Source organism: Amycolatopsis acidicola, assembly GCF_007713735.2.
In the GTDB taxonomy this organism is placed as follows: Bacteria; Actinomycetota; Actinomycetes; order Mycobacteriales; family Pseudonocardiaceae; genus Amycolatopsis_E; species Amycolatopsis_E acidicola.
On record NZ_VMNW02000032.1, the window covers coordinates 1 to 55,889 of the forward strand.

Consider the following 55,889-nt stretch of genomic DNA (forward strand, 5'->3'; position numbering starts at 1 on the left):
CCTCCCGCCCGTGTTGGCCGCTCGCGCGCGTGTGTTGCCGATGCCAGCGGTTGGTGGTGGGACGAAGCTTGTGGGCTAGGGGACTCGCCGTGCCGGTTTGTGGGAGCGCTCCGGCCTGGGCTGGAGTCTCCGGCTTGGGGCAGCAACGGACGCGCGTAGCGCGCGCTGTGTGCTCCCCTCCCCGCCCCGATCTTTGAGTGTTCGCGGTCACGGCGCCGCGTCAAGGCGGGAAAGAGTACCTTGACCCGTCCCCGTGACCGCAAATGCGGCTGGGGATCGGGGAGGCGAGGGGAGTCTGGCCGGGGAGAAGCCGTCGCGTTGCTCGGCGGCCGGTGACGCGGTGGAGGGTGGCGAGAATGGCTTAGGTGCGTGGGATCGGGCGCGTGGGTGCGCACGGCTCGGTTTCGAAGGTCCCGCCGAAAGCCCGAAAATCAGGTGGCGTCCGGGTCTACCGGGGGTTTCTCGCCCGGCTTCAGGGCTTCTTGCTCGGGCTTCGCGGCGACGGCGGGGTAGCCGTTGGGCTTGGTGCTGCCACCGCTGGTTCCGTTGAGCCCCAAGGGATCCGGGTCGCCGTCGAACAGGTGGTTGGTGATCGCGCGGCGGGGGTCGAAGTTCCGCAGCTGGCGCAGGTCCTCGAGCGGCTTGCGGAATTCCTCGAACTCCGGGCCCATCTCGTCCTTCAGCTGCTGCCGCGCGCCGCTCGCGAACTCGCGGACCTTGCGAACACTCTTGGCCAGCCACGAAGCCGCTTCGGGCAGCCGTTCCGGGCCGAGGATGAACAGACCGGCGACGATGAGGACGAGGATCTCGCCCCAGCCAACGCTATCGAACACCCGTCAACCTCCGCCTCGTGCAGGCCCCTGCCGCAACAGGGTACCCCGCTAATCCGAACCCAGGGTTACGTCGACGACAAGAGGCCTGCCCTGCCGGACCAGCTGAACCGGCACGACCTCACCGATGTTGTGCGCCCGCACGGCCACGGTCAGCTCCGCGGCATTGCGCACCATGCGATCCCCGACCTTCGTGATCACGTCGCCCTCACCGATACCGGCCTTCGCGGCGGGCCCGCCGTCGACGACGTTGACCACCTGAGCACCCTCGGAGGTTTCCGCCGCGACCGAGGCCGCGTTGATCCCGATATCGGCGTGCTTGACCGAACCGGTGCTGATCAGCGCGCGGGCGATCTTGATCGCGTCGTCCGCCGGGATGGCGAAGCCGATGCCGATGCTGCCGCCCTGCCCCGAATCGCCGCTGTCCGTGCGGATCGACGAGTTGATCCCGATCAGCGCGCCCGTCGAATCCACCAGCGCGCCACCGGAGTTGCCGCGGTTGATCGGGGCGTCGGTCTGGATCGCGTCATAGGTGACCGGGGGCTCACCGTTCTCGCCCTGCGCGGTGATCGGGCGGTGCAACGCGCTCACGATGCCTGCGGTCACGGTGTTCTGCAGGCCCAGCGGCGAACCGACGGCGATCACCGAATCACCGGGCTCGAGGTCCGCGGACTTCCCGATCTGGATGACCGTCGGGTTCGCCACCCCCACCTTGATCACGGCGAGGTCGGTCTTCGGGTCGGTGCCGACGACCTTCGCGTCGGTGCGGGTGCCGTCGGTGAACACCGCGGTGATCTTGGCCTGCGGATCGTCCGTGGCCAGCGAGATCACGTGGTTGTTGGTGATGGCATAGCCGTTGGGGTCGATCATCACGCCGGAACCGACGCTGCCGGACTCCCCCGACTTCACCTCGATCGACACCACCGCGGGCGAGACGCGCTTGGCGATGTCGGAGATCGAACCCGGCGCGCGTTCCTTACCCGCTTCGGCCTCGGAAATCGTCGCGCTGCCGGTGAGCGAATTCCCGGTACGCGCGATGCCCCAGCCGACCAGCCCGCCGACCGCGCCGATGAGCAGGCAGATCACACCGAGCAGGGCGAGCGCGACCGGCTTCACGCGACGGCCGAGCAACACCTCGGGCAGCGAGAGCAAAGGCCCCTTGGGCCGCTCCTCGCCGTCCTCGTCCTCGGATTCGGCCTCCACCGCGGGACCGCCCAGCACGGCGGCAGCACCCGGGTCACGCCACGGGTCGGCAGGCTTGGACCACAACGGCGACTCCGGCTCGGCGCCGGGCTGGCCCGTGTCGTCACCGGGGCGCTGCAGCTTCACGTCGTCCGCGCCCGGCGGACGGCCGAAGGCCTCCACCAGCGACTCGGGCGCGGGCGGTTTGCTGATGATCTGCCCGCCGTTGCGGGTGCCGGGGGCGTACAGCTTGTCGAAGGCCCCGTCCACTCCGTGCGGCCTGCCGAAGGTGGCCGCCTGCGCGGAATCGACCGGGGGACGGTCCAGTGGCCTTGGCGCGAGCCGCGGTTCGCGCGGTGCGCCGGAGTTTTCCTCAGGCGTGTTCGGCTGGCTCATCGTTCCCCGGGATAGACGGACTGCAACGCTCGGCGTGACCCTACGCCACCGATTCTTCCGTCATGCCAGTGAAGCAGGCGTCAGTGGTTCTCCACGACGGGGGTGGCCACCGGCGCGGTGGTCGTGGTCGTGGGGGCCGCCTGCTGACCGCCGAACTGCGCCCGCAGCACACCGGGCGGGGTGCCGCCGCTGGGCTCGGGGTTGGTCTGCGCCGTGCTGCCCCCACTGGAGGTGGCCACGAGCGCCAGCGCGCTCAGCACGATGCCGGATACGACGACCCCGGCGCCCTGCGCAGCGCGTTTGCGCACCGAAGCCGAACGGTGCGAGTTGAGGACGGCCGAGCCACCACCGAGAGGGGTGCCCGAGCCGAGTGGCGCCGACGAGCCGAGCCCGGCGGGCATGCCCCGCAGCCCCGCGACACGCTCGGGACGCTGGATGGCGACCAGCTGCCCGTCTTCGGTGACCGCCAGGTTGTCCGGGGTCACCGGCAGATCGGTGTGGTCCGGTATCGCGCGCAGGCTGGCCAGGAAACCGGCGGACATCCCCGGCACTGCCGGGGCGTCGTGCACCGCCGCGCGAGCCTGACGCTGCGCGGCCACGTCACCCGCGCAGAGCGGACACCTGGCGATGTGGGAAGCGGCCCGATCCTGCGCACCCAGCGACAGCTCGCCATCCACGAAAGCGACGACGGCGTCGGGAAGAAGGTGCGATTCAGGAAGCAGGCCCCGACCGCGCGAATCGGTCATACGGAAGCCTCCACGGATTCCTCCTTCAGCGCACGGCGCCGTTCCAGCGACGCGCGCAGGGCCTGCCGGCCACGGTGGATCCTGCTGCGCACAGTGCCCAGTTTAACCCCGAGCGTGGCGCCGATCTCCTCGTACGACAGACCTTCGACGTCGCACAGCACCACCGCGGCGCGGAACTCCGGCGGCAGCTCGTCGAGCGCGGCCTGCAGATCCGGGTCCAGGTGCGTGTCGCTGTAGACCTGCTCCGGGCTCGGATCGTCGCCGACGATCCGGTCGGTGTCCTCAGGCAGCCCCTCCATGCGCACCCGCGAACGGCGGCGCGCCATGTCGAGGAAGAGGTTCGTGGTGATGCGGTGCAGCCAGCCCTCGAAGGTGCCTGGCTTGTAGGACGCCAGCGAGCGGAAGACCCGGATGAATGTCTCCTGGGTGAGGTCCTCGGCGTCGTGGCTGTTACCGGTCAGCCGGTACGCGAGCCGGTAGACGCGGTCGGCGTGCTCGCGCACGACCTCGTCCCAGGACGGCGGGGTCCACTCGGCCTCGTCGACCTTCACCGGCTGGCCCTCGGTCGCGGCCTCGTCGTTCAGCGGGGTCTTCTGCATCGGCGGGGAAGGCACCTCCATCAGGCTGTTCTCCCTACTGCTCTACCCAACGTGGTCCGGCCACGCCGTGTTCCCATCTCCTGTTGAGACGTAGCTTGACCGCTCTCCTTATGTATGTAGTGAGACCGGTCTGAGAGGCGCCTGAGAGAAGTGTGCACGTCTTGCGCTGATTTGGCGACGACCAGCGCTAACCTTTGCGCTGTGACCCCCGAGACGCATCCGGGGGTGGCCATGGGCGTCGAAGATCACGCCGGCGGCCACCTGCCTGACGACGACGCGCTGCTCACCGCCCGTGACCGGGCGGAAGAGCTCGGCTGCGTGCCGCTGGGCGCCCACGCGGGGGAAGCGCTGTGCTTCCTGGCCACCTGCCTGCGGGCGAGGGCGGTCGTCGAGATCGGCACCGGCACCGGCTCCAGTGGGCTGTACCTGCTGCGCGGGATGGCGCCCGAGGGCGTGCTCACGTCGATCGACATCGAGCCCGAGTACCACCGCACGGCCCGCAAGACCTTCCGCGAAGCCGGGTTCGCGCCGGGCCGCACCCGGTTGATCACCGGCCGCGCGATGGACGTGCTGCCGAGGCTGACCAGCGGCGGCTACGACCTCGTGTTCGTGGACGCTTCGCTCGCGGAGTACCCGGGCTACTACGAGCACGGGGTGAGCCTGCTGCGCCCGGGCGGGGTGATCGCGTTCCACGGGGTGCTCACGCCGCGCACGGACAACGGCCGTCGTGACCCCGGCCAGGCCGCGGCCCGTGAGCTGGCCCGCGCGCTGCGAGAGGACGAGCGGCTCGTCCCGTCGATGCTGCCGGTCGGAGGCGGGCTGCTCGTCGCGGCGATGCGCTCCTAGCTTCGCGCGGTGGCGGAAACCACGCCGACCGCCAACGCCAGCCAGGCGATGGCGGCCACCACCAGCCACGTCCAGCCGGCGTGCGCGAAGATCACCGAGCCTGCCGTGCCGCCGACGCTGCTGCCCAGGTAGTACATGAGCATGTAGGTGCCGGAGGCCTGGCCACGCGCGTCGTCCGGCGCTTCCGCGGCCGTCCAGCTGTTGGCGACGGCGTGCGCGGCGAAGAAACCGCCGGTCAGCACGAAGAAACCGAGCACGACGACCGGGAGCGAGTCGGGCAGCGTGAGGAGAATCCCGGCGGCCGTGACGGCCAGCGCCAGCACCGCCGACCGCAAACGGCCGAAGCGGTTCACCAGGTGCCCGACGGTCGCCGAGGAGACCGAGCCCATGGCGTAGGCGAGGAAGACCAGCGAAGCGATGGCGGGTGAGAGGTCGAGCGGCTCGCTCGTCAGCCGGAAACCCGCCGCGTTGTACATCGCCACGAACGCGCCCATCGCGAGCAGTGCCACGGCGTACTGCGCGAGGAGCACGGGCTTGCTCAGGGCGGATCGAACCCCGGCCAGCACGCCCCTCAGTTGCTCACCCACCGCCGGTTTGTCCCGCGGTTCCCGGCGCGAGGGCGGCAGTGAGAACGCCGTGATCACCGCGAAGATCGATCCGACGACGCCGACCACGACGAGCGCGCCGTGGTAGCCGAGTGCACTGGCGCTGAATCCGGCGGACAGCCTGCCGAGCATCCCGCCGAGTGAGTTGCCCGCGACCATCGCGCCGACCGCGGCCGCCACCCCGGTCTTGCCCAGCCGCTCCACCAGGTAGGCCGCGCCGACTCCGGCGAAGCCCGCGATCGCGACACCCTGCAAAGCACGCAGTACCAACAAGATCGGGTAGGCCGGGGCCAGCGGCAGGAGCAGTCCGAGCACGGCGGACGCGAGCACCGACGCGATGATCACCGGCCGCCGTCCGACGAGCTCCGACAACGCGGCGAGCGGCAGCACCGCGATCGCCAGCGCGCCGGTGGCGACACTGACCGCGAGCGACGCACTGCCCGGATCGAGGTGGTACTGCTCGGCGAGCTGCGGCAACACGGGCTGCGGCGCGTACAGCAACGCGAAGGACGAGATCCCGGCGGCGGCAACGGCGATCTTGACGCGCCGGGTTTCGGCGCGGACGGGAACGAGCAGGTCAGCGGACACGAGTCGAAAGTAAGACGCGCTAACCGATACGTCTAATGCAGAAATATGCCACGATCCATACCGTGTCGTATGACTCGGACGCACGCCTCGCTGACCAGCGCGTGGTACACCACCTGGCCCCCAACCTGGCGCTGCTGGCGGCGTTGGGTGAAACGGGCAACATCACCCGTACTGCCCAGCTGCTGGGAGTTCCGCAGCCCACCGTGAGCCGCCGCCTCGGCGCGCTCGCCGACGTACTCGGCGCCCCGGTCGTCGAACCCGTTGGCCGCGGGGTGCGGCTGACGAGAGCGGGCGCGATCCTCGCCGACAGCGCGGCCCGCGCGCTCGGCGCCGTCGAATCGGGCGCGCGCAAGGCCCGGGAAGAGATCGAGCCCGACACGGGACACATCGTGCTCGGCTTCCTGCACCTGCTCGGCCGGTGGCTGGTGCCGAACCTGCTGCGCGGGTTCCGGGCGCGCTATCCCAGCGTGCGGTTCAGCCTCGTGCAGGGTTCACGACAGCAGATCCTCGACAAGCTGGCCGCGGGCGAGCTCGACCTCGCGCTCGTCGCGCCGATGCCGGTCGAGCCCGGCCTCGAAGCCACCGCGCTCGACGAACAAGAGCTGCTGCTTTCGGTCCCGGAGGCGCATCGGCTGGCGGAGCGCAAACGCATTCGCTGGGCGGAACTCGCCGACGACGACTTCGTGACGCTGGAACACGGCTACGGACTACGCCAGATCACCGACGCACTCTGCGCCGAAGCCGGGTTCGAACCGAAAATCGCCTTCGAGGGACAGGAATCCGACACGGTGCGCGGCCTCGTCGCGGCCGGGCTCGGCGTGGCGCTGCTACCCCGCTTCGGGCGCGGCACGCCAGCCGGCGTCGTGGAGATCCCGCTTTCGCCGAAGGTGAGCCGCACGATCTGCTTGCTCAGCCCCGAGACAGAGCACCTGACGCCGACAGTGCGGGCTTTCCGGGATTACGTGCGGGCTCAGGCGTAGACGGCCGTGGGCTTTCCGGACCGCAACACCACACGCGCCCAGGCACAGACACCCGCGACCTCCCCGGACCACAACACCACACGCGCCCAGACGCAGACACCCGCGACCTTCCCGGACCACAACACCACACGCGCTTAGGCGTAGGACTCGGCCAGCTCCACGAGCGTCCGCGCGGCGAAGCCCGTTGCGCCCGGCACAACGTCGGCGTAAGCGCTTTCCGCGCGCGCCGGGCCCGCGATGTCGAGGTGCGCCCACGGCACGCCGTCGACGAACTCGCGCAGGAACAACGCGGCCGTGACGCCACCGGGCCCGCCGGGTGCCTGCCGCACGTCGGCCAGCTCGCCGCGCACGGCATCGGCGTGGGCTTCCAGCAGCGGCATCCGCCACCACGCTTCGCCGACGCGCTCCCCCGCCGCCAGCAGCCGCTGGGCGAGGTCGTCGTCCGTGGCGAACAGGCCGCCGGTGCGCACGCCGAGCGCGACCTTCATCGCGCCCGTCAGCGTCGCGACGTCGACCACCGCGTCCGGGCGGAACCGGCGGATGCCGTAGACCAGCGCGTCGGCCAGCACCATCCTGCCCTCGGCGTCGGTGTTGCTGACCTCGGTGGTGATGCCGCCGTAGTGGCGCACGACGTCGCCGGGGCGGTACGAACCGCCGGACACGTGGTTCTCCGCCGCCGGGACCAGCGCGGTGACCCGCACCGGCAGTTTCGCCGCGGCGATGGCGCGGATGGCCGCGATCACCGCCGCGCCACCGGCCATGTCGGTGCGCATCAGGTGCATCCCGGCCGCCGGTTTGATCGACAGCCCGCCGGTGTCGAACGTGATGCCCTTGCCGACCAGCAACAAATGCCGCGAAGCACCGCGCGGCCGGTACGTCAGCTCGATCAGCCGCGGCGGGCTCGCCGAACCGCCGCCGACCGCGAGCACCCCGCCGAAGCCCTGCTGGGCGAGCCACTGCTCGTCCCGGATCGTGGCCTGCAGACCGGGCAGGCCACCGGCGACCCGCGCCGCGGTGTCGGCGAGCCAGGCCGGGTTCTTGATGTTGGAGGGAGTGTTGGCCAGGTCGCGGGCGAGCGTGGCGGCTCCGGCCAGCCCGCGCACCTTCTCGAGCAGTTCCTCGTACGCCGGAACCGCGCGCTCGAACGGCGTGAGCAGCCGCAGTGTCTGCAGGCCGGGCTTGGCGCCCTCGGCGCTGACCTTGAACTGATAGCCGCCGAGCAGCGCGCCAGTGGCGAGCTCGGCGACGTGCTCGCCCTGGACCTCGCCGTCCAGCTCGACCTGCGCGGTGCGGACCGGATCCTCCTCGATGGCGCGGACGAGCGCCGCGCCGGCGGCACGCCAGTCCTTCGGCTCACCGTCGCCGACCCCGACGACCCAGCGCACCGGACCGGCGGCGACCCGGACCTCGCCGGTCTTGCCCGAGTGCCGGACACCGGCGACTTCCACCGGCTCCGGCGCGGACCGCACCAGCACGGCCGTTGGGGCGCCGCGGCGCGACACGTCGGCCACCTCGAGTTCGAGCAGCCGGCTGGGTACGCCAGGCAGGGGGAACCGCGCCATCGAGCAACCTCCGAGCGGGGACGGCGAAAACCGGCTGACGCTCCGTCAGCCGGTGCAGGGAACGGAAAGCGGCGTCAGCTGGTGGCCTCCTGCAACGCGACCCCCAGGTCCTTGGCCTCCTCGGCCGACAGCTCTACGACGAGTCGCCCACCACCCTCGAGCGGAACGCGCATCACGAGGCCCCGCCCCTCCTTAGTCACCTCGAGGGGACCATCTCCGGTCCGGGGCTTCATGGCCGCCATAGCGTGCTCCCTCCGTCTCAACCGGCGCGCCCGGGTCGCGCTTGCTCAAGCCAACCGGGTGTCATGCGTCATTCTCCCTCATCAAGATGGGCGCGCGAACGCGGACCGATCTTTTCGTGTTTGCATAGGTGCTGGTATGCGGCTCGCGAGGGCCCCGAACGCCAGGAGGAGACCAGTGACCACCGAGGACGTGCTGTTGACCGCCGACGCCGATGGCGTGCGGACGCTGACGCTCAACCGCCCCAAGGCCTACAACTCGCTGACCGTCGAGCTGAAGGAACGCCTGCTCGCTGCGTTGCGGGAGGCCGCGGCCGACCCGGCGGTGCGCGCGGTGGTGCTGACCGGCGCGGGCAAGGCGTTCTGCGCGGGCCAGGACCTCAAAGAACACGTGGGCCTGTTGCAGGCCGGCGACCCGTCGCCGCTGAGCACGGTGGCTGATCATTACAACCCGATCGTGCGAGCGATCGTGGACATGCCCAAGCCCGTCGTGGCGGCGGTGAACGGCCCGGCCGCCGGTGCGGGCGCCGCCTTCGCCTACGCCTCAGACCTGCGTATTTCGGCGCAGTCGGCGAACTTCCTGATGGCGTTCGCGAACGTCGGGCTCGGCCCGGACTCGGGCGCGTCGTGGACACTGCAGCGGCTCGTCGGCCTCGGCCGCGCGGCCGAGCTGATGATGCTCGCGCGCACGGTCGACGCCGAGGAGGCGCAACGGATCGGGTTGGTCGGCGAGGTCGTGCCGGACGAGGAGCTGGCCGCGCGGGCACAGGCCGTGGCGAAGAAGCTCGCCGCCGGGCCGACGGTGTCCTACGCGAAGATCAAGGAAGTGCTGGGCACCGCCGCGGAGAGCAGCCTCGAGGAAGCGCTTGCGGCGGAGGATGCCGCGCAGACCGTGCTGGGCGGCACGGCCGACCACCGCGAGGCCGTCGAAGCCTTTGTCGCGAAGCGCAAGCCGGAGTTCCAGGGCAAGTAAGCGCTTTCCCCTCGCCACCCGCTCACCGGCGGGTGGCGAGGTACTGCTACTTCCGGGCGCGGAAGCACCCCTTGAGATGGTCGTCCACCATGCCCGTGGCCTGCATCAGCGCGTAACACGTTGTCGGGCCGACGAAGGCGAAACCGCTCTTCTTCAACGTGCGCGCCATCGCCTTGGACTCGTCGGTGATCGCCGGGATGTCCGACATCGCGGTGGGGCGGGCGCGGCGCCCGGACGGGGCGAACGACCACAGCAGCTCGTCGAGCGGGGTGTCCAGTTCCAGCACCGCTCGGGCGTTGGTGATCGCGGCGTTGATCTTCGCGCGGTTGCGGATGATCGACGCGTCGGCCAGGAGCCTGGCCACGTCGTCGTCGCCGAACTCGGCCACCTTCTCCGGCACGAACCCGTCGAACGCGCGCCGGAAACCCTCGCGCTTGCGCAGGATCGTGATCCACGACAGCCCGGACTGGAACGCCTCCAGGCAGAGCCGCTCGTAGAGCGCGTCCCGGCCGTGCAGCGGGAAGCCCCACTCGTTGTCGTGGTACTCGGCGTAGTCCGGGGACGTGTTGCCCCACGGGCACCTGACGACGCCGTCCTCGCCTGCCGTCGCCGTCATCGGCCCCCGATCGAATAGTCCTCGGCGAACCGCGCGAACCGGCGCAGCGACTGCCGCAGCCCGAGCGAGAACGCCGGTTTGGCGACGGGCCAGCCGAGCGTGCCCAGCGGGCCGAATGGCAGGTCGAGGCTTTCCGACCAGACGAACGTGGACGTCTGCGGGCCCTTCACGTGCACATGGAACGCCCCGCTGCCGCGGACGAGGCGGCCGAGGTGGCGCACCGTGCAGCGCACCGGCGGCTCCCACGCGGTGATCTCCATGGTGTCGGTGAACCCGACCCCGCGCAGCCCCGTGAACGCCGCCAGCCGCGAGCCGACGCTGCGCCCGTCACCGGAGACGATCCGGACGTCGGTGCCGAGCATCCACTCGTGCTGCCGCGGCCAGTCGGTCAGCGCCAGCCACGTCGTACCCGCCGGCACGGCGACGTCGACCGAGAAGACCAGATCCGTCATCCTGCCGTCTCGCGTTCGGCCTCCAGCTCGGCGACCCGGGCGCGGAGGCCGTCGATCTCGGTGCCGAGCCTGCGGATGACCCAGTCGACCTCGGACATCTTGTACCCGCGCAACACCAGCTGGAAGCGCACCTTCTGCACGTCGTCGCCGGTGATGTCGCGGACGGGCAAGCGGGTGGGCGAGCTGCTGGGCGGCAGCGGGGCCAGCTCTTCACCGCGTCCGAAGACGACGGCGGCCAGCAGGAACACCACCGCCGCGACGAGCAGCATGACTACGAGGTAGATCAGGGCGGTCGTCACGCCCCGATTGTGTCAGCCCGACGTTGAACTGGCGTTTCGTGGCACCGTTCGGGCTGTTCAGGCTGTGTTTCGCGGGCGGGGGCGAGCGTGCCAGGCGAGGAACACGCCGAAGAACCCGACAATCCCGAGCCCCAGCACGAACACCCCGATGGCCTTGCGCACCGCACGGGCGTGGTCACAGGCCGGCACGTTCCCCGGGTCGATCGTCCAGCCGTTCCCGCAGGCCAGCGTGCCGGCGTGGATGGGAAGGGCGAACAGCAGGACGAAGGCCACGAGGCACAGCCCCGAGACGACGAGGACGAACGTCCGGACGCGCACCTCCAGATCGTGGCACAGCCGCGACCAGGGCGCGCCCCATTGCTCCGGTCCGACGAAGTCGGGGTACCTACCTGGCTCCGGCCGCGAGCCGGTGACATCCTGGAAGGTGGAGTCGTCTGGAGGAGCCTTGTTACACCTACTGATCCGCCTCGTGCTCGCGCCGCTGGCCAGGCTGGTCTACCGGCCGGACGTCCGCGGGACGGAGAACGTGCCGCTGACCGGGCCGGTGATCATCGCGCCGAACCACCGGGCCGCGGTGGACACCGCACTGATCCAGATCGTCACCCCGCGTCCGGTTTCGTTCCTCGGGAAGGCGGAGTACTTCACCGGCAAAGGACCTCGGGCGCGGCTGATGGCCGCGTTCCTGCGGGCGCTGCACTACGTGCCGGTGGAGCGCGGCAACGCGATGGCCGGGATGGCCGCGCTGGAGGCCGCGCGCAAGGTGCTCGAAAGCGGCGGGGCGTTCGCGCTGTACCCGGAGGGCACCCGCTCGCTGGACGGGCGGCTGCACCGCGGGCACACCGGGGTCGGCGCGCTGGCGCTGGCCACCGGGGCGAAGGTGGTGCCGGTCGGCATCAACGGGACCGAGAAGATGCTGCCGATCGGCAAGAAGGTGCCCCGGCTGGCGAACGTCACGGTGCGCTTCGGTGAGCCGCTGGACTTCTCCCGCTACGACGGGATGGAGTCCTCGCCCGCCATCCGCCGCGCCGTCACGGACGAGATCATGTACGCCATCCTGGAGCTTTCGGAGCAGGAGTACGTCGACCGCTACCACAAACGCCCCGGCGAAGCGGCTTAGCTCTTCCCCGCCGCGGGCCGGGGTCGGGTGCTGGCGCGCATGTTGGCCGCCCCGGGCACGTGTTGGCCGGACCCGCTCGTGTGTTGGCCGGACCCGCTCGTGTGTTGGCCGCTCCAGCTCATGTGTTGGCCGCTCCAGCTCATGTGTTGGCCGGATCCGCGCGCATCTTGGCCACCCCCGCGCGTGTGCTTGGCCGGATCCGGGCGGACCCGCACGTGTGTTGGCCGCTCCCGTGGCCTCAGCGTGTCGGCTGCGCGTTCGCCATCGGAGCGCGCCGGGCCAACACACCGACGCCACAGGCCAACACGCCAACGCGAGCGGCAAACACGCCCGCGGGAGCGGCAAACACGCCGGGCCGCGGAGCGGCGGGGAGCGAAGCGGCGGGGTTCGCCGCGTTAGGCCCACTTCTGGACGTTGGGCGGTTCCCAGTCCGCGAAGGCGTCCAGGAGGGCAGCCGGGTCCGAGTCGGTGAGGACGAGGTCGCGGTGCTGCGGCCGGAGGAAACCCTCGCTCACCATGTGGTCGGCGAAGCGCCGCAGCGGCTGGTAGTACCCGGCCACGTCCACGAGGCCGATCGGCTTCGCGTGCAGGCCCAGCTGCGCCCACGTCCACACCTCGGCCAGCTCCTCGAGCGTCCCCGCGCCGCCGGGCAGCGCCAGGAAACCGTCCGACAGCTCGGCCATTTTCGCCTTGCGTTCGTGCATGTCCTCGGTGACGACGAGCTCCGTCAGCCCCGCATGCGCGATCTCGGCGCGCATCAGGTGCTTCGGGATCACCCCGATCACCTCGCCGCCCGCCGCGAGCGCCGCCTCCGCGACGGCACCCATGACCCCGATGCTCGCGCCGCCGTAGACCAGCCCGAGCCCGCGCCCCGCGAGCAGTTTCCCCAGTACCGCGGCTTGTTCGGCGTAGACCGGATCATTACCGGCCGACGAACCGCAGAACACACAGATCCGGCGCATCTAGTGGGTGTCCTCCCAAGCCTTGTATGCCTCTTGCACCACGCGCACCGCATCGTCGATGTCGTCGGTCAGGTGCAGCAGAGCCAGATCCTTCTCGCCGATTTTTCCTTCGGCGTAAACGGTTCCCTTGATCCAGTCGTACAGGCCGCCCCAGTAGGACCGTCCGAAGAGGACGACCGGGAACTTCGTGACCTTCTTGGTCTGCACCAGTGTCAGCGCCTCGAACAGCTCGTCGAGGGTGCCGAAACCACCGGGAAGACACACGAACGCCTGCGCGTACTTGATGAACATCGTCTTGCGGGTGAAGAAATACCGGAAGTTCACGCCGAGGTCCACCCACGGGTTGAGCCCCTGCTCGAACGGCAGCTCGATGCCCAGCCCGATCGACAGCCCACCGGCCTCGGACGCGCCGCGGTTCACCGCCTCCATCGCGCCCGGACCACCACCGGTGATCGCGGCGAATCCCGCTTCCGCGAGCGCCGCGCCGAGCCTGCGGCCCAGCTCGTAGTCGGGGTGCTCGCGGGGAGTGCGCGCGGACCCGAACACCGTCACCGCGCGGGGCACCTCGGCCAGCGCGCCGAACCCCTCGACGAACTCGGCCTGGATCCGCAGCACGCGCCACGGGTCCGTGTGGACCCAGTCCGTGGGGCCACGGGAGTCGAGCAGGCGTTCGTCGGTCGTCGTCGCTTCCACCCGGCGGCTCCGCCTGAGCACCACCGGCCCCCGGTGCTTTTCCTTCGGGTGCTCGGGATTTTCGTCCACTGTCACCTCCGCAAGCTTAGAGCGCCGTGAGAAACTCCCGCAGCACCCCGGCCACCTGGCGGATTTCCGCCGCGTGAACGTGTTCTTGCCTGGTGTGCGCGAGTGTCGGATCGCCGGGACCGAAATTCACCGCCGGCATCCCCAGCGCGGCGAACCGGGCCACGTCCGTCCAGCCGAGTTTGGCGGCCGCCTTACCGCCGGCGGCCTGGACGAGTTCGGCCGCCGCCGGCGCCGAGAGGCCGGGCAGCGCGCCCGGCGAAAGGTCCACAACGGACAGTTCGAACCCGTCGAAAACCTCGCGCAGATGCTGCTCCGCCTCCTCGGCGCTGCGATCGGGGGCGAACCGGAAATTGACCGTCAGCACGGCCTCGTCCGGCACCACATTCCCCGCGACACCACCGGAAACCCGGACCGCCTGCAGTCCTTCGCGGTAGGTCAGGCCGTCGATCTCCACGTCGCGCGGGCGGTACTCGGCGAGCCGGCGCATCGGTTCGGCGAGCGCGTGGATCGCGTTGACGCCCATCCACGCGCGGGCGGTGTGGGCGCGGGTGCCGGTGGTGGGCAGTTCGATCCGCATCGTGCCCTGGCAGCCCGCCTCGATCACGGCGTTCGACGGCTCACCGACGATCGCCAGGTCACCGGCGAGCCAGCCGGGCAGCTCCCGCTCGATACGGCCGAGCCCGTTGCGCGTGGCCTCGATCTCTTCACAGTCGTAGAAGACGAACGTGAGGTCGTGGCGTGGCTCACGGACAGTGGCGGCGAGGTGCAGGAACACCGCGTCGCCGCCCTTCATGTCCACCGTGCCGAGCCCGTGCAGCACGTCACCTTCGCGGCGCAGCGGCAGGTTCCCGTTCACCGGGACCGTGTCGAGGTGCCCGGCGAGTACGACCCGTGACGGTCGGCCGAGGTTGGTGCGGGCGAGCACGGCCTGCCCGTTCCGGACCACTTCGAGGTGGTCCGCCTGCTCGGTCAGCGCCGCCTGCACGGCGTCGGCGATCGCCTGCTCTTCACCCGAAACGCTCTGGATGTCCACCAGCTCGCGGGTGAGGTCCACCGGGTCGGCGTGCAGGTCGAGAGTCATGACAGCGACACTACTGGCGGCGCGTACGGTGACAGCGTGCGTACCCGAAAAGCCCTGGCCGTCATCGCTCTCGCCTTCGCACTCGCGGGCTGCGGTGGCCAGGAAGCGGGGCCGACGCCCAAGGGGGCCGGCGTCGCGACGACCCCGGATGCCCTCGCGACGAAACTGCGCGCGCTGACCGTCGACGAGTGCTTCACCAGTCCCACGAAGGAAACCCCGAAGGGCTGCGAAAAGTACGTCACGGAACTGGGCGGCACGGTCGGCATGGTGCGGGAGCAGGCGGGCACCAAACACCCCGAGCTGAACACCCTCTCGGACTCGCTCGACAAGGCCGTGGCGGCGTACCGCGGGCCGCACTGTGAGTCGGTCACCACCACGGGTACCGGCTGTTCACAGGCGCTGACGGACATCGCGAACGCGGTGCGTGACATCAAACAGGTCATCGACACCCAGGTCGCCACCGGCTGAGCCGCGCTCGGTTACGGTAAGGCCGTGAGCGAAGAGACCCCGAACCCCGAGACCACCGGCGCCACCGGCGTCGGGCTGGCCACCGTCACCACGGACGGCACCGTGCTGGACACCTGGTTCCCCCAGCCGAAGCTGGTCGAGCCGGGCGCCGCCGGGACGGAACGGCTCTCCCGTGAACAGGCCGTCGAGGCCCTCGGTGAGGCCGCCGCCGGGCTGCTCGGCCCGGACACCGACCGCGGGGTCGAGGTCGTCGCGGTGCGCACGACCATCGCGCGCCTCGCCGACGCCCCCGCCGACACGCACGACATCTACCTCCGCCTGCACCTGCTGTCGCACCGGCTGGTGGCGCCGCACGGGCAGAGCCTGGACGGGATGTTCGGCCTGCTGTCCAACGTGGTGTGGACCAACCACGGGCCCTGCCCGGTGGAGGGTTTCGAGGCCACCCGGCTGCGGCTGCGTGCGCGCGGCAACGTCACCGTGTACAGCCTGGACAAGTTCCCGCGCATGGTCGACTACGTGGTGCCCAGCGGCGTCCGCATCGGTGACGCCGACCGCGTGCGCCTCGGCGCGCATCTGGCCAGCGGCACCACCGTGATGCACGAGGGGTTCGTGAACTTCAACGCCGGCACGCTCGGCGCTTCGATGATCGAGGGCCGGGTTTCGGCCGGGGTCGTCGTCGGCGACGGGTCGGACGTCGGCGGCGGCGCGTCGATCATGGGCACGCTTTCCGGCGGTGGCAAGGAGATCATCTCGCTCGGCGAGCGCTGCCTGATCGGCGCGAACGGCGGGGTGGGCATCTCGCTCGGCGACGATTCGGTGGTCGAGGCGGGGCTGTACGTCACGGCGGGCACGAAGGTGGTCGTCGAGGGCCGTTCGGTCAAGGCCCGCGAGCTGTCCGGGATCTCCAACGCCCTGTTCCGCCGCAACTCCGCGACCGGCGCGGTGGAGGTCGTCGCGCGCGACGGTGCCACCGTCGAACTGAACGCGGCGCTGCACGCCAACGACTGATCCGGAAAACAGCGAAACCGGCGCGGGAAACGCTTTCCCGCGCCGGTTTTCTTATCCGGCGAGCGCGGCGATCGGCTGGGCCCGCACCGAATTCGCGGTACCCGGCAGTGTCGCGGCGAACGCGAGCACGATCGCGCCGCCGGTGATTCCCGCGTACGTCCATGGCGAGCCCGCCGGGGTCGGCGTGTGCAGTTTGACCAGGCTGTACGGCACGATCGTCACGAGCGAAGCGAGCGTGCCGAGGACGATGCCGAGCAGGGCCGTCAGCAGCGCCTCCGCGGAGACCATGCCGAGCACCTGCCGAGGTGTCGCGGCGACCACGCGCAGCAGGCCGAACTCCCGCCGCCGGTCCCTCGTCGCCGCGATCAGCGTGTTGACCACCGCGATCGCGCAGAACGCGATGACCATCGCCACCACGAGGTAGTTCGCCGAGGCGATCGTGGCCGCGTCGGTGCTGGAACCCTGTTGCGTCGCGTTGTCCGTGCTCTGCATGTACAGCGTGCCGGTGGCCATTCCGACGAGGATCACCAGCGCGGGCACGGCGGCAGCCCCGGTGGTGCCGAGGTTGTGTCCCGCAAGCCTGCCCACCGTGCCGAGCAACGGCGCGATCCGGCGTCCGCACGACGCGGCGAGCGACGGGCCGAGCAGGGCGAGCCCGATCGACGAGAAGACGCACGCGGGCCCGGCGGTCGCGACCTGCCCGGTGGCGTCGGGCATGGCGAACACGGTGAGCCCGGACGCCAGCCCGATCCCGAACAGGATCGCGGCCGACCGGCGCCGCGTTTTCACCGCGCGGGTGGTGAACTCCCGCGCCGACGCGAGCGCCCGCACGGGCGAGATCTTCGCCGTACCGCGGGCGACGAACAGCGCCCCGATCACCACGGCCAGCAGGCTCGCCGCGACACCCGCCGTGAACGTGATCGCGCTCAATCGAAGATCGCTGACCGGCGCCAGCCCGGCGTCGGCCAGCCGCGCCAGCGCGATCGCCCCGATGCCGAGCCCGGGCAGCACGCCCAGCGCGATCGACGGCAGCGCGACCACCAGTGTCTGCCCGAAAACAAGCCTCCGGACCTGGCCCGGGGTGGCGCCTGCCGCTCGCATCAGGGCGTACTCGCGCTCGCGCTGGTTGATCACCAGCGCGACGGTCGAGACGATCGCGAACGCCACGATCGCGACGGTCCACGAACCGAGGATCATGGGCAGCAGGCGGAGGGTGTCCCCTTCCGGACCCGTGCTGAGGCCGGTGTCCAGCAGCGCGGCGAACCCGGTCAGCAAAGCCGTCCCCGCGAAGATCACCCCGGCCGCGGCCACCTGCGAAACCGGCCGCAGGGTACGGAAAACGAGTGCGCGCATCATCGCACCCCCGCTCGCGGACGGAGGTCCGCCAGCCGCGCGGCGACCCGCCCGGCGTCCGGCCGGTCCATCGTGTCCACGATCGTCCCGTCCGCGACGAAGACGACCTCGTCCGCGTAGGCGGCGACCGGGTCGTGCGTGACGAGCACGACCGTCTGCCCCGAGTTCGAGACGGAATCGCGCAACAGCAGCATTACCTTGGCCGCGGCGCGGACGTCGAGCGCGCCGGTGGGCTCGTCGGCGAAGATCACCGCCGGGTCGGCGAGCAACGCACGCGCGATGGCGACGCGTTGCTGCTGGCCGCCCGAAAGCTGGTCGGGCCGGCGCCCGATCCGGTCACCGAGGCCGAGGCGGGCCAGCAGCTGTTCCGCGGCCCGGTGCTTCCGGCGGCGGCCCGCGAGGTCACCCGGCAACGTCACGTTCTGCTCGATCGTCAAGGTGGGCAACAGGTTCAGCGCCTGGAAGACGAACCCGACGCGCTCCCGGCGGAATTTCGTCAGCGCGGTCTCGTCGAGTTCGCCGAGGTCCGTGCCGTCGATCGACACCGAACCCGACGTGGGCCGGTCCAGCCCGGCGGCGCAGTGCAGCAGGCTGCTCTTGCCGGACCCCGAAGGCCCCATCACGGCGGTGAACCGGTGCGGGGCGAAGTCGAAGGAAACGTGGTCGAGCGCGGTCACCTGGCCGGCACCCGCGCCGTAGGTTTTGCTCACCTCGCGTAATCGAACGGCGGGTGAGTACGTTGTACGAGTCATAATACGAACGGTACTGAGCTGCACCTTTGCCGGGAATCGGGAACTCCCCTCGGTTTCCGGTAGGGAAAACCCCCTGTTGCGGCGGGACGATATGCTGCGGGAGCGTGACGAAAAGGGGACCGATGGACTGCCTCACCTGTGGACGCGCCTTGCGGGAGGCCGGCCGCGGGAGGCCGCCCCGCTACTGCTCACGCGCCTGCCGGAGCAAGGCGTACCGCGCGCGTCTCGCCGATCGCACCGAACCGCCGGCGTGGGATGAAACCCTTACCGCGCAACGAATCGTGCGGGCGGCGATCGAGCTCGCCGACGAAGGCGGCGCCGCGGCCCTGTCCATGCGGGCGCTCGCCGCACGGCTCGGCTCCGGCGCGATGTCGCTGTACCGGTACGTGGCGAACCGCGACGACCTCGTAGACCTGATGGCCGACGCGGTGTTCGCCGAGCGCCCACTACCCGAGGACGGCGCGCCCGAGGGCTGGCGGGCGAAGCTCGAACTGTCCGCGCGGGCGGAGTGGGCCGTCTACCAGGCGCACCCGTGGCTGCCCCAGCTCGGGCTCATCACGCGGCCGCCGATCGGGCCGAACCTGATGGCCTACACGGATTGGCGAATGCAGGCGGTGGCGGCGGAGCACGACGTCCCGTTCGCCACGCTCGTGCAGGTAGCCACCCTGGTCACTTCCTTCGTGCAGAGCGCCGCCCTGTCCGAAAACCGGGAACGACAGGAGACCGGCCTGAGCCGCCGGGAGTGGATGCGGTCGCGGCAGCGGGTCATCGACCGGAGCCTGCGCGCCCGCCCGTTGCCGATGATCGCGCGGTTCGGCGAGGAAGCGTTCCAGGCCACCCAACCCCAGGCGGTGTTCGAGTTCGGGCTGGAACGCATCCTCGACGGCATCGGGCTCCTGCTCGTTCAACCCACGTAACCATCCGGCCGGATGAAGACCTTCGCCCCGTCCGACGCGTCGTAGGCGGCGAAGGCGTGGCCATCGGTGTCCACGACGTACGGGCCCGCGCAGGTCTGGCCGGGACGAAGCACGGCGTAGGAGTGCGGCGCTTCCGGCGCGGCAGCCCCGAACACCAGCTGTGTCTCATGTGGACCACGGAACAGCTCGAACAGCCTGGTGCGCCTGCCATCCGCGTCGACGACCGGCGCGTCGGGCGCACGGTCACCGGGGACGAGCTTGCCTTCGGTGGTCCGGTAGCTGATGTCGAGCTGACGGGTGTTCTCGCCGCGTTCGTGGGCGTTCTCGGCGCCCTCCTTGTACCGCTCCATCAGTTCCGTGCTCAACCCGAGAACGCGCGCGGCGACACCACGCCGCTCCGTCTCGTAGGTGTCGAGCAGGTCCGGCGAACCGTCGGCCAGCTTCCAGCCGAGGTTGTACGCGTCCTGCACGCCGGTGTTCAGCCCCTGCCCGCCGGTCGGCGGGTGCACGTGCGCGGCGTCGCCGGCCAGGAACACCCGGCCTTCCCGGAACCGCGCGGCCAGCCGGATGTTGGGCCGCCACACCGTTGACCACGTCAGCTTCGTCAGCCGCACGTGCGCGCCGGTCACGTCGATCTTGCTCTGCAACGTTTCCAGCGAGGTCGAACTGTCCTCTTCGGACAGCGGCGCGCCGAACTGGAAGAGCCCGTCCGTACTGGGCAACGGGCTCAGCATCACCCCGGTCATCGGGTCGTCCGCCTTCGCGAACCAGTACCCGTACTCGTGGTCCAGCCCGTCCGCCGCGACGTCGCCCAGCAGCATCCGGACCGACTCGTCCGTGGTGCCCTCGAAGGGAATTCCCAGCGTCTTGCGGACGGCGCTGCGCCCGCCGTCGGCGCCGACCAGGTACGTCGCGCGCACCGTCTCGCCGGTGGACAGCCGCGCGGTGACGCCGTCCTCGTCCTGCTCGAAGTCGAGCAGCTCCGTGCCCAGCTCCACGTGCACGCCGAACTCCGCGAGCCGGTCGCGCAGGATGCCCTCGGTCTGCGACTGCCCCAGCATCCGGGCGTTCGGATAGGGCACGTCCGGCCGGGGCTGCTCAGGCTCGGCCATCCGCCGGTTCATGGTGTGCTCGCCGTCCAGGTACACCCGGAACTCCGGCGCCGGGCGGCCCGCGGCGAGCACGGCGTCGAGCACCCCGAGGTCTTCGAAGACCTCCATCGTGCGCGGCTGCAGCCCGTCGCCACGCGAGCCCGCGAAGTACTCGGTCGCTTTGTCGATAATCCGCACGTCGAGGCCCCGCCGGGCGAGATCGATGGCCAGCGTCAGGCCGGTCGGCCCGGCTCCCGCGATGAGTGTCGTCATAGCTGAATCTCCATTCACTGAACTTTGATTCATCATTGCCCGCTGATAGGTTCCTGTCAAGGAGGTGCCGTGAAACGCAGCGAGAAGGCGGCCGAGACCGAAGCGGCGCTGAAGGCTGCGGCGAAGCGCGTGTTCGCCGCACGCGGTTACCTGAACACGAAGATCACCGACATCACGGCCGAGGCGGGGCGCGCGGCGGGATCCTTCTACAACCACTTCGCGGGCAAGGAAGAACTGCTCGAAGCGCTACTGAAGGACATGTCCGCGGAGAGCGACAATGTGGCGCTGGAGGCCGAGCACAAGTCGGACTTCACCGACCCGGACGCCGTCCGCTTCCACGTGGCCGCGTACTGGCGCTTCTATCGCGCGAACACCGCCACCCTGCGCGCGCTCGCCGAGGCGTCACTGGTCAACGAGACCTTCGCCAAGACCTACGCGAAGTTCGGCGAGAACGAGATGGCCGACGTCCTCGGCCACCTGAAGTACATCACCGACGCGGGGCTGACACTGCCGACCACGCCGATGTCCAGCCTGAGCCTGATGTACGCCATGGTCGACACCTACGTCCGGCGCTGGCACGAGGTCGGCAGCGAACTCGACGAGGACCAGGCCATCGAGGCACTGACGCGGTTCGTCTACCGCGGCTTGACCGGCAAGGACTGTTAGCCCGCCAGGCGATCCGCGGCCGCGGCCACGCGCTCGTCGGTGGCCGTCAGCGCCACGCGGACATGCTCCCCGCCGCGGGGCCCGTAGAAGGTGCCCGGGGCGACCAGGATCCCGCGCTCGGCGAGCCAGTTCACCGTCTGCCAGGAATCCTCGCCCCTGGTGGCCCACAGGTACAGCCCGGCCTCGGAGTCGTCGATCCGGAAACCGTTGTCCTGCAACGCCTTCTGCAGGGTCAGCCGGCGGCGGGCGTACCGCTCGCGCTGCACGGCCAGGAAGTCGTCGTCCGCCAAGGCCACCGTGATGGCCTCCTGCACCGGCCGCGGCACGATCATCCCGGCGTGCTTGCGCACCTCGAGCAGCCGCGAGACCAGCTCCGGGTCACCCGTGACGAACCCGGCGCGGTAACTGGCCAGATTGGCCGACTTGGACAGCGAGTGCACCGCCAGCAGGCCGGTGAAATCCCCGCCGGAGACCGAGGGATGCAGGATCGAAACCGGCTCGCCCTCCCAGCCGAGCGCCAGGTAGCACTCGTCGGAAACCACGACCACGTCCCGCTCGCGCGCCCACTCGACCACCTTGCGCAGGTGATCGGCGCCGAGCACCTTGCCGGTGGGGTTGGACGGCGAGTTCAGCCAGACCAGCGACGGCCGCTGCGGGCCGATCGCGAACAGGCTGTCCGCGCGCAGCACCGACGCACCCGCCAGCAGCGCGCCGACTTCGTACGTCGGATACGCCAGCTCGGGGATGACGACGGTTTCGCCGGGGCCGACGCCCAGCAGCCGCGGCAGCCACGCCACCAGCTCCTTCGAGCCGATGGTCGGCAGCACCGCGGCCGGGTCGATGCCCGTCACCCCGTGCCGGCGCGCCAGCGCGGAGACCGCGGACTCCCGCAGCTCCGGCGTGCCGTGCGTGGTGGGGTAGCCCGGGATGTCCGACACCGAGGCGAGCGCCTCGCGGATGTGCCCTGGAACGGGATCCACCGGCGTGCCGACCGAGAGATCGACCGCGCCGCCGGGATGGGCGGACGCGGCCGTCTTGGCACCGGCCAGTGAATCCCAGGGAAAGTCGGGCAGCGCCGTGGAACTCATTCGCCCTGCGGGGGCAGGTCCTTGATCCACTGCGGGTCGTCCGGGGTCTTGCCGACCTTGGACGCGCCGCCGGGGGACCCGAGCTTGTCGAAGAAGTCCACGTTCGCCTTGGTGTAGTTCGACCACTCGTCGGGGACGTCGTCCTCGTAGTAAATGGCTTCCACGGGGCACACCGGCTCGCAGGCGCCGCAGTCCACGCACTCGTCGGGGTGGATGTAGAGCATCCGCTCACCCTCGTAGATGCAGTCGACGGGGCACTCGTCGATGCACGCCTTGTCGAGCACGTCGACGCAGGGCTCGGCGATCACGTAGGTCACTGCGTTCTCCTGCTGTGTGAATGAGATCCAGCTACGACCTCGGACATTACGCGTCCTTGGCGGGGTGTTCGAAGGTAAGGGCACCCTTATGCCGCATGGTATCCGGACAATGTGACACGTGGACGCGATGGAGACACTCGAGACGGCTTGCGCCGACGCGTGGCGGGCCCCGGTCGAGGACAAGGTCGGTGACTGGCGGTTGCGCGCGGCCGGGGGCTTCACCGGGCGGGCCAACAGCGCGCTCGCGATCGGCGATCCGGGCGTACCGGTGGCCGAGGCTCTGGATCGAGTCTGTGAGTTCGCCCACTTACACGGCCTCCCGCCCGTGGTACAGACCGTGTTCGACAGCAAGACCGAGCGTGCCGTCGAGGAAGCGGGCTGGGTGCCCAACGCGAGCCACGCGGCAGGGCACCTGGTGTCGGTGCTCGTCGGCCCGCTGGGCGCGGGCAGCGATCGCGCGGAGATCCTCACCTCGCCCACGGAATCGTGGTGGGAGCTGGCCGCGGACACCACCGAACCGTCGCCGGCGCAGCGCCACGTGCTGACCACCGGCGAGATCGGCTACGGCGTGGCGGAGATCACGGCGGGCGCGGTGCGGGCCGCGGTGGTCGGCGACCTGCTGCACATCTCCCGGCTCGCGGTGCGCCCCGAGCACCGCCGGCGCGGTCTGGCCAGTGCGTTGATGGCGGCGTGCGGACCGTGGGCGGCGGCGCGCGGCGCCACCCGTTGCGTGCTCCAGGTGGCGACGGGCAACGAGGCCGCGCTGGCACTGTACGAGGGGCTCGGATTCGTGGAGCACCATCGGTATCGGTACTGGGTTCGCCCGTGCGAGGATCGCTCCTCGTGAAGGTTGTCGTAGTTGTCGGCGGGGTGGGCGGCGCCCGCTTCCTGCTCGGCGTGAAGGCCGCGCTCGGCCTCCCGCCCATCGGTACCGGCGAGTCCCCGCACGAGGTCACCGCGGTGGTCAATACCGGGGACGACGTGTGGATGCACGGCCTGCGGATCTGCCCCGACCTCGACACGTGCATGTACACCCTCGGCGGCGGGATCGACACCGAACGCGGCTGGGGGCACCAGGGCGAGACGTGGGTGGTCAAGGAGGAGCTGGCCGCCTACGACGCCGAGCCGAGCTGGTTCGGCTTGGGCGACAAGGACATCGCGACCCACCTCATCCGCAGCCAGATGCTGCGCGCCGGCTACCCGCTTTCGGCGGTGACCGAGGCGTTGTGCGCCCGCTGGACGCCGGGCGTGAAGCTGCTGCCGATGACGGACGACCGCGTGGAGACGCACGTGGTGGTCGACGACCCGGAGCAGCCTGGTCAGCGCAAAGCCCTGCACTTCCAGGAATGGTGGGTGCGCTACAAGGCCGGGCTGCCCGCGCATTCGATCGTGCCGGTCGGCGCGGACGAAGCCAAGGCGGGCCCTGGCGTGCTCGAAGCGATCGCCGAGGCGGACGCGGTGCTGTTCGCCCCGTCGAACCCGGTCGTCTCGGTGGGCACGGTGCTGAGCGTGCCGGGAGTGCGCGAAGCCCTGCGCAAGACGGCGGGCGGAGTGGTCGGCGTTTCGCCGATCATCGGCGGGAAAGCCGTGCGGGGTATGGCCGACGAGTGCCTGACCGCGATCGGCGTCGAGACCTCGGCCGAGGCGGTCGGGCGACATTACGGCTCGCGGCAGACGTCCGAGGACGGCCTGCTCGACGGCTGGCTCGTCGCCTCCGGCGAGACGGTGCATGTGCCCGGCGTCGCGGTGCGCGCGGTGCCGTTGCTGATGTCCGATGTGGACGCGACGGCCGCGATGGCGCGGGCGGCGCTCGAACTGTCCGGAGTGGACGTTGTCTGAACATTCCGCGGACCGGCTGGAGATCCTGCCGGTGCCTGGCCTGCCGGAGTTCCGGCCCGGCGACGACCTGACCGGGGCGATCGCCGGTGCCGCGCCGTGGCTGCGCTCCGGTGACGTGCTGGTGGTGACCAGCAAGGTCGTGTCCAAGATCGAGGGCAGGCTGGTGCGCGTCCCCGCCGACCCGGAGGAACGGGACGCGGCGCGGCGGAAGCTGGTCGAGCAGGAGGCGGTCAAGGTGATCGCCCGGTTCGGCCGGACGATGATCACCCAGAACCGGATCGGGATCGTGCAGGCCGCGTCCGGGGTGGACGGGTCGAACGTGGCTGGCGACGAGATCGCCTTGCTGCCGACGGATCCCGACGCTTCCGCGCTGGCGTTGCGCAACGGACTGCGGGAACGGCTCGGGGTCGAGGTCGCGGTCGTGGTCACCGACACGATGGGCCGGGCGTGGCGGGTCGGGCAGACCGACGCGGCGATCGGCTCGTCCGGGGTGAAGGTGCTGCACTCCTACGAGGGCGAGATCGACGAGCAGGGCAACGAACTGCAGGTCACCGAGATCGCGGTGGCCGACGAGCTGGCGGCGGCCGCGGACCTGGTGAAGGGCAAGCTGCGCGCCACCCCGGTCGCGGTGGTCCGCGGACTGTCCCTTGTGGACGACGGTTCGACCGCGCGGAAACTGGTCCGGCCCGTCGAGGAGGACATGTTCCGGCTCGGCGTGAACGAGGCGATCGCGCAGGGCCGCCGCGAGGCCGTCCCGGCGCGGCGTTCGGTCCGGCGGTTCAGTGATCAGGCTGTCGATCCCGCGGCGGTGCGCAGGTCGGTCGCCGCCGCGCTCACCGCTCCGGCGCCGCACCACACGCATCCGGTGCGGTTCGTGTGGCTGCGCGAGGCCGGGCTGCGCCGCAAACTGCTCGAAGCGATGCGCGAATCCTGGCGGGCGGACCTGCGGGGTGACCGGTTCACCGACGAGCAGGTCGCGAAACGCCTCGGCCGCGGGGACATCCTGTTCGAAGCGCCCGAGGTGGTGCTGCCGTTCCTGGTCGCGGAGGGCGCGCACACGTATCCCGACGAGCGACGGAATGCCTGTGAGCGCACCATGTTCACGGTCGCGGGCGGCGCGGCCGTGCAGGGTCTGCTGGTCGCGCTCGCGGCGGAGGAGCTGGGGTCGTGCTGGATCGGTTCGACGATCTTCGCCGCCGACCTGGTGCGTGACGTGCTGGGGCTCGACGCGTCCTGGCAGCCGCTGGGCGCGGTCGCGATCGGGCACCCGGCCGAAGCGGTACCGTCGCGGGAGCTGGGCGAGCCGGGGGAAGGACTGCTGGAACTGTGAGCCTGCACGCGGAAGCGTTGTCCACTTTGGACAAGTGGCGGCCTTCGACGGCCGCGCAGGAGTCGTTGCGCCAGGCGTTTCTCGGGTTCCTGGCCGCGCGGGAGGACGCTTGCCTGCGTTCGTGCGAGCCGGGGCACGTGACGGCGTCGGCTGTGTTGCTGGACGCGGACAGGGAGAACGTGCTGCTCACGCTGCATCCGCGCGTCGGGCGGTGGCTGCAGCTCGGCGGGCACTGCGAGCCTTCGGACGTTTCCCTTGCTGGCGCGGCATTGCGTGAGGCGCGGGAGGAGTCCGGGATCGAGGAGCTGCACCTGGAGCCGACGCCGGTGCACCTCGACGTCCACCCGATCACGTGCTCGCTCGGCGTGCCGACGCGGCATTTCGACGTACGTTTCGCGGTGGTGGCGCCGCGGGGCGCGCGGCCGGTGCGCAGCGACGAGTCCGACGATCTGCGCTGGTGGCCGGTGGGTTCGCTGCCCGAGGGCTCGGAGGATCTCGCGGAACTGGTGGCGGCGGCCGGATGATCGTCAGCCTCGACCCGGATTCGTCCGTGCCGCCGTTCGAGCAGGTGCGTTCTTCGCTGGCGAACCAGATCAACGACGGGACGCTGGCGGTGGGCACGAAGCTGCCCACCGTGCGGCAGCTGGCGGCCGACGTCGGCATCGCGCCGAACACGATCGCGCGTGCCTACCGGGAGCTGGAAGAGGCCGGGCTGATCGAAACGCGAGGCCGGGCGGGCAGCTTCGTCGGCTCCACCGGCGACGAATCACGCCGCCTGGCCCACGAAGCCGCCTCGACGTATGCCGCGACCTGCCGCTCGCTGGGCCTCTCGGCTGCGGACTCCCTGGCCATCGTCCGCGCCGCCCTCGATCAGAACGCGCGATAGTTCCGCGTGGCGGGCCGCCACCACTGCCACCCGCTAAGCCACGCGACCGCCGACTTCCTCGCCATCGCCCCGCGCCCCGCGCCCCGCGCCACCACAACCCGCGACAATCCCGAACCGCACACGGCGCGGCCGCCCCAACCTCGCCACCCGCCAAGCGACCCGACCGCCGACTTCCTCGCCATCGCCGACGCGGCCCTCGATCAGAACGCGCGATAGTCCCGAACCGCATACCGTGGCCCGAAGCGTGGTCGGCTGAATCCGGCCGCCTCCAGATAGCGCACGGCCCGCTGCCGCTGAGGCGCATACGGGGCCAGCACCTCCGCCAGCCCGGCGTCGTCGAGTGGCTCCCCCAGCAGGGCGTGCCCGATCACCGCCGGGATGTGGAAGTCGCCGAAACTCACCGCATCCGCGTCGCCCCAGGCGCGCTGCGCCACCTCCGACGCCGTCCACACCCCGATGCCCGGCACCTTCCGCAACAGCGCGCGCCCTTCCGCGCCACGGATTTCCGCCGCGCGCTCAAGCCGGTGCGCCACCTGCGCGGCGAAGATCAGCGCGCGGCGGCGGCTCAGATCCACTCCGGCCTTGTGCCATTTCCAGTCCACAATGGACATGATCGCCCGCGGCGTCGGCGGCACCCGCATACCCGCCGGAGCCGGGCCCGGCGCGGGTTCCCCGAACCACCGGCACAGTTCCCGCCACGAGCGCCGCGCCTCGTACCCGGTCACCTTCTGCTCCAGCACCGCCGGCATGAGCACGTCCCACACCCGGCCCGTCGCGCCGAGACGCAGGCCCGGCATGTTGTGGCGGGCCTGGGCGACCGGCGGGTGGTGGGCGACGAACTCGCTGTCGTCGTCCTCCGCGCCCAGCAACGCGGGTAGCCCGGCGAGCAGCGGATCCGCGCCGGGTCCCCAAGCTTGCGCCTCGACCTCACCGTCGGGGAAGCGCCGCAGCGCCAACGTTCCCGGCCCCTCGGCGGTGTTGGCCGTCAGCCACGTGACACCCGTGTCGTCGCTGCGCAGGCACGGGTCGCCCTTGCCGCGGCGCAGTGGGCTGAGCACCGCGCCGACGTCCAAGGTGAACGAGGGCCGATAACGCATCAACAGTCGCTGGAGAACCGGATCGAATTGTCGGCGAGCGTGGCTCCCGGCCACACCCGCGCGCCGTTGAGCAGCTCGCAGCCCGCGCCGACGGTCGCGCCGTCCCCGAGGACCACCCCGCGCAGCACCGCACCCTTGCCGACCTTGGAACCCTTGCCCAGCACGGATTCCTCGACCACCGCGTCCTCGGCCACGGAAACCCCGTCGAACAGCACCGAACCCGAGATGCTCGCGCCCGCGGCGACCTCGGCGCCCGCGCCGATCGTCGTGCCGCCCGTGAGGTTGGCGCCGTCGACCTTGGCGCCGTCGAGCACGAGCGCCTCACCGACCGGGCCCGGCAGCGCCGACGTCGGGGCGATCCCGCGCACGAGATCCGCCGAACCACGCACGAACGCTTCCGGGGTGCCGACGTCCAGCCAGTACGAGGCGTCGACGAACCCGTGCAGGTGCGCGCCGTCGGCGAGCAGGCCGGGGAAGGTCTCGCGCTCGACCGAAACGCGGCGGCCTGCCGGAATGGACTCGACCACCGACCGGCGGAAGACGTAGCAGCCGGCGTTGATCTGGTCCGTCGGCGGGTTCGGGGTCTTCTCCAGGAATGCCGTGACCCGCCCGTTTTCGTCGGTGGGCACCGAACCGAAGCGGCTCGGGTCCGCCACTCGTTGCAGGTGCAACGTGACGTCCGCGCCGGAATCGTGGTGCGACCGCAAGAGCGCGCCCAAGTCCGCGCCGGAGAGGATGTCCCCGTTGAAGATCACCGCGTGCTCCGCGCGGAGCCTGTCGTACACGTTGCGGATGGCGCCGCCGGTGTCCAGCGGCTCGTCCTCCACCACGTATTCGAGCTCGAGCCCGAGCGCCGCGCCGTCGCCGAAGTACTGCTCGAAAACCTCGGCCTGGTACGACGTGCCCAGCACCACGTGCGTGATCCCGGCCGCCCTGACGCGGGAAAGCAGGTGGGACAGGAACGGCACGCCCGCGGTGGGCAGCATGGGCTTGGGCGCGGACAAGGTCAGTGGGCGCAGGCGGGTTCCTTTACCACCGACGAGCACTACCGCGTCGACTGTCACAACTTCCCTCCGTTATTACGTACCGCGAGAGCGACAAGCCGTGGGAAACGCTGACGGCGAAGCCCTGGAGGGCCTACCCTAGACAGCACACGGGTGGCCCCGGTCGGAGAGGGCCTCAGGTCGAGTCGGGAGGCCGAGGGGATGGACCCCCGCGAACGAGCGGATGCGTTGCTGGCCCGGGCACGGGCGCGCGGCGCGTTCGTCGTCACGCCTGAGGATGCGCACTCGCCCATGGACGCGTCGAACACGCAGCAGATCCCGCGGTCGGTGGTCGACAAGATCGATCGCGACGAGGATCCGGACAGCACGGCGGTCGTGCCGGCGTCGGTGATCGACTCGGTGGAAGGCAGCATCGCGGCGGAGAAGCCGGGCACCAGGGTCGGGATGGCGCCGGTGGCGCCGCCCGAGCCCGAGGAGCAGGAGATCGGTGGGCTCATCCCCACCACCACGAAGCACACCGGTCGTTCCGACCTCTCCCGCCGCCTCGAAGGCCTCTGAGTTTTCCTACTGGCCCCGCGTCTCGAGCTTGAGGCGCAGGGCGAGGCCGAGCTTGATCGCCGCGAGCACCGGTTTCCAGGCCAGGCCGCGGTGGCGGTCGGCGAGGTAGCGGTACGCGCTGGCGTGGTGCGCGGCCAGCATCTTCTTCGGTGCACGGGAAGTCGCTGTGCCACCGACGTGCGTTACCGCGGCGGAGGGCGCGTAGACGTTGCGCCAGCCCGCGCGGCCGATCCGGTCGCCGAGGTCCACGTCCTCGAAGTACATGAAGTAGCGCGTGTCGAACCCGCCGACCGAGTCGAAGGCTTCGCGCCGGAAAAGCTGGCAGGAACCGGAAAGCCAGCCCGAGGTGCGTTCGACCGGCGCACGTTCCTGGCGGTAGGCGCGGGTCCACGGGTTGGCGGGCCAGATCCTGCCGAACACCGCGTGCCCGATGCCGCGGCCGATCGAGGGCAGCAGGCGGGCCGAGGGGTACACGGTGCCGTCGGGCTCGCGGATGAGCGGGCCGAAAGCGCCGCCGCGGGGCCAGCGCTTCGCGACGTCGAGGAGCACGTCGAGCGAGCCGGGGTCCCACTCGAGGTCCGGGTTCGCGACGACGACCCAGCCGTAGCTCTCGTCGAGCTCCGCCACGCCCCTGTTCGCTCCCCCGCCGTAGCCGAGGTTCTCGCCGATGCGCAGCAGGCGCACGTTCTTGCGGCGGGCGGCCTTGTCGAGGGCGTCGTCCACGGAGTCGTTGTCGGCCAGCACCACCCGGACGTCGCGGGTGGTGGCCTTCTCGAGCGTGTCGAGGAAACGTTCCAGGTCGTCGCCGGGGAAGTAGGTCACCACCACCACGGCGAGCCCGTCGCCATAACGTGTCGGCTCGGTCACCCGGCTCATTGTGCCGGGTCCCCCGGCGAGGCCGGACGCGTGGGTCTTTGCGGGGGTTTTGCGTGGGGGTTTGCGCGGGGTCACCCCATCGTGCGGCCTGCCGCGCTCTCGCATCGGCTCGCGCGGGGGATCTACATGGCGCCCTGCACGCCGAAGACCGAGGAGCAGGACCGGCAGCGCTGTCTTGCGGAGGCCGTCCGGCGGCTGGTCGCCTGCCGGGCCCAGCGCGTGATCATCGACAGCCGCGAGGAGCAGGACCGGCACGACAACGTGACCATTTACCGTGCCCTGGGCTGCAGGCCCTCGACAACCGGCGTGACGTACACCCACCAGGATTCGACCTCGGCGCCCCTGCTGTGGATCCCCGACGCTGTCGCCTGGTGCTACGGCGCGGGTGGGGACTGGCGGCGGCGCATAGAACCGGCGATCGCCGACGTGACCAACCTCTGACGTGACCCGGCCACTGAACGCTCAAGCCCCGAACAGCGCAAAGCCCGCGACACGACCGTCCGGACGCACCACGGGCTCACTTCTCGGCCCTAAGGGGGCCTCGCACAGCCAAGATACCGCAGCAGCTCACCCGCTGTCCATTTCGGTCACTTCCGGTTGTGCGCGCGCCAAGCTTTCCCATACGCCGCACGGTGTTTCTCCGCGCTGGTCGCCCACGAGAACTCCTTCGCCCGGCGTTCGGCGGCCGTGGCGAGCGCGGCGCGGCGGGTGGAGTCGTCGAGGAGTTCCGACAGGGCCACGGCCACGTCACCCGCGCCGACCCCGCAGTACGCCACCGCATCGCCGCCGACTTCGGGCAGCGACAACCGCCGCGTGGTCAGAACCGCGGCGCCACAAGCCATCGCCTCCAGGACCGGCAGGCCGAAGCCCTCGCCGAGGCTCGGGTACGCCACCAGCTCCGAACCGCCCAGAAACCCCGCCAGCGTGTCGAACGGCAGGTAGCCCGCGCGAATCACGCGCAGCCGCAACGGCGCCGCGTCGAGGGCCTTCTCCACCTGCGTGTCCCAGCCCGGCTGCCCCGCCAGCACGAGCGCGGGCGGGTTGGGCCGGTTTTCCACCGCCTTCGCGAAACCCCGGATCAACGCCGGCACGTTCTTGCGCGGCTCGAGCGCCCCGAGGAAGGCCACGTACGGGGTGCTCTCCAGCCCGATCGCCGCCCTGGCCGCGTCGACTTCTTCCGGCGACGGCGGATGAAACCGCTCGACGTCCACGCCGTGTTCGATGATCTCCAGCCCCCGCGGCCGGATCCGCGTGACGCGCGCCAGCTCGTTCGCCGTCGCGTTGCTGGGCACGATGCACAGGGTGGCGCGGCGCAGCGCGGCCATCGTCCAGCCCCGGAAGAACCGCGCCTTCACCGACGAGTGCAGCACCGCGTCGGTGAAGAACGTCGCGTCGTGCAGGGTTACGACCGAGGCGGTGGGGCTGGCCATCGGCATCGTGTAGTGCGGCGAGTGGACCACGTCGACGTTCAGCCTGCGCGCGAGCATCGGCAACGTCGTCTGCTCCCACGCCAGCCGAGCCGTCCGGGTGACGGTGGAGGATCCGGCGGGCACGATCCGTGACCGCGGGGCGAGCCGGTGGTACAGCCGCGCGTCCCGCGGCTGACAGACGACGGTGATCGGCGCCCCGTCGGCATCCAGGGCCTGCGCCAGGGAATCGACATACCGGCCCACTCCGCCACGATCCGCGGGCACGGCGGTGGCATCGATCAGGACGCTCGGTTCGCCTCTTCCCACCCGTGCAGGGTACGACCGATCGAAGTCCGATTGGTCAGGAACTCACAATCTCACGTCCGTGTGAATACTCCAGACGGCCTCCGCGGCACGCCGCCAGGAGAACGCCGCCGCTCTCGCCCGGCCGGCGGCAGCCAGGCGCGACGCCAGCTCCGGCGAGCCCAGGACCTCCCGCAACGCGGCGGCCAGCGCCTTCGCGTCACCCCGCGGCACAGCGCGGCCCGCTCCGCCGGAGACCTCCACCAGCGCCGGGTCGTCGGAGTGAACCACAGGCACACCAACGGACATCGCCTCCAGCACCGGCAGCCCGAAGCCCTCCGCACGGCTCGGCGCCGCGAGCACGGTCGCCCGGCGCAGCACGGTCGCCAGGTCCTCATCGGACAGCCGTCCCAGCACACGCACGCCGGGCCCGCCCGGGTCGATCCCGCCCCAACCCGGCTGCCCGGCCAGCAGGAGCGGCACGTCCAGCTCGGCCATCGCTTCCAGCAGCACGTCGATTCCCTTGCGCGGCTCGATCGTGCCGACCGCCAGTACGTAACGTTCCGGCAGCTCCATCGCCGTCTCACCGGCGCCGAACACCTCGGCGACCCCGTGCCCGGCCACCCGCAGCGGCACCCGCACCGGGACCCGGCGGCGCAGGTCGTCGGCCACCGCCTGGGTCGGCACCACGATCCCCGCCGCGCGCCGCGCCGCACGCGTGATCATCTGCCGGTGCCACGAGACACCACGCGGGGTGAGCGTCTCCGGATGCGTCCACGGCACCGTGTCGTGCACCGTCACGGACACGCGCCCGCGCGGCGGCGCCAGCGGCGTCGGCGCGTGTACCGCATCGCCGCCCGGCCAGTACGGGATCCCGAGCTGCCAGGCCGCGACGAGCGCGCGCGGCGGCAGCGGCAACACCCGCGGCGACACGCCCTCGACCTGCGCTTTCGTCACGTCTGCGTGCCGGGCCACGACGCCGGAGACCGACCAGCCGTCCGGGGCCGTCGCGGCCAGCGCGCGCAGCAGTTCGGCGGTGTAGCGGCCGGTGCCGCCGGGGACCGGGGCGAGCAGCTGCTCGGTTATCACCACGAGTTCGGGCACGAGCCGTATTGTGCTCACCGTGCCCGAGCCCAACACCACCGTGGTCGTCGTGACCTGGCGTGGCGCCGGGCACATCACCGCCTGCCTCGACTCGCTCGCGGCCCAGCAACGTCCACATCGGACACTGGTCGTGGACAACGCGTCCGACGACGGCACCGCGCGCCTGATCGCGGCACACCCCTCCGCGCCCCAAGTACTCCGGCTGTCCCGCAACCGGGGGTACGCCGGGGCGATGGCGGCCGCACTGTCCGTTGTGGACACCCCGCTGATGGCCTGGCTCAACGACGACGCGGTGGCCGAGCCGGACTGGCTCGCCGAGCTCGAAGACGGCCTCGGCACGGCGGCGGCCGCGGGCGCGAAGCTCGAACGGCCCGACGGCACACCGCAGTCCGTCGGGGTGCGGCTCACCGCGGACGGCCACGGCGCGGACACGGTCGAGGCTCCCGCGTTCGGCTTCTGCGGCGGCGCGGCGTTGCTCCGCACGGACGTCCTCCGCGCTGTCGGCGGCGTCCCGGCGAGCTTCTTCTGCTACTACGAGGACACCGACACGGCGTGGCGCCTGCGGCTGGCGGGCCACGAGATCACCACCGTCCCCAGCGCCCGCGTCATCCATCGGCACGGCGCCAGCACCAGGCCGGGCTCGAAGCCCTTCCACCTGTGGAACGAACGCAACCGGCTGCTGACGCTGCTGCGCTGCGCGCCCGCCGCCGTGGCCATGCGCGAGCTGGCCCGCTTCGCCGCGCTGACCGTGCTACTCCCCTTGCGCGGCAACGTCCCGGACGCCGCGAACTTCCGGTTACCGCTACGCTGCCGGGTACTCGCCGAAGTCGTGCTCCGGCTCCCCGCGACGCTGCGGGCCCGCCGGCGGATCGGCCGCCGGTCGACGGCCGGGCGAGGCCAGATCTGGCGGAACTGGACATCCCATTAGGCTCTTCGGCGGAACAACTGGGAGGTCGGCGATGGGCGAGACACCGCTACCGCTGGTGTCCGTGATCGTGGTCAACTACCGCGGCGCGGAGGACACGATCACCTGCCTGCGCGCGCTCACCCGCGAACTGGACTATCCCCGGCTGGAAATCCTGTGCGTGGACAACGCCTCCGGCGGGGACGACGTGGCCAGGATCAAGGCCGCGGTGCCCGAGGCGAAGGTCATCCCCTCGGCCGAGAACCTCGGCTTCGCGGGCGGCTGCAACCTGGCGGCGAAGCAGGCGCGGGGCAGTGTGCTGGCATTCCTGAACAACGACGCCCGCCCGGCCCCGGAGTGGGCCCGCGCGGCGGTGGCCACGCTGACGGCGGACCCGACGGTGGCGGCCGTGGCGAGCAAGGTCGTCGACTGGGAGGGCACCGGCACCGATTTCGTGGACGCCGGGCTGACGTGGTTCGGCATGGGCTACAAGCGGCACGCGGGCAGCGCGCTGGCCGACGTACCCCGCGAGGAGCACGAGACGGCGAAGGACGTCCTGTTCGCCACGGGCTCCGCGATGTTCGTCCGCGCCGGGGTGTTCGCCGAGCTCGGCGGGTTCGACGAGCGCTTCTTCATGTTCTACGAGGACGTGGACCTCGGCTGGCGGCTCAACCTCCGCGGCTGGCGGGTGCGCTACGTGCCGGAGTCGCTGGCCTACCACCGCCATCACGCGACGATGTCCGAAGTGGACGCTCCTGACACGGGCCGCGAGACGTTCCTGTTGGAGCGCAACGCACTGGCCGCGCTGTACAAGAACGTGTCCGACGAGACGCTGGCGAAGGTGCTGCCCGCGGCGCTCGCGCTGGCGGTCCGGCGGGCCACCGCGCGGGGCGAGCTGGACGCGACGCAGCTCGACCTGGCCAAGGGCGTCGGCCCGGTGGACACCTCGCCGGTCCCGGTCCCGCGCACCACGCTCGCCGGGGTGCTGGCGATCGACCAGTTCGTGGAGCTGATGCCGTCGCTGGCCGAGTCCCGCAAGGTCGAGCAGGCCGCCCGCGTGCGCACGGACGCCGACCTGATTCCCTTGCTGCGCAAGGCTTTGGAGCCCGCATACCCGTTGCCGAGGTATCTCGCGGCGCACGACATCCTCGTCGAGGCGTTCGGCATCGAGCAGGTGTTCGGGCAGCGCCGGAAGGTCCTCGTGATCACCGGCGACGCCATCACCGAGCGGATGGCGGGCCCGGCGATCCGCGCCTGGAACATCGCCACGGTGCTGTCCGGCGAGCACGAAGTCCGGCTCGTCACGGTGAACCCGCTGGCCGCTCCCCCGCCCGCGCCGTTCCCGGTCTCGGCCGCCCGCAAGCGTGATCTCGCCGGGCCGATCGACTGGGCCGACATCGTGATACTGCAGGGACACGTGCTGGAGATGGCCCCCGCGCTGCGGGATTCGCACAAGATCGTGGTCTGCGACCTGTACGACCCGATGCACCTGGAGCTGCTCGAACAGGGCAAGAGCGCGCCGGACGACAAGCGCGCGGCCGACCTCGTGGGTGTCACGAAGGTGCTGGACAGGCAGCTCGAGCGGGGCGACTTCTTCCTGTGCGCCTCCGAGCGGCAGCGGCTGTTCTGGCTGGGTCACCTCGCCGCGCTCGGCAGGCTTTCGCCCCGCCTCTACGACGCCGACCCCACAACGCAGTCGCTGCTTTCGGTGGTCCCGTTCGGGCTGTCGGCCGAGCCGCCGGTCCGCACCGGCCCCGGCCTGCGCGCTTCGCTGGGGCTCGCGGAATCCGATCGCGTGGTGCTGTGGGCAGGCGGGGTGTACAGCTGGTTCGACCCGCTCACCCTGATCCGCGCGATGGACCGGCTGCGCGCGAAACACGACGACGCCCGGCTGGTCTTCCTCGGCATGAAGCACCCCAACCCCGAGGTCGCCGAGATGGACATCGGCGCCCGCACGATGCGCCTGGCGGACCGGCTCGGCCTAACCGGCAAGCACGTGTTCTTCAACGAGCACTGGGTGCCCTACGGCGAGCGGCAGAACTGGCTTCTGGACTCCGACTGCGGCGTGACCACGCATTTCGAGCACGTCGAGACCACCTTCGCGTTCCGCACCAGGGTGCTCGACTACCTGTGGGCCGGGCTGCCGATCGTCACCACGGACGGCGACGCCTTCGCCGATCTCGTCCGCGCCGAACAGCTCGGTGTGGTCGTCCCGGCCGAGGACGAGGAAGCGCTTTCCGCGGCGCTGGAAAAGTCCCTGTACGACACCGAGTTCATCGAGGCCTGCAAGGAACGCATCGCCGTGGTGGCGCAGCGCTTCGCCTGGCCGCAGGCGCTGGCGCCGCTGGTCGAGTTCTGCCGCGACCCGCGCCCGGCGGCCGACAGGCTGCCCGGCACGGCCGACCTCGTGGTCACGGATCCCTTGCGCGGCACCGAAATGGTCCGGCGCGACCTCGCGCTGATCCGCGAGTACCTCGCCGACGGCGGGCCGAAGGAGCTGGCGAAACGGGTCGCGGGACGGGTGCTGAAAGTGGCGCGACGCCGTGGCTGAAGCTCCGCTGAAGGTCCTGCTCGACGGCACTCCCCTGCTCGGAAACCGCACCGGCATCGGCCGTTACACCGCTTCGCTTGCCGAGGAGCTGGCTTCACGGTCCGATGTGGACATGCGCGCGGTCGCCTTCACGCTGCGCGGCTGGCGGCGGCTGCGGCACGTGCTGCCGCACGGCGTTCGCGCACGCGGGATGCCGGTGGCCGCGCGGCTGCTACGCAAGAGCTGGCTGCGCTCGAAGTTCCCGCCGGTGGAGCTGTTCGCGGGCCGGACGGACGTGGTGCACGGCACCAACTTCGTGCTACCCGGGATGCTTCGCGCCGGTGGCGTGCTGACCATCCACGATCTCGCTTTCCTCGATGCGCCAGAGGAACTGGCCCCGAGCGACGCCGAGCTGCCGCAGCTGGTCTGGCGCGGTGCCCGGCAGGCGCGCGTGATCTGCACCCCGACGGCCGCGGTGGCCGATGCGGTGGCGGAGCGGTTGCGCGTGCCGCGGGAGAAGGTCGTCGTCACGCCGCTGGGGGTGGACGCGGCCTGGTTCACCGGCCGCAAACCGGGCGACGAGATGCGCAACCGGCTCCGGCTGCCGGGCGAGTACCTGCTGTTCGTGGGCGCCGCCGGGCCGCGCAAGGGGCTGGACTGGCTGCTCAAGGCGCACGAGGCGGACCCGGACCTGCCGCCGTTGATCTTCTCCGGCCCCGGCCCCTTCCCGATGACCAGCCGTTCACGGCACGCCGGTTATCTGTCCGATGTGGACCTTCGGACGGTGGTTGCCGGCGCCTCGGCGCTCGTGCTCCCATCCCGTGACGAAGGCTTCGGGCTTCCCGTGCTGGAGGCGCTGGCCTGCGACGTTCCCGTTGTCTGCACGGACATCCCGGCCCTGCGCGAGATCTCCGGCGGCTATGCCCGGCTGGTGCCGTACAGCGATGTGGACGCCTTGGCGGCTTCGCTGCGCGAGGCGGTGGAAGAGCCGCGCGTCGCCTCGATGTCCGTGGAACGCCGGGCGCACGCGGCCAACTTCACCTGGCGTCGCTGCGCGGACGCCACAGTCTCCGCTTATCGCCGCGCCGCGGCGAAGTAGGCACTCAGCGCCTCACGCCACGGGCGCAACGGGGTCAACCCCGCTTCGGCCCAGGATACGTTGGACAACACCGAATACGCGGGACGCGGCGCCGGGCGCGGGAATTCCTCGGTGGTGCAAGGCCGAACCCGCTCCGGGTCGGCGCCCAGCTCCTCGAAAATCGCCCGCGCGAAGCCATACCACGTGGTCTCGCCGCCGCCGGTGCAATGCAGGACGCGACGCTCCGGAGCCCGGCCGCCGGCGATGAACCCGGCCAGTTCCAGCAGCCCGGCGGCCAGTTCGGCCGACCACGTCGGCGAACCCCGCTGATCGTCCACAACGGACAGAGTCTCGCGCTCGCTTTCCAGGCGCCGCATGGTTTCCACGAAGTTCGTCCCGCCGAGCCCGTACACCCAGGCGGTACGCACGATCCACGCCTGCGCGCCGGAGCCGAGCACAGCGTCTTCGCCTGCGGCCTTGGTGCGGCCGTACGCGCTGCGCGGGCCGAGGTCGTCTTCCGGCTCGTACGGCCTTTCGGCGTCGCCAGGGAAGACATAATCGGTGGACACGTGCACCAGCGGGACCCGTCGCGAGGAGCAGACGGCCGCCAGCACTCGGGGCCCGTCCGCGTTCACCGCGAACGCGCGCTGCTCGTCCGTCTCCGCCGCGTCGACCGCCGTGTACGCCGCGGCGTTGATCACCACCGGCGTGCGGCCCGTCGCTCTCGCGCCCTCGGCCAGCGTGCTGACCGCGTCGACCACCGCCCCAGTGCTGGTCAGGTCCAGTTCGGCGGAACCGGGCGCGGTGATCTCGGCTTCGGGCGAGGACAGCGCGGCCAGATCGCGGCCGAGCTGTCCCGTGCCACCCGGCACCAGCACAGTGAGCATCCGATCACTTCCCTGCGAGCGAAGCGCGTTCCTTGAGCGGTTCCCACCACGAGCGGTGCTCGCGGTACCAGCGCACCGTCTCCGCGAGCCCGTCGTCGAAGGACACCCGCGGACGGTAACCCAGCTCGGTGGAGATCTTGGTGATGTCGACCGAGTACCGCCTGTCGTGTCCCTTCCGGTCCGGCACCTGCTCGACGCTGCTCCAGTCGGCGCCGACCGCGGCGAGCAACCGCTCGGTGAGCTCCCGGTTGGCCAGTTCGGTGCCGCCCCCGATGTTGTAGATCTCGCCGGGGCGGCCCTTTCCCGCGACCAGCCGGATGCCGTGACAGTGATCGTCCACGTGCAGCCAGTCGCGGACGTTCAGCCCGTCACCGTAGAGCGGGACCTTCGCCCCGTCGAGGAGGTTGGTGACGAACAACGGGATGACCTTTTCCGGGAACTGGTACGGACCGTAGTTGTTCGAGCACCGGGTCACGCACACCGGAAGCCCGTGTGTGCGATGGAAGGCGCGCGCCATGAGGTCCGAGGACGCTTTCGACGCGGAGTACGGGGAATTCGGCTCCAGTACGTGGTCTTCGCGCCACGAACCCTCCGCGATCGAGCCGTAGACCTCGTCCGTGGAGACGTGCACGAACTTGCCCACGCCCGCGTTCAGCGCGCCCTGCAACAAGGTCTGCGTGCCGAGCACGTTGGTGAGCACGAAATCCGCCGAGCCGTGGATGGACCTGTCCACATGCGACTCCGCGGCGAAGTGCACCACCAGATCGACGCCGCGCATCAGCTGCGCCACCAACTCCGCGTCGCAGATGTCGCCGCGCACGAACTCCAGCCGCTGGCTTCCCGCCACCGGCGCGAGATTGGCCTCGTTGCCGGCGTAGGTCAGCTTGTCGAGCACCACGACCTCGGCGTCGGCCAGCTCCGGGTACGCGCCCGAAACCGCCTGGCGCACGTAGTGCGATCCGATGAACCCGGCACCGCCGGTCACCAGTACCCGCATACCCGCTCCTGCCTTCCGTACTCGGATCACACCGCACCGGGGCAACGTTCGGCGGCCCGGGAGCGTCTGTTCACAGGGAACAGTAATCTGGAAGCAATCACGAATTGGGGGCGGGAGGACGAGCGTGACCGACGGGGCCACCACCCGCCTGGACGCCGCGGAAGAGGAAGAGTTCCCGTGGCCTCCGCCACCCATTCCCGTCCGGCGCCACTGGTTCGCCGATTTCGCCCTCCGCAGCGGGAAAACGCTGATCAGCGTGGTTTCCGTGGCGGTGCTCGTGGTGACCTGGTACGGCTGGCAGTTCATCGGCGATCTGAGCGACGGGCTCGCCACCACCCAGGTCTTCGACGACAACCAGCTGCACGCCGTCCCACTGGACGGAGCGGTGGACATCCTCCTCGTCGGCATGGACAGCCGCACGGACGCCCAAGGCAACCCGCTGCCGCGCGAGGTGCTGGACATGCTGCACGCCGGTGAGTCCGACGGCGAGAAGCAGACGGACACGATGATCCTCGTGCACATCCCGCAGAACGGGAAGCGCGCGGTGGCGATCTCGTTCCCGCGCGACTCGTGGGTGGAGCTGGCGGGCGGATTCGGCAAGCACAAGCTCAACGGCGCGTTCGTGTACGCCTACAACGACAAGTTCAAGGAACTGCAGCAGCAGGGCGTGGACGCGACGGAGGCGGACCGGCAGGCCAAGATCGCCGGCCGCAAGAACCTCGTCGCCTCGCTCGAGAACTTCATGGGCAAACCGGGCATGATCGACCGCTACGCCGAGGTCAACCTGTCCAGTTTCTACGAGGTCACCAAGGCGCTCGGCGGCGTCGAGGTGTGCCTGAACGCGCCGGTCAAGGAGCGCAAGTCCGGGGTGGACCTGCCTGCCGGGCGGCAGGTCGTGCAGGGCGTGCAGGCGCTGGCTTTCGTCCGGCAGCGCTACGACCTGCCGAACGGCGACCTGGACCGGATCGCGCGGCAGCAGGCTTTCCTGTCCGGGCTGGCCACGAAGGTCCTTTCGCCCGACGTGCTGGCGAACCCGTCGAAAGTGTCCGAGGTGATCGCCGCGGTGAAGAAGTCCGTGGTGCTTTCGGACAACTGGGACCTGCCCGAGTTCGCCGCCCAGATGCGCGGGCTGAACAGCGGGAACGTGCAGTTCCGGACGATCCCGGTGATCGGCGAGGCCACGATCGGCGGCGCGGACGTGCTGCGCGTCGACCCGGATGCGGTGCACCAGTTCGTCGGCTCGCTGACGGACGACCCCGGCAGCAGCACCACCACGACCCCGACCACGACGGGCTCGGCTTCGACGACGCCGACGTCCACTTCGTCCTCCTCCCGGCCTCCGTCGTCCTCCAGTCGGAGTAGCTCCAGTGCGGCTTCGCTCACGTCGACGCCTTCTTCCAGTACGGCTCCGCCGATTACCGGTGGTGGAGTCCCCTGTGTGAACTAACCTGGTGCGAGGTCATGGCATGCAGGGGGAGATCCGGGGTTGGACGAGGAAGACAAAGGACCGCCGAAGCCGACGCCGTACCCGCGGCCTCGGCCGGACGAAGACGAGCAGCCGGGCGAAGAGCCCGTTGCCGGGTCCGATGAAGAGCCGCGGCGCAAGCGCCGCGCGGGCCGGACGGTGGTGGCGCTGGTTTCCGTCGTCGCGCTGATCGCCACGGGGTACGCGTTCTTCACCTACCGCCAGGTGCAGAGTGATCTGGGTACCAGCGACATCCTGAGCCAGCCCGGTGACGACGCGAAGGCCCCGCCCGCGGACGACGGAGCCGAGGACATCCTGCTGGTCGGTGTCGACGCCAGGACGGATCAGCAGGGGAACCCGCTGCCGTTGTCGGTGCTCAAGGAGCTGCGCACCGAGCAGACCGGCGCGATCAACACCGACACCCTGATCATCCTGCGGGTGCCGAAGAACGGCGGGAAGCCCACCGCGATCTCGATTCCCCGCGACACGTGGGTGGACACGCCGGGCGGCGGCCAGGCGAAGATCAACTCGGTGTTCGGCAGCGCGAAGGTGGCGGCTTCGAACCAGCTGCGCGCGCAGGGCGAGCGGGATGCCCAGCTGGAACGGGATTCCGACCAGGCAGGGCGCAAGGCGCTGGTACAGACCATCCAGGATTTCACGCAGGTGCGGATCGACCACTACGCCGAGGTGAACCTGCTCGGGTTCTACCTGATCACGGAGGCGCTCGGCGGGGTGCAGGTGTGCCTGAACCACGCCACCGAGGACAAGGATTCCGGCGCCGACTTCGCCGCCGGACTGCGGACGGTCACCGGCGGTGAAGCGCTTTCCTTTGTACGGCAACGGAAGAACCTGCCACGCGGGGACCTGGACAGGATCGTCCGGCAGCAGGTGTTCCTCGGTTCGGCGTTGCACAAGGTCCTGTCGGCGGGGGTGCTGACCAATCCGGCCAGGCTCAACGACCTCACCGACGCGCTGCACCGTTCGCTCGTCCTCGATCCCGGCTTCGACCTGTTGCAGTTCGCGGAGAAGGCGAAGGGGCTCGCGTCGGGTGACGTGAAGTTCGAGACGATCCCGACGATCACCATCAACGGCCGCAGTCCGGATGGGCAGAGCATCGTGCAGGTGGATCCGTCGGCGGTGCAGCAGTACATCTCGGGTCTCGCGGCGCAGCCGTCCGGTGGGGGCGCCGCCGCGCCGGCCGCGTCTCCGCTCGCGCAGCGCACCGTGAACGGCGTGACCTGTGTGAACTGAGTGCTCGGGTACGTTGTGGCCATGAGCCTCACCGAACAGTTGCTGGCCACCACGCAGCCGGCCCGTCCGATGATCACGCACTACGACGACGCGGCGGGCACTCGCGTCGAGCTTTCGGTGGCGACCATGGCGAACTGGGCGGCGAAGACGGCGAACTGGCTCGTCGACGAGTTCGATGTCGAACCGGGTGACGCGGTGGCCGTGCAGCTGCCCGCGCACTGGCAGACGGCGGCCGTGTTGCTGGGCGCGTGGTGGTGCGGGGCCCGCGTGGTCGGTGAGACGCAAGGGTCGCGGGTGGCGTTCGTCGCGCCCGGCGCCGCTTCTCCCGGCGCGGAAGCAACGGCCGTCGTGGCGCTGGATCCGTTGGGGCGCGGTCTTTCCGAGGCGCCAGGGGGCGGCGCGCTCGACTACCTGTCGGAGGCCAGGCTGTCCGGCGACGTGTTCCAGCCGATGACCCCGATCGAAGGGGACGCGCTCGCCTTCGAATCGTCCACAGTGGAAGCTGTGCTGAGCGAAGCGCGAGCGCGGGCCGAGCAGTCCGGGATCACCGCGTCCGATCGAGTTCTGTCCACTCTGGACTGGAACGTCCCCGATGGCGTACTCGCCGGACTGCTGGCACCCCTGTCGGTCGGTGCGCATCTGGTGCAGGTGACGGGTTCGGACGCAAAGCTGGCCGACCGCCGTCGCGCGGAAAAGACGACGGTCGACCTGCTGGCCTGAGTCAGGCGGTGGCCAGTTCGCGCTTCTTGGCCCGCGGGCGCCAGAACAGGAAGTGGTCGAGCGAGAGCCTCCCGCCGTTGAACCCGAGCGCGATCGCCGCCGCGGCGAGAAGGAGCACCTCTTCGTAGCCGCCCTGGCCGGTCAGCCCCTTGTCGATGTGCACGAAGAAGATGGCGCCGATCATGTCGACCGCGTACGCGACCGCCAGCACCGGCAACGCGAAGCCCACCATGAACGCGACCGCGCCGATGGTCTCGACCACGATGAGGAAGATCGCGGTGAGCGTCGGCAGCGGGATCCCCAGGCCCTCGGTCATGTGGCTCACGCCGCTGACGCCCATGTTCCACTTGTCCAGCCCGTGGGCCAGGAACACGACCCCCACGCCGACGCGGCCTATCAGCGCCGCGACGTCCTGAACTCGCCCGTACATCGCACTCCCCGATACGTTGAAGTTTCAACTATGTTCGGAACCAACCGTACCGGAAGTACGTTAAGAATCGGTTGGGTTGGGGTTGCGGCGGGTGGTGGGTTGCGTTGGGGCAGCAACGGACGCGCGCAGGGCGCGCTGGGTGCACCCCTCCACCGCCCCGATCTGTGAGTGTTCGCGATCTTGCCGCCGCGTCAAGGCGGGAAAGATGCCTTGACCCAGCGTCAAGATCGCAAGAGACGGCTGGGGATCGGGACGGTGGAGGGGTGTGGTCGTGGGGTGTCCCCCGGTTCACCACTCCCGAAACGAAAATCGGGCGGTCCGAGCCCAGGCCCGAACCGCCCGATCAATTCTGGGAGCGCTAGCCCTTGAGCAGGCTCCTGGCCATCACCATGCGCTGAATCTGGTTCGTGCCTTCGTAAATCTGCGTGATCTTGGCGTCGCGCATCATGCGTTCCACCGGGAAGTCGCGGGTGTATCCGGCCCCACCGAACAGCTGCACGGCGTCCGTCGTCACGGACATCGCGATGTCGGACGCATAGGTCTTCGCCGCGCTCGCCATGAAGCCTGCACGCGAATCGCCGCGCTCGGTGGCTGCGGCGGACGCATAGATGAGATGCCGCGCGGCCTCGATCTTCGTGCCCATGTCCGCCAGCATGAACTGCACGCCCTGGAACTCACCGATCGCCTTGCCGAACTGCTTGCGCTCCTTGACATACGCGACCGCGGCATCGAGCGCGCCCTGCGCGATACCGAGCGCCTGCGCGCCGATCGTCGGGCGCGTGTGGTCCAGCGTGCGCAGCGCGGTCTTCAGCCCGGTACCCGGCTCACCGATGATGCGCTCCGCCGGAATGGTGCAGTTCTCGAAGTAGATCTCGCGCGTCGGCGAGCCCTTGATGCCGAGTTTCCGCTCCTTCGGCCCCACCGAGAAACCCGGATCGTCCTTGTGCACCACGAAAGCCGAGATGCCGTTGGACTTCTTCGCCGCGTCCGGATCACTCACCGCCATCACGGTGTACCACGTGGACTCACCCGCGTTGGTGATCCAGCACTTGGTGCCGTTCAACACCCAGTGATCACCGTCGAGGCGGGCACGCGTGCGCATGGACGCGGTGTCCGAGCCGGCCTCACGCTCGGACAGGGCGTACGAAGCCGAAGCATCACCGGCAGCGATCGACGGCAGGACGAGCTTCTTCACCTCCTCCGACCCCGACAACAGGATCGGCTGCGTGCCGAGCTTGTTCACCGCGGGGATCAGCGACGCGGAGGCGTCCACCCTGGCGACCTCTTCGATCACGATGCACGCGGCGATCGCGTCCGCGCCCTGGCCGTCGTACTGATCGGGAATGTGCACGGCGTTGAAGCCGGCCTTCACCAGCGCGTCCCGCGCCTCGGTCGGATACCGCTCCTGCTCGTCCACCTCGGTGGCGTACGGCGCGATCTCCTTCTCCGCCAGCGCACGGACGGCAGCCCGCAGCTCTTCGTGCTCCTCGGGCAGCTGGTACAGCCCCGGACCGTCAGACACCGGCGTCACCCTTCTCATCCGACATGACTTTCCACCTCGATGTTAGTGCTCGTTTACTAGGACATCCTTGTGTTCTGCACCGCAGTTCCGTCCTACAGTAGAGTGATGTCGATCACCTTTCCGCCTGAAATGCCTGCTTCGTTCGACTACCCCGACGTTCCCGTCGGCGCGATCATCGCCGGTGCGGCCGCCCGCTTCGGTGACCGGACGGCGTTCGCGCACGGCGACGACGAGCTCAGCTACACCGAGCTGTACAGCGAGGCCTGCCGGTTCGCGAACGCCCTGCTCGCGCACGGCGTCCAGCCGGGCGACGTGGTCGCCATCCACATGCCGAACAACCTCGCGTATCCCGTTGCCTACTACGGAATCCTGCTCGCCGGGGCCACCTTCACCCCGGCCAACCCGCTCCTTCCGCCCGCCGACCTCGCCGCGCAGCTCGCCGACTCCGGCGCCGTCGCCGCGGTCACCTACGGACGGGCGGCGCAAGCGCTTGCGGCTATCCAGGACCAGACCGGTGTTCGCCTGGTCGTGGGCGTGAAGACCGAGGCACAGCACGAGTTCGGCGCGTTCCAGGCGGACCAGCCCACCAACCGGCCGGAGGTGGCGATCGACCCGCGCACCCGGCTCGCGCACCTCGCGTACACCGGCGGCACCACCGGCCGGTCGAAGGGCGTGGAGCTGCCGCACCGCAACGTCGTGGTGAACACGCTGCAGTTCTCCTGCTGGGGCAGCGGTTCGGTGCCGGAGCTCGACGAAAACGGGAACCTGCGGCTGAACCAGGTCGGCAGCGAGGCCGAATGGCCGGGCCGGCTCGGGACGGGCGTCGGCATCAACCTCACCCCGTGGTTCCACGCGATGGGCACGATCGGCGGGCTGAACTCCCTGCTGCTCACCGGCGGCAGCACCACGCTGCACGACGGCTTCGACGCGGCCCGCTACCTCGCCGACGCCGAGCGGCTGCGGATCACCGGGATCGGCGGCGCGCCCGCGCTTTTCGCCGGGCTGATGGCCAGCCCCGACTTCCACACCCGCGACCTGTCCTCGGTCCGGTCGATCAGCTCCGGCGCCGCCCCGATGCCGCACGAGATGATCAAGGCACTGCGAAAGCGCTTTCCCGACGCGACGATCAGCGAGGGCTACGGGCTGACCGAGGTCACGATGGGCGCCACGTCGGCGCCGAGTTTCCGGTCCGCCACAAGGAAACCCGGCACGGTCGGGGTACCCGTGTTCGACACCGAGATCAAGATCGTGCCCGCCGAGGGCGGCGAGGAACCGCTACCCGCGGGCGAGCAGGGCGAGGTGTGCATCCGCGGGCCGCAGGTGATGATCGGCTACCACAACCGGCCGGAGGAGACCGCCGCCGTACTCGCGGACGGCTGGCTGCACACCGGTGACATCGGCGTGCTGGACGACGAGGGTTATCTGTCCATTGTGGATCGCAAGAAGGACATGCTGATCTACAAGGGCTACAACGTCTACCCGCGCGAGCTGGAGGAGCTGCTGATGGCGCAGCCGGGCGTGGTCTCGGCCGCGGTGGTCGGCCGCAAACGCGCGGACGTCGGCGAGCTCCCGGTGGCCTTCGTCGTGCGCTCGGACACCACGCTCACCGAGACCGCGATCACCGACGCGATCAACGAGAACGTGCTGCCGTACAAGCGAATCCGGGAGCTGCACTTCGTGGACACGATCCCGGTTTCGGCCGCGGGCAAGGTGCTGAAACGGGAGCTGCGCCAACAGCTGGGCTAAGAACTGGGCTACGAGCTGGGCGAAGGGGCCGGGGCGCGCTCAGCGCCCCAGCTTCTCCTGCAGCGCCGCGTCCTTGTCCAGCACCAGCTGCCGCAGATCCGCCTGGAACGCGGCCATCTTCTCCCGCAACGGAGCGTCCGAAGCGGCCAGGATCCGCACCGCCAGCAGGCCCGCGTTCCGTGCCCCGCCAACGGAAACCGTCGCCACCGGGACACCCGCGGGCATCTGCACGATGGACAGCAGCGAGTCCAGCCCGTCCAGGTACTTCAGCGGCACCGGCACGCCGATCACCGGCAGCACGGTGGCCGAAGCGACCATGCCGGGCAGGTGCGCGGCGCCGCCCGCGCCGGCGATGATCACCTTGATCCCGCGCTCGGCGGCGGTGCTCGCGTAGTCCAGCATCCGTTGCGGGGTGCGGTGCGCCGAGTACACCCCCACCTCGTAGGACACGCCGAACTCGTCGAGCGCCTGGCCCGCGGCCTCCAGCACCGGCCAGTCCGAGTCGCTGCCCATGATCACGCCAACGGTCGCCACTTTCACTCCCTGCCGTGGATGTCGTAGCCGTCCGGCCATTCCGCGTGGGACAGCCAATGCGCGGACAGCGTGGCCCGCCTGCGCAGATCGTCCATGTCGTGGCCGACGAAGTTCACGTGCCCGAGCTTGCGCCCCGGCCGCTCCCCCTTGCCGTACAGGTGCACCTTCGCCTCGGGGAACCGCGCGAACAGGTGGTGCAGCCGCTCGTCCGGGCCCATCTCCGGGATGGCCGGCGCGCCGAGCACGTTCGCCATCACCGTGGGGCCGAGCAGCTCGGTCGAACCGAGCGGGTAGTCGAGCACCGCGCGCAGATGCTGCTCGAACTGCGAGGTCCGCGAACCGTCCATGGTCCAGTGGCCGGAGTTGTGCGGGCGCATCGCCAGCTCGTTGATGATCAGCCCGCCGTCGGTCTCGAACAGCTCCACCGCCAGCACGCCCACGACGTTCAGCGCCTCCGCGATGCGCAGCGCCAGCTCCTGCGCCTCGTGCGTGCGGCGCGCGGTCAGGCCCGGCGCGGGAGCGAGCACCTCGGTGTTGATCCCGTCCTTCTGCACGGTTTCCACCACCGGCCACGACGCGCCCTGCCCGAACGGCGAGCGGGCGACCAGCGCGCACAGCTCCCGGCGCATCTCGACGCGGCGCTCCACCATCAGCGACGTGCCCGCCGCCAGCAACTCCGGCACCAGCTCACGGGCCTCGGCGTCGGAGTCGAGCATCCAGACGCCCTTGCCGTCGTACCCACCGGTGGCCGCCTTCAGCACGACCGGCCAGGACTGCTCGGCGCCGAACTTGAGCACATCGTCCACATCGGACACTTCGGCGAACGGCGGGCAGGGGTAGTCCTCCGCGGCCAGCCGCTCGCGCATGACCAGCTTGTTCTGCGCGAACGCCAGCGCGTCCGGGCCGGGCCGGATCGGCACGTCGTCGTTCATCGCCAGCGCCAGCAGGTGCTCACCGGGCACGTGCTCGTGGTCGAAGGTGAGCACGTCCACCGTCTTCGCGAAGGAGGCCAGCGCGTCGAGGTCGGTGTGCGAACCGATCACGACGTCGGCCGCGACCATCGCGGCGGCGTCGTCCGGGCTCGCCGCGAGCACCCGCAGCGACTGGCCGAGTGCGATGGCGGCTTGATGGGTCATCCTGGCGAGCTGCCCGCCACCCACCATGCCCACGACGGGGAGACCGGTACGACTGTCCACGAACAGTCAGGATACGGGGCGACGCAGCTCACGGAGCGTGAGGCCGAGGATCCCGGCCGCCGCGGCGATCACATACGCGTTGCCGGGGATCGACATCCCCGGCCCCCAGCCGAATTCCGTCGTGCCGCCGTTGGGCACCACCATCACCACGCAGCTGGCGAAGAACACGAACGTCACGGTGGCCCACACGCGGTGCCCCTCCGTCCACAGGAGAAGGACCAGCGGCACGGCCCAAACCCAGTGGTGCGACCAGGAAACCGGCGAAGCGAGCAACCCGAGGAAGGCCGTCACCAGCAACGCCGCGAGATGCTGCCCGCGCCCGTGGTAGCGCCGCACCAGCCACACCGCGGGCACCGCGAGCACGGCCGCGATGAGCAAAGCCACCTTCCCCGACCACGACGCGTCGTGCGCCGCGCGGGAAACCAGCCCGTTCAGCGACTGGTTGAAGATCCAGTGCACCCCGCCGATCCGATCGGGGTCGAACGCCGTCCGCGTCCAGTACTGCCACGCGCCGGCGGGCATGAACAGGAACATCACGCCCTGCAGCACCACGAACGTGCCCAGCGCACGCAGCCCGTCTCGCCACCGCCCGGTCACGAACAGGTGCGCCACGAAGATCAGCGGCGTCAGCTTCACGGCGGCCGCGACCCCGGTCAGCACGCCGGACCAGCGGGAACCGGCCAGCACCAGCACGTCCAGCACGACGAGCGCCATCAGGATCAGGTTGATCTGGCCGAGGAACAGCGTCTTCCACACCGGCTCGAGCGCCAGCGCGCCCAACGTCAGCCAGCCAGCCTTCGCCCAGTGGCCCACGCACACCCGCACGACCACCGCCACCGACAGGACCGAAGCCGTGGTGACCAGCCCCCAGGCGAAACCGGACGGCAGCGCGGCGAGCGGCACGAACAGCAACGCGGCGGCCGGCGGATACGTGAACGGCAGGGACACCCACTCCGGCAACGTGTTCAGCCGGGCCAGGTCGTACAGCGGTTCTCCGTGCAGGAACGTCAGCGCGCCCGCGCGGTAGACAGCACTGTCCGAGCCGAGGCGCCAATCCCCGAGCCAGTCCCCAACCCCCACCGCGAGTGCCGCCAGCACCAGGACCAGGACCGGCGGCCGCCAGGGGTCAGCCGGAAATCGTCTCGTCGACACGGCGCCGCCGCAAGAGGAACCAGCGCACCACGAGCACGGCGGCGAGGACGAGTGGCATCAGGATGTACGAGTTGCCCAGTACGCCCTGCCAGAACTTCCAGTGCAGCTCGATGTTCCGCCCGTTCGGCAGCACCAGCAGCACGCAGCTGATGAACAACGCGATCACCGCGCCCGTGCCCAGCCATCGGCGCCAGGCGGTGGCCGGGGTGGTCTGCGGCAGCCGCGAGATGAGCAGCACGATCAGCGGCACGGCCCACACCCAGTGGTGCGACCAGGAAATCGGCGACGCGAGCAGCCCGAAGAACGCCGTGACCAGCAGCGCCGCGAGCGCCTGGCCGCGGCGGTGGAAGCGCAGCATCAGCCAGATCGCCGGGATCGCCAGCAGCGCGCTGATCCCGATCGCCGCCTTCGACGCCCACGGCGCCAGGTCGGTGATGCGGTTCATCAGGCCGTTCAGCGACTGGTTGCCCGCCCAGTGCACGGGCCCGATCCGGCCGGTGTCGGAGATCGTCTTGGTCCAGTAGCGGATCGTGTCGTCCGGGATGAGCAGCAGCATCAGCAGCTGCAGCCCGAGGAACGTGCCCAGCGCACGGAGGGCGTCCTTGCGCTTGCCGGTGAACAGCAGATGCGCCACGAACACGAGCGGGGTGAGCTTCACCGCGGCGGCGATCCCGATCATGATCCCGCCGCCGCGGCCCCCGCGAGCGGTGACCACCAGGACGTCGACCACGACGAGCGCCATCAGGATCAGGTTGATCTGGCCGAGGAAGATCGTCCGCCAGACCGGCTCGATGGCCAGCATCACGACCGAGAACACCAAGGTGGCGCGCGCGGGCGAAGACCACCAGCGCGGGCCGGCGGCGGGCTTGGGCAGCGAGCCGATCGCCACCCGGATCACCAGCGCCATCGCCAGCACCGAGATCGCGGTCAGCACACCCCAGGCCACCTGCGTCGGCACCAGCGCCATCGGCACGAACAGCAGCGCCGCCGTCGGCGGATACGTGAACGGCAGCAGCGCCCACCACGGCTCCGGGGCGAGCGTGCTGGCGTCGTAGAGCGGATCACCGTGGAGCAGGGTCAGCGCGCCCGCGCGGTACACGGCGTTGTCGACGCCGAGCCGCCAGTCCAGCAGCCAGCCGACCACGCCCATCGCGATCGCCAGCAGCGGCACCACCGACAACAGCAGCATCGATCTCGGGCGCATCGACAGCCTCGCCAGTGACGTCCGGAGGGACAGGCGTGGATGCGACGGCCGCGAAACCTGTTCGCTGCCGGTGGCGGGCACGGACTGTGTCACCCCATCAGGAAATCACGAAACGGCGACGGCCCGTGCGGCAAGTCCCTGAAGTGCCCGGTTTTCGATCTTGGTCAGGAGCGGGAAAGGCGGCGGAGCAGGGCACACGCCGCTCCGTGCGAGGCAGGCAGCCGGACCAGCCTGATCCGCGGCGTGCCCATCTCGTCGAACTGCGCGTCCACCGAGAGGCGTTCGTGCAGGGCACGGCGCAAATCCACCGCCTTGGTGGAAATGTGGCCGTCCCGGGGCAAAACGGCGGCGATCGTGGACGGGCCGAGCGCGGCCATGCTCTCCCCGCCGTCGAGCACCGCGCGCAGCGCTTCGGCGAGCAAGATCATCCCGGTCGCCCGGCGCCAGCCCGAGACCTCGGACAGGTCGAGGCCGACGACGAGCAGCGTGTAGTCCTCGCTGACGTCGCGGTCCAGGTGCCGGTACAGCTCCCCGAGCCGGGTCCGCAGGTAGGCCACCGTGGGCAACCCCGTGAGCGGGTCGATCACCTCGATGTTGGCGAGGTGATCCATGGCGACCTCGGCCCACGCGAGCGCGGTCACCCGCAGCATCCGGGCCGGGGTCGCGTCGATGTCCGGCGAGACGAGCCCGTCGGCGTCCGGGTCGGACAGCACGGCGTGCAGCGCGGCCAGGTCGGCGAGCACTTCGAGCAGGCCGGCGCCCGCTGCCGCGCGGGCTCTGGCCAACCCGGCCAGCGCCCGTTCCGGGTCGCCGCCGCGCAGCACCACCGCGCACACCGAGTCGACCTCGGGCAGCGCCCAGTCACTGGGGAACCGCCAGCCCGCGGTCAGGCTCGCGGTGCGCCAGCGCTCGCGCAGGGCGCGCAGCTCCCGGTTGGAGCCCGCGCTGGTGAGCGCACCGCGCCCACCTTGGTATCGAGACCCGCTCTCGTCGGCCGGGACTTCCACTCGACCGTCCTTTCCCTCATCGCCTTGTGCTGTGGAGACGCACGAGCGGCGCTGACGTGACGAGAATTTCCGAAGGGATGGGTGAATTTACTGCGCTCTCCGGGTCATCCCGTACCCCACGGGGTGACCCTTCGCCTAGGGTCCGTCACACTGATCGCGACGCCACGCCGGGTATAGGCCAGAAGGAGAGCAGTGTCCACCGTTCCCGCGGACTTCGAGGGCAAGAGCGACGCTGAGCTGATCTCCGCTGTGCGTGGTGGCGACCTCGCGGCGTACGGCACGTTGTACGAGCGGCACGTGGGTGCCGCGTACAACCTCGCCCGCCAGCTCTCCCGGTCCACGGCCGAGTCGGACGACCTCGTCTCGGACGCGTTCTCGAAGGTCCTCGACACGCTGCGTGGCGGCAAGGGCCCGGACGCGGCGTTCCGCGCGTACCTGCTGACCACCTTGCGGCACACGGCGTACGACAAGACCCGCAAGGACAAGCGCCTCGACCTGAGTGACGACATGAGCACGCTCAGCGGCGGCAGCGGCCCGGCCGCCGAAGCGCTGACAGTCCAGTTCTCCGACACCGCGGTCGCCGGGCTGGAACGGACGATGGCCGCGAAGGCGTTCGCCCGGCTGCCCGAGCGCTGGCAGGCCGTGCTGTGGCACACCGAGATCGAGCAGCAGACGCCGGCCGAGGTCGCGCCGCTGCTGGGGCTGACCGCGAACGGCGTGTCCGCGCTGGCTTATCGCGCCCGTGAGGGCCTGCGGCAGGCGTACCTGCAGGTGCACCTGGCCGAGACCTCCGCCGAGCGCTGCCGCGCGACGGCCGACAAGCTGGGCGCCTGGACCCGGGACGGACTGTCCAAACGCGAGCGTGCCCAGGTGGAAACCCACCTCGACGAATGCGACCGCTGCCGGGCGCTGGCCGCGGAACTGGCCGACGTGAACGGGGCGCTGCGCGCCGTCGTCGCGCCGATCGTGCTCGGTGGTTCGGTCTTCGCGTACCTCGCCGCGACGGGTGCGAAGGCGAGCGCCACCACGGCCGTCGCCGCCGCGAGTTCCTCCGGCGCTGCCGCAGGCGCGGCCGCGGCCGGGCCCCGCCAGTTCATCGGTGTCGCGGCCTCCGGGGTCGCGATCGCCGCCGCCGTGGCCACCGCGCTGGCGGCCAGCGGCGGGCAGTCGATCCCCGCCGCCGTGGCGCAACCGGCTCCGCCGGCCCAGGTCGTTCCGGCGCCCGCCCCCGCGCCGGCCGTTCCGGCCGCTCCCGCGGCGCCGCCCGCGCCTCAGGTGGCCCCGGCCCCGGCGCCGATCACGTCCGTGCCGACGCCTCCCCCGGCGCAGACGCCAGGGCCGCCGAAGCTGACGGCTCAAGGCCCCGCGGGCGGTGTCGAGCTGACGCCGGGTGGCGGCCCGGCCACAGTCCCGATCACGGTGCGCAACGACGGCCAGTCGGTGTCCGATCCCGTGACCGCCTCGCTCAACCTGCCGCAGGGCATCCGCGCCGTCGGGCCCGGCGGTGGCGGCGGCGCAGTCGGCGGCGGTGGCGCCGCGGCGGGCAGCGCCCGTGGTTTCTCCTTGCAGCAGGCCGATTCCGCTCCGTTGAATGTGGACTGCCCTGCCGGCACCGGCACCGTGACCTGCAGCACCGACCGCGGCCTGCAGCCCGGCGAGACGGCAACGCTCACGTTCCGGCTGATCGCCGACCAGGACGCGCAGCCGGGCGAGGTCACCGGCTCGGTCAGCGCGGGCAGCGCGATCCGGCTTTCGGTGAACGTGCCGGTCGCGGTCAAGGAATTGCAGGACGGCGTGGCGCTGGATGTCCGCGCGGACTGGGGCGACCCGTGGCCGTGGCTGCACCCGTCGTGGGTCACCGTGGACGTGACGAACACCGGGCAGAGCACCAAACCGGTCACGGTCACCCTCGACCAGCCCGCGCACCTGACGATCGGCGCCTTCCAGGCGTCCTGCACCAGCGGCGCGACGACCACGTGCACCAGTGACAAAGCGCTGGCACCGAACGAAAACCTCCGCCTGTGGTTCGCCGTCGACGGCAGGCAGGAGCGCGCGTCGGTCACCGTGACGGCGAGTCTGGGCAAGGCCACCGCGAGCCGCACCGTGAACGCGGACTGCTGGTACGAACCATTCTGCGACGGCCAGCCGAGCGTGCCGGTCGTGCCGCCGGTCACGCCGACCGTCCCGTCGCCGAGCCTGACCCCGACGACCACGACCACTACGTCGCCGACGACCACCACGACAACGCCGACGACATCCGGCAGCAGCGGCGAAACCACCACCACGACCACGTCTTCGTCGGTCTCCCGGACCACGACGACCACGGGCAGCGGGACGAAGACCGAGAAACCGGGCAAACCGTGGTGGTGGCTGCCGTGGATCCCGTGGTGATCGTGATCCGCCGGAAGGCGGGAATCCGCGGCGAGTAGCGTCTGGCCGCATGGCCGGTATCCAGACAGTGCTCCGGATGTTGCCGGCGCCGTTGCGCACGGTGTTGATCAAACACCGGGAGCTGCTGAAGTTCGCCGTGGTCGGCGGGACGTGTTTCGTCCTCACCACCGTCGTGAACTACGCGCTCAAGCTGACGGTGCTCCGCAACAATCCCATCACCGCGCTGATCCTCGCCGTGCTCGTGGCGACGGTGGTCTCCTACGTGCTTTCCCGTGAATGGTCGTTCCGCACCCGCGGCGGCCGGGAACGGCAGCACGAAGCGGCGTTGTTCTTTCTCATCAGCGGCATCTCGGTCGGCCTGAACTCGGTGCCGCTCGCGATTTCCCATTACCTGCTGGATCTGCGTACTCCGCATGTCGGAGTGGTGACCCAGGAAATAGCGGATTTTGTCAGCAGCATGATTCTCGGCACCCTCGTCGCGATGGTTTTCCGCTGGTGGGCCTTCAAGAAGTGGGTGTTCCCGCAGGCCGGCGCGCGGCCGCGGGTGGTACGGACCGCGACGCCGGAACCCGACGAACCGGGCAGGCGCGCCGCCTGATAACGGCGGCATCTCCGAACCTACGTACACTGCGGCAGTGACCGTTGTGGAAAGCGTGCTCTCCCACACTCCCGAACCACTGCGTTCGGTGCTGATCAAACACCGGGAGATGCTGAAGTTCGCGATCGTCGGCGGCACCACTTTCGTCGTCGACAACGGTGTCTGGTACCTGCTCAAGCTGAGCGTGCTGGAGGACAAGCCGACCACGGCGAAGGCGATCGCGATCATCGTCGCCACCATCGTGTCGTACGTGCTGAACCGGGAGTGGTCCTTCCGCACCCGCGGCGGCCGCGAACGGCACCACGAGGCCGCCCTCTTCTTCGTGGTCAGCGGGCTGGCGGTGCTGGTGAACCTGATTCCGCTGTACCTGTCCCGCTACGCGTTCCACCTCGAGGTGCCGAACGTGTCGCGCTGGGTGCAGGAGACGGCGGACTTCGTCAGCGGTTCGATCATCGGCATGCTGCTGGCGATGGTCTTCCGTTTCTGGGGCTTCAAGAAGTTCGTCTTCCCGAGCGACCTCGGCCAGCGCAGGCGTGACGCCGCCCGCGCGCCGGAGGCAGTGCCGGCCGAGACGGCGGAAGTAGCCGAAGTCACCGACATCACCAAGATCAAGCAACTACGCCCGAAGCAGCCGAACGCCTAACGCTTAGCGCGGCACGCGCTCGGAGGGCCAGCGGACTTCCCGCACATCGCCGGGGCTGGGCACGCGCAGGAACAGGCTGAACACGGCGGGCCTGCGGCTGGACAGTTCCAGTCGCCCGCCGTCGGCTTCGGCGAGGGCGCGGGCCAGCGCCAGGCCGACGCCCGTGGAGCCGCCGCCGGAGAAGCCGCGTTCGAACACGTGCGGCACGAGCTCGTCCGGGATGCCGGAGCCGTTGTCGCTGACCTCCACCACCACGGTTCCCTCCGCGTCGCCGCGGCGGGCGGCCAGCGTCACGGTGCCCGCGCCGTGGCGAAGCGCGTTGTCCAGCAACACACCGACAACCTCGCGAAGGCGGCCTGGCGTCGCGCGCGCTATCAACCCCTCGCCGATGCGAAGCCGTAGATTCCGTCCCTCCGCGCGAAGCAGCTGTCGCCATTCCTGTGCGACTTCGGGCAGCGCT

The 55,889-nt window shown here is 70.5% G+C and carries 59 protein-coding genes (1 of these 59 running past the window's edge); 25 read left to right on the forward strand and 34 right to left on the reverse strand.

The window, feature by feature from the left end; translation table 11 throughout:
* Positions 1-431: 431 nt before the first annotated feature.
* From tatB to sigE, 4 genes are all read right to left on the reverse strand, one after another.
* The gene (gene tatB / locus FPZ12_RS21375; protein ID WP_144748242.1) at positions 432-833 is read right to left on the reverse strand and encodes a Sec-independent protein translocase protein TatB; all 402 of its coding nucleotides are present in this window, start codon (positions 831-833) and stop codon (positions 432-434) included.
* Between the two features lie 48 nt (positions 834-881).
* Positions 882-2,408, reverse strand: coding sequence for a S1C family serine protease (locus FPZ12_RS21380; protein WP_144748243.1), 1,527 nt, complete (start codon positions 2,406-2,408; stop codon positions 882-884).
* 80 nt (positions 2,409-2,488) lie between these two features.
* A complete protein-coding gene (locus tag FPZ12_RS21385; RefSeq protein ID WP_144748244.1) occupies positions 2,489-3,154 on the reverse strand; it encodes a zf-HC2 domain-containing protein in 666 nt (221 codons plus the stop codon).
* Positions 3,151-3,774: an RNA polymerase sigma factor SigE gene (sigE, locus tag FPZ12_RS21390; RefSeq protein WP_144748245.1), complete on the reverse strand. Its 624-nt coding sequence runs from the start codon at positions 3,772-3,774 to the stop codon at positions 3,151-3,153. The genes FPZ12_RS21385 and sigE overlap by 4 nt, the downstream gene beginning before the upstream one ends.
* 210 nt (positions 3,775-3,984) lie before the next feature.
* Here sigE and FPZ12_RS21395 point away from each other — a divergent pair, with 210 nt between their 5' ends.
* Positions 3,985-4,599, forward strand: coding sequence for an O-methyltransferase (locus tag FPZ12_RS21395; protein WP_144748302.1), 615 nt, complete (start codon positions 3,985-3,987; stop codon positions 4,597-4,599).
* On the opposite strand, the gene FPZ12_RS21400 is transcribed toward FPZ12_RS21395, so the two are convergent.
* Positions 4,596-5,792, reverse strand: coding sequence for an MFS transporter (locus tag FPZ12_RS21400; protein WP_243769952.1), 1,197 nt, complete (start codon positions 5,790-5,792; stop codon positions 4,596-4,598). The genes FPZ12_RS21395 and FPZ12_RS21400 overlap by 4 nt on opposite strands.
* 62 nt (positions 5,793-5,854) lie before the next feature.
* Between FPZ12_RS21400 and FPZ12_RS21405 the strand changes: the two genes are divergently transcribed.
* Positions 5,855-6,772, forward strand: a complete 918-nt coding sequence (locus FPZ12_RS21405; protein WP_166462853.1) for a LysR family transcriptional regulator — start codon at positions 5,855-5,857, stop codon at positions 6,770-6,772.
* Between the two features lie 134 nt (positions 6,773-6,906).
* Here FPZ12_RS21405 and FPZ12_RS21410 read toward each other — a convergent pair whose 3' ends face one another.
* Complete coding sequence (locus tag FPZ12_RS21410; RefSeq protein WP_144748247.1) at positions 6,907-8,334, reverse strand: leucyl aminopeptidase family protein; 1,428 nt, start codon at positions 8,332-8,334, stop codon at positions 6,907-6,909.
* 74 nt (positions 8,335-8,408) lie between these two features.
* A complete protein-coding gene (locus FPZ12_RS21415) occupies positions 8,409-8,576 on the reverse strand; it encodes a DUF3117 domain-containing protein (protein ID WP_081617745.1) in 168 nt (55 codons plus the stop codon).
* A gap of 175 nt (positions 8,577-8,751) precedes the next feature.
* Here FPZ12_RS21415 and FPZ12_RS21420 point away from each other — a divergent pair, with 175 nt between their 5' ends.
* Positions 8,752-9,546, forward strand: a complete 795-nt coding sequence (locus FPZ12_RS21420; RefSeq protein WP_144748248.1) for an enoyl-CoA hydratase-related protein — start codon at positions 8,752-8,754, stop codon at positions 9,544-9,546.
* A 46-nt stretch (positions 9,547-9,592) separates the two neighbouring features.
* Here FPZ12_RS21420 and FPZ12_RS21425 read toward each other — a convergent pair whose 3' ends face one another.
* Genes FPZ12_RS21425 through FPZ12_RS21440 form a run of 4 tightly spaced genes read right to left on the reverse strand, consistent with a single transcriptional unit; the run spans position 9,593 to position 11,231 of the window.
* Complete coding sequence (locus FPZ12_RS21425) at positions 9,593-10,162, reverse strand: DNA-3-methyladenine glycosylase I (protein ID WP_144748249.1); 570 nt, start codon at positions 10,160-10,162, stop codon at positions 9,593-9,595.
* A complete protein-coding gene (locus FPZ12_RS21430) occupies positions 10,159-10,614 on the reverse strand; it encodes an SRPBCC family protein (RefSeq protein ID WP_144748250.1) in 456 nt (151 codons plus the stop codon). Before FPZ12_RS21430 ends, FPZ12_RS21425 begins: the two co-directional genes overlap by 4 nt.
* Positions 10,611-10,913, reverse strand: coding sequence for a DivIVA domain-containing protein (locus FPZ12_RS21435; protein WP_144748251.1), 303 nt, complete (start codon positions 10,911-10,913; stop codon positions 10,611-10,613). The genes FPZ12_RS21430 and FPZ12_RS21435 overlap by 4 nt, the downstream gene beginning before the upstream one ends.
* A gap of 57 nt (positions 10,914-10,970) precedes the next feature.
* Entirely contained in the window at positions 10,971-11,231 is a 261-nt protein-coding gene (locus FPZ12_RS21440; protein ID WP_144748252.1) for a hypothetical protein, read from the reverse strand.
* A gap of 127 nt (positions 11,232-11,358) precedes the next feature.
* Between FPZ12_RS21440 and FPZ12_RS21445 the strand changes: the two genes are divergently transcribed.
* Complete coding sequence (locus FPZ12_RS21445; protein WP_144748253.1) at positions 11,359-12,030, forward strand: lysophospholipid acyltransferase family protein; 672 nt, start codon at positions 11,359-11,361, stop codon at positions 12,028-12,030.
* Between the two features lie 395 nt (positions 12,031-12,425).
* Here the strand turns inward: FPZ12_RS21445 and FPZ12_RS21450 are convergent, their stop codons facing one another.
* The 3 genes from FPZ12_RS21450 to dapE are packed head-to-tail and all read right to left on the reverse strand — an operon-like array spanning position 12,426 to position 14,835.
* Positions 12,426-12,992: an LOG family protein gene (locus FPZ12_RS21450; protein WP_144748254.1), complete on the reverse strand. Its 567-nt coding sequence runs from the start codon at positions 12,990-12,992 to the stop codon at positions 12,426-12,428.
* On the reverse strand, positions 12,993-13,760 hold the full coding sequence (locus tag FPZ12_RS21455) for an LOG family protein (protein ID WP_144748255.1): 768 nt from the start codon (positions 13,758-13,760) through the stop codon (positions 12,993-12,995).
* Between the two features lie 10 nt (positions 13,761-13,770).
* Positions 13,771-14,835: a succinyl-diaminopimelate desuccinylase gene (gene dapE / locus FPZ12_RS21460; RefSeq protein ID WP_144748256.1), complete on the reverse strand. Its 1,065-nt coding sequence runs from the start codon at positions 14,833-14,835 to the stop codon at positions 13,771-13,773.
* A gap of 36 nt (positions 14,836-14,871) precedes the next feature.
* On the opposite strand from dapE, the gene FPZ12_RS21465 reads away from it, so the two are divergent.
* Both FPZ12_RS21465 and dapD read left to right on the forward strand, forming a co-directional pair.
* Entirely contained in the window at positions 14,872-15,303 is a 432-nt protein-coding gene (locus FPZ12_RS21465; protein ID WP_144748257.1) for a hypothetical protein, read from the forward strand.
* Between the two features lie 24 nt (positions 15,304-15,327).
* Entirely contained in the window at positions 15,328-16,311 is a 984-nt protein-coding gene (gene dapD, locus FPZ12_RS21470; RefSeq protein ID WP_144748258.1) for a 2,3,4,5-tetrahydropyridine-2,6-dicarboxylate N-succinyltransferase, read from the forward strand.
* A gap of 51 nt (positions 16,312-16,362) precedes the next feature.
* On the opposite strand, the gene FPZ12_RS21475 is transcribed toward dapD, so the two are convergent.
* Positions 16,363-17,664, reverse strand: coding sequence for an ABC transporter permease (locus FPZ12_RS21475; protein WP_166462854.1), 1,302 nt, complete (start codon positions 17,662-17,664; stop codon positions 16,363-16,365).
* Positions 17,664-18,416: an ABC transporter ATP-binding protein gene (locus FPZ12_RS21480; RefSeq protein WP_144748260.1), complete on the reverse strand. Its 753-nt coding sequence runs from the start codon at positions 18,414-18,416 to the stop codon at positions 17,664-17,666. Before FPZ12_RS21480 ends, FPZ12_RS21475 begins: the two co-directional genes overlap by 1 nt.
* Positions 18,417-18,520: 104 nt before the next feature.
* Here FPZ12_RS21480 and FPZ12_RS21485 point away from each other — a divergent pair, with 104 nt between their 5' ends.
* Positions 18,521-19,333 carry a TetR/AcrR family transcriptional regulator gene (locus FPZ12_RS21485; RefSeq protein WP_144748261.1) on the forward strand — a complete coding sequence of 271 codons (813 nt, stop codon included), beginning with the start codon at positions 18,521-18,523 and terminating at the stop codon, positions 19,331-19,333.
* Here FPZ12_RS21485 and FPZ12_RS21490 read toward each other — a convergent pair.
* Entirely contained in the window at positions 19,321-20,697 is a 1,377-nt protein-coding gene (locus tag FPZ12_RS21490) for an FAD-dependent monooxygenase (protein WP_144748262.1), read from the reverse strand. The two genes, FPZ12_RS21485 and FPZ12_RS21490, sit on opposite strands and share 13 nt — an antisense overlap.
* A gap of 69 nt (positions 20,698-20,766) precedes the next feature.
* Between FPZ12_RS21490 and FPZ12_RS21495 the strand changes: the two genes are divergently transcribed.
* On the forward strand, positions 20,767-21,363 hold the full coding sequence (locus tag FPZ12_RS21495) for a TetR/AcrR family transcriptional regulator (protein ID WP_144748263.1): 597 nt from the start codon (positions 20,767-20,769) through the stop codon (positions 21,361-21,363).
* Here the strand turns inward: FPZ12_RS21495 and dapC are convergent.
* Both dapC and fdxA read right to left on the reverse strand, forming a co-directional pair.
* Positions 21,360-22,451 carry a succinyldiaminopimelate transaminase gene (dapC, locus tag FPZ12_RS21500; RefSeq protein ID WP_144748264.1) on the reverse strand — a complete coding sequence of 364 codons (1,092 nt, stop codon included), beginning with the start codon at positions 22,449-22,451 and terminating at the stop codon, positions 21,360-21,362. The genes FPZ12_RS21495 and dapC overlap by 4 nt on opposite strands.
* Positions 22,448-22,768, reverse strand: a complete 321-nt coding sequence (fdxA, locus tag FPZ12_RS21505) for a ferredoxin (protein ID WP_144748265.1) — start codon at positions 22,766-22,768, stop codon at positions 22,448-22,450. The genes dapC and fdxA overlap by 4 nt, the downstream gene beginning before the upstream one ends.
* A gap of 118 nt (positions 22,769-22,886) precedes the next feature.
* Here fdxA and FPZ12_RS21510 point away from each other — a divergent pair, with 118 nt between their 5' ends.
* The 5 genes from FPZ12_RS21510 to FPZ12_RS21530 are packed head-to-tail and all read left to right on the forward strand — an operon-like array spanning position 22,887 to position 26,823.
* On the forward strand, positions 22,887-23,615 hold the full coding sequence (locus FPZ12_RS21510; RefSeq protein ID WP_144748266.1) for a GNAT family N-acetyltransferase: 729 nt from the start codon (positions 22,887-22,889) through the stop codon (positions 23,613-23,615).
* Positions 23,612-24,607: a 2-phospho-L-lactate transferase gene (gene cofD / locus FPZ12_RS21515; RefSeq protein ID WP_144748267.1), complete on the forward strand. Its 996-nt coding sequence runs from the start codon at positions 23,612-23,614 to the stop codon at positions 24,605-24,607. The genes FPZ12_RS21510 and cofD overlap by 4 nt, the downstream gene beginning before the upstream one ends.
* Positions 24,600-25,937: a coenzyme F420-0:L-glutamate ligase gene (locus FPZ12_RS21520; protein ID WP_166462855.1), complete on the forward strand. Its 1,338-nt coding sequence runs from the start codon at positions 24,600-24,602 to the stop codon at positions 25,935-25,937. Before cofD ends, FPZ12_RS21520 begins: the two co-directional genes overlap by 8 nt.
* Complete coding sequence (locus FPZ12_RS21525) at positions 25,934-26,461, forward strand: NUDIX hydrolase (protein ID WP_144748269.1); 528 nt, start codon at positions 25,934-25,936, stop codon at positions 26,459-26,461. The genes FPZ12_RS21520 and FPZ12_RS21525 overlap by 4 nt, the downstream gene beginning before the upstream one ends.
* Positions 26,458-26,823 (forward strand): GntR family transcriptional regulator, encoded by a 366-nt coding sequence (locus FPZ12_RS21530; RefSeq protein ID WP_144748270.1) that lies wholly within the window; start codon positions 26,458-26,460, stop codon positions 26,821-26,823. The genes FPZ12_RS21525 and FPZ12_RS21530 overlap by 4 nt, the downstream gene beginning before the upstream one ends.
* A gap of 200 nt (positions 26,824-27,023) precedes the next feature.
* On the opposite strand, the gene FPZ12_RS21535 is transcribed toward FPZ12_RS21530, so the two are convergent.
* Both FPZ12_RS21535 and manB read right to left on the reverse strand, forming a co-directional pair.
* On the reverse strand, positions 27,024-27,920 hold the full coding sequence (locus FPZ12_RS21535; protein ID WP_144748271.1) for a DNA-3-methyladenine glycosylase family protein: 897 nt from the start codon (positions 27,918-27,920) through the stop codon (positions 27,024-27,026).
* Complete coding sequence (gene manB / locus FPZ12_RS21540) at positions 27,920-28,984, reverse strand: mannose-1-phosphate guanylyltransferase (RefSeq protein ID WP_144748272.1); 1,065 nt, start codon at positions 28,982-28,984, stop codon at positions 27,920-27,922. The genes FPZ12_RS21535 and manB overlap by 1 nt, the downstream gene beginning before the upstream one ends.
* Before the next feature lie 141 nt (positions 28,985-29,125).
* Here manB and FPZ12_RS21545 point away from each other — a divergent pair, with 141 nt between their 5' ends.
* Positions 29,126-29,482, forward strand: coding sequence for a hypothetical protein (locus FPZ12_RS21545; RefSeq protein ID WP_166462856.1), 357 nt, complete (start codon positions 29,126-29,128; stop codon positions 29,480-29,482).
* Between the two features lie 6 nt (positions 29,483-29,488).
* Here the strand turns inward: FPZ12_RS21545 and FPZ12_RS21550 are convergent, their stop codons facing one another.
* Positions 29,489-30,349: a glycosyltransferase family 2 protein gene (locus FPZ12_RS21550; RefSeq protein WP_279537828.1), complete on the reverse strand. Its 861-nt coding sequence runs from the start codon at positions 30,347-30,349 to the stop codon at positions 29,489-29,491.
* 90 nt (positions 30,350-30,439) lie between these two features.
* Between FPZ12_RS21550 and FPZ12_RS21555 the strand changes: the two genes are divergently transcribed.
* Complete coding sequence (locus FPZ12_RS21555; RefSeq protein WP_208025943.1) at positions 30,440-30,799, forward strand: hypothetical protein; 360 nt, start codon at positions 30,440-30,442, stop codon at positions 30,797-30,799.
* Between the two features lie 146 nt (positions 30,800-30,945).
* On the opposite strand, the gene FPZ12_RS21560 is transcribed toward FPZ12_RS21555, so the two are convergent.
* Together FPZ12_RS21560 and FPZ12_RS21565 are read right to left on the reverse strand one after the other, a co-directional pair.
* Entirely contained in the window at positions 30,946-32,094 is a 1,149-nt protein-coding gene (locus FPZ12_RS21560; protein WP_144748274.1) for a glycosyltransferase family 4 protein, read from the reverse strand.
* Between the two features lie 42 nt (positions 32,095-32,136).
* Complete coding sequence (locus FPZ12_RS21565) at positions 32,137-33,174, reverse strand: glycosyltransferase family 4 protein (RefSeq protein ID WP_144748275.1); 1,038 nt, start codon at positions 33,172-33,174, stop codon at positions 32,137-32,139.
* A 19-nt stretch (positions 33,175-33,193) separates the two neighbouring features.
* Here FPZ12_RS21565 and FPZ12_RS21570 point away from each other — a divergent pair, with 19 nt between their 5' ends.
* Genes FPZ12_RS21570 through FPZ12_RS21580 form a run of 3 tightly spaced genes read left to right on the forward strand, consistent with a single transcriptional unit; the run spans position 33,194 to position 37,707 of the window.
* Complete coding sequence (locus FPZ12_RS21570; protein ID WP_243769953.1) at positions 33,194-34,102, forward strand: glycosyltransferase family 2 protein; 909 nt, start codon at positions 33,194-33,196, stop codon at positions 34,100-34,102.
* A gap of 31 nt (positions 34,103-34,133) precedes the next feature.
* A complete protein-coding gene (locus tag FPZ12_RS21575) occupies positions 34,134-36,629 on the forward strand; it encodes a glycosyltransferase (protein ID WP_144748277.1) in 2,496 nt (831 codons plus the stop codon).
* Complete coding sequence (locus tag FPZ12_RS21580; RefSeq protein ID WP_144748278.1) at positions 36,622-37,707, forward strand: glycosyltransferase family 4 protein; 1,086 nt, start codon at positions 36,622-36,624, stop codon at positions 37,705-37,707. The genes FPZ12_RS21575 and FPZ12_RS21580 overlap by 8 nt, the downstream gene beginning before the upstream one ends.
* Here the strand turns inward: FPZ12_RS21580 and rfbD are convergent.
* Positions 37,683-38,573: a dTDP-4-dehydrorhamnose reductase gene (gene rfbD / locus FPZ12_RS21585; RefSeq protein ID WP_144748279.1), complete on the reverse strand. Its 891-nt coding sequence runs from the start codon at positions 38,571-38,573 to the stop codon at positions 37,683-37,685. The genes FPZ12_RS21580 and rfbD overlap by 25 nt on opposite strands.
* Before the next feature lie 4 nt (positions 38,574-38,577).
* Entirely contained in the window at positions 38,578-39,570 is a 993-nt protein-coding gene (rfbB, locus tag FPZ12_RS21590; RefSeq protein WP_144748280.1) for a dTDP-glucose 4,6-dehydratase, read from the reverse strand.
* Between the two features lie 124 nt (positions 39,571-39,694).
* On the opposite strand from rfbB, the gene FPZ12_RS21595 reads away from it, so the two are divergent.
* The 3 genes from FPZ12_RS21595 to FPZ12_RS21605 are packed head-to-tail and all read left to right on the forward strand — an operon-like array spanning position 39,695 to position 43,006.
* Entirely contained in the window at positions 39,695-41,017 is a 1,323-nt protein-coding gene (locus FPZ12_RS21595; RefSeq protein ID WP_243769954.1) for an LCP family protein, read from the forward strand.
* 39 nt (positions 41,018-41,056) lie between these two features.
* The gene (locus FPZ12_RS21600; RefSeq protein ID WP_144748282.1) at positions 41,057-42,286 is read left to right on the forward strand and encodes an LCP family protein; all 1,230 of its coding nucleotides are present in this window, start codon (positions 41,057-41,059) and stop codon (positions 42,284-42,286) included.
* Positions 42,287-42,307: 21 nt separating this feature from the next.
* The gene (locus FPZ12_RS21605) at positions 42,308-43,006 is read left to right on the forward strand and encodes a TIGR03089 family protein (RefSeq protein ID WP_144748283.1); all 699 of its coding nucleotides are present in this window, start codon (positions 42,308-42,310) and stop codon (positions 43,004-43,006) included.
* Between the two features lies 1 nt (position 43,007).
* Here the strand turns inward: FPZ12_RS21605 and FPZ12_RS21610 are convergent, their stop codons facing one another.
* Positions 43,008-43,436 (reverse strand): DoxX family protein, encoded by a 429-nt coding sequence (locus FPZ12_RS21610; protein WP_144748284.1) that lies wholly within the window; start codon positions 43,434-43,436, stop codon positions 43,008-43,010.
* 358 nt (positions 43,437-43,794) lie between these two features.
* Entirely contained in the window at positions 43,795-44,976 is a 1,182-nt protein-coding gene (locus FPZ12_RS21615) for an acyl-CoA dehydrogenase family protein (RefSeq protein WP_208025944.1), read from the reverse strand.
* A gap of 87 nt (positions 44,977-45,063) precedes the next feature.
* On the opposite strand from FPZ12_RS21615, the gene FPZ12_RS21620 reads away from it, so the two are divergent.
* The gene (locus tag FPZ12_RS21620; protein ID WP_144748286.1) at positions 45,064-46,704 is read left to right on the forward strand and encodes a class I adenylate-forming enzyme family protein; all 1,641 of its coding nucleotides are present in this window, start codon (positions 45,064-45,066) and stop codon (positions 46,702-46,704) included.
* Between the two features lie 39 nt (positions 46,705-46,743).
* Here FPZ12_RS21620 and purE read toward each other — a convergent pair whose 3' ends face one another.
* The 5 genes from purE to FPZ12_RS21645 form a co-directional block, all read right to left on the reverse strand.
* Positions 46,744-47,277 carry a 5-(carboxyamino)imidazole ribonucleotide mutase gene (purE, locus tag FPZ12_RS21625; RefSeq protein WP_144748305.1) on the reverse strand — a complete coding sequence of 178 codons (534 nt, stop codon included), beginning with the start codon at positions 47,275-47,277 and terminating at the stop codon, positions 46,744-46,746.
* A complete protein-coding gene (locus tag FPZ12_RS21630) occupies positions 47,241-48,434 on the reverse strand; it encodes a 5-(carboxyamino)imidazole ribonucleotide synthase (RefSeq protein ID WP_144748287.1) in 1,194 nt (397 codons plus the stop codon). The genes purE and FPZ12_RS21630 overlap by 37 nt, the downstream gene beginning before the upstream one ends.
* Positions 48,435-48,440: 6 nt before the next feature.
* Positions 48,441-49,586 (reverse strand): glycosyltransferase 87 family protein, encoded by a 1,146-nt coding sequence (locus FPZ12_RS21635; RefSeq protein WP_144748288.1) that lies wholly within the window; start codon positions 49,584-49,586, stop codon positions 48,441-48,443.
* Positions 49,561-50,883, reverse strand: coding sequence for a glycosyltransferase 87 family protein (locus FPZ12_RS21640; protein ID WP_144748289.1), 1,323 nt, complete (start codon positions 50,881-50,883; stop codon positions 49,561-49,563). Before FPZ12_RS21640 ends, FPZ12_RS21635 begins: the two co-directional genes overlap by 26 nt.
* A 71-nt stretch (positions 50,884-50,954) precedes the next feature.
* Positions 50,955-51,797 (reverse strand): GGDEF domain-containing protein, encoded by an 843-nt coding sequence (locus FPZ12_RS21645; RefSeq protein ID WP_424923626.1) that lies wholly within the window; start codon positions 51,795-51,797, stop codon positions 50,955-50,957.
* A gap of 192 nt (positions 51,798-51,989) precedes the next feature.
* Between FPZ12_RS21645 and FPZ12_RS21650 the strand changes: the two genes are divergently transcribed.
* Genes FPZ12_RS21650 through FPZ12_RS21660 form a run of 3 tightly spaced genes read left to right on the forward strand, consistent with a single transcriptional unit; the run spans position 51,990 to position 55,429 of the window.
* Positions 51,990-54,188 (forward strand): sigma-70 family RNA polymerase sigma factor, encoded by a 2,199-nt coding sequence (locus FPZ12_RS21650; protein ID WP_144748290.1) that lies wholly within the window; start codon positions 51,990-51,992, stop codon positions 54,186-54,188.
* A 49-nt stretch (positions 54,189-54,237) separates the two neighbouring features.
* Complete coding sequence (locus FPZ12_RS21655) at positions 54,238-54,786, forward strand: GtrA family protein (protein ID WP_144748291.1); 549 nt, start codon at positions 54,238-54,240, stop codon at positions 54,784-54,786.
* A gap of 37 nt (positions 54,787-54,823) precedes the next feature.
* Positions 54,824-55,429 (forward strand): GtrA family protein, encoded by a 606-nt coding sequence (locus tag FPZ12_RS21660; protein WP_144748292.1) that lies wholly within the window; start codon positions 54,824-54,826, stop codon positions 55,427-55,429.
* Between the two features lie 3 nt (positions 55,430-55,432).
* On the opposite strand, the gene FPZ12_RS21665 is transcribed toward FPZ12_RS21660, so the two are convergent.
* Positions 55,433-55,889 carry the 3' portion of an ATP-binding protein gene (locus tag FPZ12_RS21665; RefSeq protein ID WP_144748293.1) on the reverse strand. Its footprint extends 836 nt past the window's final position, so the window shows 457 of its 1,293 coding nt (coding positions 837-1,293); its start codon lies off the right edge, out of view; its stop codon occupies positions 55,433-55,435.

Bases quoted from the DNA above. Each gene is read 5' to 3' on its own strand.
- dapC (WP_144748264.1), bottom strand. From the start codon at position 22,451: ATGAGTTCCACGGCGCTGCCCGACTTTCCCTGGGATTCACTGGCCGGT.
- FPZ12_RS21450 (WP_144748254.1), bottom strand. From the start codon at position 12,992: ATGCGCCGGATCTGTGTGTTCTGCGGTTCGTCGGCCGGTAATGATCCG.
- FPZ12_RS21615 (WP_208025944.1), bottom strand. From the start codon at position 44,976: ATGAGAAGGGTGACGCCGGTGTCTGACGGTCCGGGGCTGTACCAGCTG.
- FPZ12_RS21530 (WP_144748270.1), top strand. From the start codon at position 26,458: ATGATCGTCAGCCTCGACCCGGATTCGTCCGTGCCGCCGTTCGAGCAG.
- FPZ12_RS21385 (WP_144748244.1), bottom strand. From the start codon at position 3,154: ATGACCGATTCGCGCGGTCGGGGCCTGCTTCCTGAATCGCACCTTCTT.
- FPZ12_RS21380 (WP_144748243.1), bottom strand. From the start codon at position 2,408: ATGAGCCAGCCGAACACGCCTGAGGAAAACTCCGGCGCACCGCGCGAA.
- FPZ12_RS21575 (WP_144748277.1), top strand. From the start codon at position 34,134: ATGGGCGAGACACCGCTACCGCTGGTGTCCGTGATCGTGGTCAACTAC.
- FPZ12_RS21655 (WP_144748291.1), top strand. From the start codon at position 54,238: ATGGCCGGTATCCAGACAGTGCTCCGGATGTTGCCGGCGCCGTTGCGC.
- FPZ12_RS21410 (WP_144748247.1), bottom strand. From the start codon at position 8,334: ATGGCGCGGTTCCCCCTGCCTGGCGTACCCAGCCGGCTGCTCGAACTC.
- purE (WP_144748305.1), bottom strand. From the start codon at position 47,277: ATGGCCGGACGGCTACGACATCCACGGCAGGGAGTGAAAGTGGCGACC.
- rfbD (WP_144748279.1), bottom strand. From the start codon at position 38,573: ATGCTCACTGTGCTGGTGCCGGGTGGCACGGGACAGCTCGGCCGCGAT.
- FPZ12_RS21610 (WP_144748284.1), bottom strand. From the start codon at position 43,436: ATGTACGGGCGAGTTCAGGACGTCGCGGCGCTGATAGGCCGCGTCGGC.
- rfbB (WP_144748280.1), bottom strand. From the start codon at position 39,570: ATGCGGGTACTGGTGACCGGCGGTGCCGGGTTCATCGGATCGCACTAC.
- sigE (WP_144748245.1), bottom strand. From the start codon at position 3,774: ATGGAGGTGCCTTCCCCGCCGATGCAGAAGACCCCGCTGAACGACGAG.
- FPZ12_RS21535 (WP_144748271.1), bottom strand. From the start codon at position 27,920: ATGCGTTATCGGCCCTCGTTCACCTTGGACGTCGGCGCGGTGCTCAGC.
- FPZ12_RS21620 (WP_144748286.1), top strand. From the start codon at position 45,064: ATGTCGATCACCTTTCCGCCTGAAATGCCTGCTTCGTTCGACTACCCC.
- FPZ12_RS21430 (WP_144748250.1), bottom strand. From the start codon at position 10,614: ATGACGGATCTGGTCTTCTCGGTCGACGTCGCCGTGCCGGCGGGTACG.
- FPZ12_RS21545 (WP_166462856.1), top strand. From the start codon at position 29,126: ATGGACCCCCGCGAACGAGCGGATGCGTTGCTGGCCCGGGCACGGGCG.
- FPZ12_RS21605 (WP_144748283.1), top strand. From the start codon at position 42,308: ATGAGCCTCACCGAACAGTTGCTGGCCACCACGCAGCCGGCCCGTCCG.
- dapE (WP_144748256.1), bottom strand. From the start codon at position 14,835: ATGACTCTCGACCTGCACGCCGACCCGGTGGACCTCACCCGCGAGCTG.
- FPZ12_RS21395 (WP_144748302.1), top strand. From the start codon at position 3,985: ATGGGCGTCGAAGATCACGCCGGCGGCCACCTGCCTGACGACGACGCG.
- FPZ12_RS21425 (WP_144748249.1), bottom strand. From the start codon at position 10,162: ATGACGGCGACGGCAGGCGAGGACGGCGTCGTCAGGTGCCCGTGGGGC.
- FPZ12_RS21480 (WP_144748260.1), bottom strand. From the start codon at position 18,416: ATGACTCGTACAACGTACTCACCCGCCGTTCGATTACGCGAGGTGAGC.
- FPZ12_RS21475 (WP_166462854.1), bottom strand. From the start codon at position 17,664: ATGCGCGCACTCGTTTTCCGTACCCTGCGGCCGGTTTCGCAGGTGGCC.
- FPZ12_RS21490 (WP_144748262.1), bottom strand. From the start codon at position 20,697: ATGACGACACTCATCGCGGGAGCCGGGCCGACCGGCCTGACGCTGGCC.
- FPZ12_RS21415 (WP_081617745.1), bottom strand. From the start codon at position 8,576: ATGGCGGCCATGAAGCCCCGGACCGGAGATGGTCCCCTCGAGGTGACT.